The organism is Bacillus sp. FSL L8-0358 (assembly GCF_038593095.1).
Lineage (GTDB): Bacteria > Bacillota > Bacilli > Bacillales > Bacillaceae > Bacillus > Bacillus subtilis.
The window spans coordinates 3,908,923-3,966,593 of the sequence record NZ_CP151962.1; the positions used below are offsets into that span (position 1 = coordinate 3,908,923).

57 protein-coding genes and 5 pseudogenes (1 of these 62 running past the window's edge) are annotated in these 57,671 nt (G+C 45.2%); 11 read left to right on the forward strand and 51 right to left on the reverse strand.

All coding sequences use genetic code 11. The features are described from left to right. Nucleotides 1-100: 100 nt before the first annotated feature. Nucleotides 101-1,381 (forward strand): citrate transporter CitH, encoded by a 1,281-nt coding sequence (gene citH / locus NYE49_RS20055; RefSeq protein WP_003227205.1) that lies wholly within the window; start codon nt 101-103, stop codon nt 1,379-1,381. Nucleotides 1,382-1,538: 157 nt separating this feature from the next. On the opposite strand, the gene bglS is transcribed toward citH, so the two are convergent. The 3 genes from bglS to NYE49_RS20070 all read right to left on the reverse strand — a co-directional run bounded on the left by bglS (nt 1,539) and on the right by NYE49_RS20070 (nt 4,175). Next, a complete protein-coding gene (gene bglS, locus NYE49_RS20060; protein WP_015483903.1) occupies nt 1,539-2,267 on the reverse strand; it encodes a beta-glucanase in 729 nt (242 codons plus the stop codon). A 295-nt stretch (nt 2,268-2,562) separates the two neighbouring features. Beyond that, complete coding sequence (gene licT / locus NYE49_RS20065) at nt 2,563-3,396, reverse strand: transcriptional antiterminator LicT (RefSeq protein ID WP_047183424.1); 834 nt, start codon at nt 3,394-3,396, stop codon at nt 2,563-2,565. A gap of 98 nt (nt 3,397-3,494) precedes the next feature. Further along, on the reverse strand, nt 3,495-4,175 hold the full coding sequence (locus NYE49_RS20070; RefSeq protein WP_047183425.1) for a hypothetical protein: 681 nt from the start codon (nt 4,173-4,175) through the stop codon (nt 3,495-3,497). A 205-nt stretch (nt 4,176-4,380) separates the two neighbouring features. On the opposite strand from NYE49_RS20070, the gene NYE49_RS20075 reads away from it, so the two are divergent. Beyond that, nucleotides 4,381-5,667 carry an MFS transporter gene (locus NYE49_RS20075; protein WP_080344242.1) on the forward strand — a complete coding sequence of 429 codons (1,287 nt, stop codon included), beginning with the start codon at nt 4,381-4,383 and terminating at the stop codon, nt 5,665-5,667. Nucleotides 5,668-5,685: 18 nt separating this feature from the next. Here NYE49_RS20075 and dbpA read toward each other — a convergent pair whose 3' ends face one another. The 22 genes and pseudogenes from dbpA to NYE49_RS20185 all read right to left on the reverse strand — a co-directional run bounded on the left by dbpA (nt 5,686) and on the right by NYE49_RS20185 (nt 23,654). Further along, complete coding sequence (dbpA, locus tag NYE49_RS20080) at nt 5,686-7,125, reverse strand: ATP-dependent RNA helicase DbpA (protein WP_047183427.1); 1,440 nt, start codon at nt 7,123-7,125, stop codon at nt 5,686-5,688. 82 nt (nt 7,126-7,207) lie between these two features. Further along, nucleotides 7,208-8,356 carry a GDSL-type esterase/lipase family protein gene (locus NYE49_RS20085; protein WP_047183428.1) on the reverse strand — a complete coding sequence of 383 codons (1,149 nt, stop codon included), beginning with the start codon at nt 8,354-8,356 and terminating at the stop codon, nt 7,208-7,210. Nucleotides 8,357-8,727: 371 nt separating this feature from the next. Then, nucleotides 8,728-8,856 (reverse strand): annotated as a pseudogene (locus tag NYE49_RS20090) (hypothetical protein); the annotation flags it as partial. Between the two features lie 17 nt (nt 8,857-8,873). Next, the gene (locus NYE49_RS20095) at nt 8,874-9,326 is read right to left on the reverse strand and encodes a hypothetical protein (RefSeq protein ID WP_047183429.1); all 453 of its coding nucleotides are present in this window, start codon (nt 9,324-9,326) and stop codon (nt 8,874-8,876) included. A 15-nt stretch (nt 9,327-9,341) separates the two neighbouring features. Next, nucleotides 9,342-9,638 carry a YxiJ family protein gene (locus tag NYE49_RS20100; protein WP_047183430.1) on the reverse strand — a complete coding sequence of 99 codons (297 nt, stop codon included), beginning with the start codon at nt 9,636-9,638 and terminating at the stop codon, nt 9,342-9,344. 26 nt (nt 9,639-9,664) lie between these two features. Next, the gene (locus NYE49_RS20105) at nt 9,665-10,153 is read right to left on the reverse strand and encodes a DUF2716 domain-containing protein (RefSeq protein WP_080344243.1); all 489 of its coding nucleotides are present in this window, start codon (nt 10,151-10,153) and stop codon (nt 9,665-9,667) included. Between the two features lie 17 nt (nt 10,154-10,170). After that, the gene (locus NYE49_RS20110; protein WP_041338043.1) at nt 10,171-10,623 is read right to left on the reverse strand and encodes a hypothetical protein; all 453 of its coding nucleotides are present in this window, start codon (nt 10,621-10,623) and stop codon (nt 10,171-10,173) included. Between the two features lie 72 nt (nt 10,624-10,695). Then, nucleotides 10,696-11,022, reverse strand: a pseudogene (locus tag NYE49_RS20115) (DNA-binding protein); the annotation flags it as partial. A gap of 119 nt (nt 11,023-11,141) precedes the next feature. Further along, nucleotides 11,142-11,558 carry a hypothetical protein gene (locus NYE49_RS20120; RefSeq protein WP_047183596.1) on the reverse strand — a complete coding sequence of 139 codons (417 nt, stop codon included), beginning with the start codon at nt 11,556-11,558 and terminating at the stop codon, nt 11,142-11,144. Between the two features lie 50 nt (nt 11,559-11,608). Then, nucleotides 11,609-11,896 (reverse strand): DNA-binding protein, encoded by a 288-nt coding sequence (locus NYE49_RS20125; protein ID WP_250540416.1) that lies wholly within the window; start codon nt 11,894-11,896, stop codon nt 11,609-11,611. Nucleotides 11,897-12,599: 703 nt separating this feature from the next. After that, nucleotides 12,600-13,529 (reverse strand): DMT family transporter, encoded by a 930-nt coding sequence (locus NYE49_RS20130; RefSeq protein WP_047183597.1) that lies wholly within the window; start codon nt 13,527-13,529, stop codon nt 12,600-12,602. A gap of 151 nt (nt 13,530-13,680) precedes the next feature. Then, nucleotides 13,681-14,127, reverse strand: coding sequence for a universal stress protein (locus NYE49_RS20135; RefSeq protein ID WP_003227162.1), 447 nt, complete (start codon nt 14,125-14,127; stop codon nt 13,681-13,683). A gap of 102 nt (nt 14,128-14,229) precedes the next feature. Further along, nucleotides 14,230-15,639, reverse strand: a complete 1,410-nt coding sequence (gene bglH, locus NYE49_RS20140) for an aryl-phospho-beta-d-glucosidase (protein ID WP_015483909.1) — start codon at nt 15,637-15,639, stop codon at nt 14,230-14,232. A gap of 22 nt (nt 15,640-15,661) precedes the next feature. Further along, nucleotides 15,662-17,491, reverse strand: a complete 1,830-nt coding sequence (gene bglP, locus NYE49_RS20145) for a PTS beta-glucoside transporter subunit IIABC (protein ID WP_041518130.1) — start codon at nt 17,489-17,491, stop codon at nt 15,662-15,664. A gap of 337 nt (nt 17,492-17,828) precedes the next feature. Next, nucleotides 17,829-18,293, reverse strand: a pseudogene (locus tag NYE49_RS20150) (DUF2247 family protein). A gap of 620 nt (nt 18,294-18,913) precedes the next feature. Then, entirely contained in the window at nt 18,914-19,408 is a 495-nt protein-coding gene (locus NYE49_RS20155; protein WP_047183435.1) for a hypothetical protein, read from the reverse strand. A gap of 3 nt (nt 19,409-19,411) precedes the next feature. Then, nucleotides 19,412-19,768, reverse strand: a complete 357-nt coding sequence (locus NYE49_RS20160; protein WP_250540427.1) for an HNH/endonuclease VII fold putative polymorphic toxin — start codon at nt 19,766-19,768, stop codon at nt 19,412-19,414. Next, a pseudogene (locus NYE49_RS20165) lies at nt 19,763-20,977 on the reverse strand (T7SS effector LXG polymorphic toxin); the annotation flags it as partial. The pseudogene NYE49_RS20165 and the gene NYE49_RS20160, both read right to left, overlap by 6 nt. Before the next feature lie 19 nt (nt 20,978-20,996). Next, nucleotides 20,997-21,266 carry a YwqI/YxiC family protein gene (locus tag NYE49_RS20170; protein WP_003218942.1) on the reverse strand — a complete coding sequence of 90 codons (270 nt, stop codon included), beginning with the start codon at nt 21,264-21,266 and terminating at the stop codon, nt 20,997-20,999. Between the two features lie 11 nt (nt 21,267-21,277). After that, the gene (locus NYE49_RS20175; protein WP_014478447.1) at nt 21,278-21,643 is read right to left on the reverse strand and encodes a DUF5082 family protein; all 366 of its coding nucleotides are present in this window, start codon (nt 21,641-21,643) and stop codon (nt 21,278-21,280) included. A gap of 303 nt (nt 21,644-21,946) precedes the next feature. Next, the gene (gene abnB, locus NYE49_RS20180) at nt 21,947-23,356 is read right to left on the reverse strand and encodes an arabinan endo-1,5-alpha-L-arabinosidase AbnB (protein WP_342410702.1); all 1,410 of its coding nucleotides are present in this window, start codon (nt 23,354-23,356) and stop codon (nt 21,947-21,949) included. Nucleotides 23,357-23,491: 135 nt separating this feature from the next. Then, nucleotides 23,492-23,654 (reverse strand): annotated as a pseudogene (locus NYE49_RS20185) (hypothetical protein). A 297-nt stretch (nt 23,655-23,951) separates the two neighbouring features. On the opposite strand from NYE49_RS20185, the gene hutP reads away from it, so the two are divergent. The 6 genes from hutP to NYE49_RS20215 all read left to right on the forward strand — a co-directional run bounded on the left by hutP (nt 23,952) and on the right by NYE49_RS20215 (nt 31,424). Then, entirely contained in the window at nt 23,952-24,398 is a 447-nt protein-coding gene (gene hutP / locus NYE49_RS20190) for a hut operon transcriptional regulator HutP (protein WP_003243875.1), read from the forward strand. Between the two features lie 112 nt (nt 24,399-24,510). Further along, nucleotides 24,511-26,037 carry a histidine ammonia-lyase gene (hutH, locus tag NYE49_RS20195; RefSeq protein ID WP_063335852.1) on the forward strand — a complete coding sequence of 509 codons (1,527 nt, stop codon included), beginning with the start codon at nt 24,511-24,513 and terminating at the stop codon, nt 26,035-26,037. Next, entirely contained in the window at nt 26,034-27,692 is a 1,659-nt protein-coding gene (gene hutU / locus NYE49_RS20200) for a urocanate hydratase (RefSeq protein WP_047183439.1), read from the forward strand. The genes hutH and hutU overlap by 4 nt, the downstream gene beginning before the upstream one ends. A 12-nt stretch (nt 27,693-27,704) precedes the next feature. Beyond that, the gene (hutI, locus tag NYE49_RS20205; protein ID WP_047183440.1) at nt 27,705-28,970 is read left to right on the forward strand and encodes an imidazolonepropionase; all 1,266 of its coding nucleotides are present in this window, start codon (nt 27,705-27,707) and stop codon (nt 28,968-28,970) included. Then, nucleotides 28,963-29,922: a formimidoylglutamase gene (gene hutG, locus NYE49_RS20210; RefSeq protein WP_128471946.1), complete on the forward strand. Its 960-nt coding sequence runs from the start codon at nt 28,963-28,965 to the stop codon at nt 29,920-29,922. The genes hutI and hutG overlap by 8 nt, the downstream gene beginning before the upstream one ends. Nucleotides 29,923-29,996: 74 nt before the next feature. Further along, the gene (locus NYE49_RS20215; RefSeq protein ID WP_342410703.1) at nt 29,997-31,424 is read left to right on the forward strand and encodes an amino acid permease; all 1,428 of its coding nucleotides are present in this window, start codon (nt 29,997-29,999) and stop codon (nt 31,422-31,424) included. 43 nt (nt 31,425-31,467) lie between these two features. On the opposite strand, the gene NYE49_RS20220 is transcribed toward NYE49_RS20215, so the two are convergent. From NYE49_RS20220 to NYE49_RS20300, 17 genes are all read right to left on the reverse strand, one after another. After that, nucleotides 31,468-32,769 carry a pyrimidine-nucleoside phosphorylase gene (locus NYE49_RS20220; protein WP_003227132.1) on the reverse strand — a complete coding sequence of 434 codons (1,302 nt, stop codon included), beginning with the start codon at nt 32,767-32,769 and terminating at the stop codon, nt 31,468-31,470. Nucleotides 32,770-32,798: 29 nt separating this feature from the next. Beyond that, nucleotides 32,799-33,980 (reverse strand): nucleoside permease NupC, encoded by a 1,182-nt coding sequence (nupC, locus tag NYE49_RS20225; RefSeq protein ID WP_173614377.1) that lies wholly within the window; start codon nt 33,978-33,980, stop codon nt 32,799-32,801. Nucleotides 33,981-34,060: 80 nt separating this feature from the next. After that, complete coding sequence (deoC, locus tag NYE49_RS20230) at nt 34,061-34,732, reverse strand: deoxyribose-phosphate aldolase (RefSeq protein WP_003227127.1); 672 nt, start codon at nt 34,730-34,732, stop codon at nt 34,061-34,063. Nucleotides 34,733-34,837: 105 nt separating this feature from the next. Then, nucleotides 34,838-35,779: a DNA-binding transcriptional repressor DeoR gene (gene deoR / locus NYE49_RS20235; protein ID WP_014478458.1), complete on the reverse strand. Its 942-nt coding sequence runs from the start codon at nt 35,777-35,779 to the stop codon at nt 34,838-34,840. A 133-nt stretch (nt 35,780-35,912) separates the two neighbouring features. Then, a complete protein-coding gene (locus NYE49_RS20240) occupies nt 35,913-36,740 on the reverse strand; it encodes a DUF1206 domain-containing protein (RefSeq protein WP_015385093.1) in 828 nt (275 codons plus the stop codon). 71 nt (nt 36,741-36,811) lie between these two features. Beyond that, nucleotides 36,812-37,924, reverse strand: coding sequence for an ethanolamine utilization protein EutH (gene eutH, locus NYE49_RS20245; protein WP_342410706.1), 1,113 nt, complete (start codon nt 37,922-37,924; stop codon nt 36,812-36,814). Nucleotides 37,925-37,992: 68 nt separating this feature from the next. Then, nucleotides 37,993-39,330 carry an MmgE/PrpD family protein gene (locus tag NYE49_RS20250; protein WP_342410707.1) on the reverse strand — a complete coding sequence of 446 codons (1,338 nt, stop codon included), beginning with the start codon at nt 39,328-39,330 and terminating at the stop codon, nt 37,993-37,995. Then, a complete protein-coding gene (sndB, locus tag NYE49_RS20255; protein WP_342410709.1) occupies nt 39,327-40,469 on the reverse strand; it encodes an N-acetyl-sulfur-metabolite deacetylase SndB in 1,143 nt (380 codons plus the stop codon). The genes NYE49_RS20250 and sndB overlap by 4 nt, the downstream gene beginning before the upstream one ends. 16 nt (nt 40,470-40,485) lie before the next feature. Further along, nucleotides 40,486-41,235 carry an amino acid ABC transporter ATP-binding protein gene (locus NYE49_RS20260; protein ID WP_342410710.1) on the reverse strand — a complete coding sequence of 250 codons (750 nt, stop codon included), beginning with the start codon at nt 41,233-41,235 and terminating at the stop codon, nt 40,486-40,488. Nucleotides 41,236-41,247: 12 nt separating this feature from the next. Then, nucleotides 41,248-41,922, reverse strand: a complete 675-nt coding sequence (locus tag NYE49_RS20265; protein WP_003243465.1) for an amino acid ABC transporter permease — start codon at nt 41,920-41,922, stop codon at nt 41,248-41,250. 22 nt (nt 41,923-41,944) lie between these two features. Continuing rightward, nucleotides 41,945-42,739 carry an amino acid ABC transporter substrate-binding protein gene (locus NYE49_RS20270; protein WP_003227109.1) on the reverse strand — a complete coding sequence of 265 codons (795 nt, stop codon included), beginning with the start codon at nt 42,737-42,739 and terminating at the stop codon, nt 41,945-41,947. 24 nt (nt 42,740-42,763) lie between these two features. Beyond that, complete coding sequence (gene snaB, locus NYE49_RS20275; protein ID WP_014478464.1) at nt 42,764-43,261, reverse strand: sulfur-containing aminoacid acetyltransferase SnaB; 498 nt, start codon at nt 43,259-43,261, stop codon at nt 42,764-42,766. A gap of 13 nt (nt 43,262-43,274) precedes the next feature. Beyond that, complete coding sequence (locus NYE49_RS20280) at nt 43,275-44,600, reverse strand: LLM class flavin-dependent oxidoreductase (protein ID WP_342410714.1); 1,326 nt, start codon at nt 44,598-44,600, stop codon at nt 43,275-43,277. A 430-nt stretch (nt 44,601-45,030) separates the two neighbouring features. Beyond that, nucleotides 45,031-46,017 carry a penicillin V amidase gene (gene yxeI / locus NYE49_RS20285; RefSeq protein WP_342410716.1) on the reverse strand — a complete coding sequence of 329 codons (987 nt, stop codon included), beginning with the start codon at nt 46,015-46,017 and terminating at the stop codon, nt 45,031-45,033. Between the two features lie 151 nt (nt 46,018-46,168). Further along, nucleotides 46,169-46,981, reverse strand: a complete 813-nt coding sequence (gene yidA / locus NYE49_RS20290) for a sugar-phosphatase (protein ID WP_133954152.1) — start codon at nt 46,979-46,981, stop codon at nt 46,169-46,171. A 39-nt stretch (nt 46,982-47,020) separates the two neighbouring features. Next, nucleotides 47,021-47,578, reverse strand: a complete 558-nt coding sequence (locus NYE49_RS20295) for a hypothetical protein (RefSeq protein ID WP_342410717.1) — start codon at nt 47,576-47,578, stop codon at nt 47,021-47,023. Further along, nucleotides 47,568-47,936: a DUF3255 family protein gene (locus tag NYE49_RS20300; RefSeq protein WP_327845776.1), complete on the reverse strand. Its 369-nt coding sequence runs from the start codon at nt 47,934-47,936 to the stop codon at nt 47,568-47,570. The genes NYE49_RS20295 and NYE49_RS20300 overlap by 11 nt, the downstream gene beginning before the upstream one ends. Before the next feature lie 146 nt (nt 47,937-48,082). Here NYE49_RS20300 and cotNE point away from each other — a divergent pair, with 146 nt between their 5' ends. Both cotNE and NYE49_RS20310 read left to right on the forward strand, forming a co-directional pair. After that, complete coding sequence (cotNE, locus tag NYE49_RS20305; RefSeq protein ID WP_326209053.1) at nt 48,083-48,448, forward strand: inner spore coat protein CotNE; 366 nt, start codon at nt 48,083-48,085, stop codon at nt 48,446-48,448. Nucleotides 48,449-48,694: 246 nt separating this feature from the next. Continuing rightward, nucleotides 48,695-49,048 carry a hypothetical protein gene (locus NYE49_RS20310; RefSeq protein ID WP_043858345.1) on the forward strand — a complete coding sequence of 118 codons (354 nt, stop codon included), beginning with the start codon at nt 48,695-48,697 and terminating at the stop codon, nt 49,046-49,048. 43 nt (nt 49,049-49,091) lie between these two features. Here NYE49_RS20310 and NYE49_RS20315 read toward each other — a convergent pair whose 3' ends face one another. Beyond that, nucleotides 49,092-49,490 carry a hypothetical protein gene (locus NYE49_RS20315; protein ID WP_003227087.1) on the reverse strand — a complete coding sequence of 133 codons (399 nt, stop codon included), beginning with the start codon at nt 49,488-49,490 and terminating at the stop codon, nt 49,092-49,094. A gap of 177 nt (nt 49,491-49,667) precedes the next feature. Here NYE49_RS20315 and NYE49_RS20320 point away from each other — a divergent pair, with 177 nt between their 5' ends. Next, on the forward strand, nt 49,668-50,633 hold the full coding sequence (locus NYE49_RS20320) for an iron-hydroxamate ABC transporter substrate-binding protein (protein ID WP_047183452.1): 966 nt from the start codon (nt 49,668-49,670) through the stop codon (nt 50,631-50,633). 40 nt (nt 50,634-50,673) lie between these two features. Here the strand turns inward: NYE49_RS20320 and NYE49_RS20325 are convergent, their stop codons facing one another. From NYE49_RS20325 to NYE49_RS20360, 8 genes are all read right to left on the reverse strand, one after another. Continuing rightward, nucleotides 50,674-51,021, reverse strand: a complete 348-nt coding sequence (locus NYE49_RS20325; RefSeq protein WP_015715011.1) for a YxeA family protein — start codon at nt 51,019-51,021, stop codon at nt 50,674-50,676. A gap of 13 nt (nt 51,022-51,034) precedes the next feature. Then, nucleotides 51,035-52,903 carry an ABC transporter permease YxdM gene (yxdM, locus tag NYE49_RS20330; RefSeq protein WP_047183453.1) on the reverse strand — a complete coding sequence of 623 codons (1,869 nt, stop codon included), beginning with the start codon at nt 52,901-52,903 and terminating at the stop codon, nt 51,035-51,037. Then, complete coding sequence (gene yxdL / locus NYE49_RS20335) at nt 52,878-53,651, reverse strand: ABC transporter ATP-binding protein YxdL (RefSeq protein ID WP_014115765.1); 774 nt, start codon at nt 53,649-53,651, stop codon at nt 52,878-52,880. The genes yxdM and yxdL overlap by 26 nt, the downstream gene beginning before the upstream one ends. 143 nt (nt 53,652-53,794) lie before the next feature. Beyond that, nucleotides 53,795-54,772, reverse strand: a complete 978-nt coding sequence (yxdK, locus tag NYE49_RS20340) for a two-component system sensor histidine kinase YxdK (RefSeq protein ID WP_015385109.1) — start codon at nt 54,770-54,772, stop codon at nt 53,795-53,797. Beyond that, nucleotides 54,769-55,458 carry a two-component system response regulator YxdJ gene (gene yxdJ, locus NYE49_RS20345; protein ID WP_047183454.1) on the reverse strand — a complete coding sequence of 230 codons (690 nt, stop codon included), beginning with the start codon at nt 55,456-55,458 and terminating at the stop codon, nt 54,769-54,771. The genes yxdK and yxdJ overlap by 4 nt, the downstream gene beginning before the upstream one ends. A gap of 107 nt (nt 55,459-55,565) precedes the next feature. Beyond that, the gene (gene iolJ, locus NYE49_RS20350) at nt 55,566-56,438 is read right to left on the reverse strand and encodes a 6-phospho-5-dehydro-2-deoxy-D-gluconate aldolase (RefSeq protein WP_015250854.1); all 873 of its coding nucleotides are present in this window, start codon (nt 56,436-56,438) and stop codon (nt 55,566-55,568) included. A 20-nt stretch (nt 56,439-56,458) separates the two neighbouring features. Further along, nucleotides 56,459-57,295 carry a 2-keto-myo-inositol isomerase gene (gene iolI / locus NYE49_RS20355; RefSeq protein WP_015483926.1) on the reverse strand — a complete coding sequence of 279 codons (837 nt, stop codon included), beginning with the start codon at nt 57,293-57,295 and terminating at the stop codon, nt 56,459-56,461. 85 nt (nt 57,296-57,380) lie between these two features. Beyond that, nucleotides 57,381-57,671: the end of a sugar phosphate isomerase/epimerase gene (locus NYE49_RS20360; protein ID WP_021481028.1), read on the reverse strand. 579 nt of this gene lie beyond the right edge of the window; only the last 291 of its 870 coding nucleotides appear in the window; its start codon lies off the right edge, out of view — the gene reads right to left on this strand; it ends in the stop codon at nt 57,381-57,383.

Below are 57,671 nucleotides of genomic sequence, written 5' to 3' on the forward strand. Positions count from 1 at the left end.
TATAAATATGCGGTCATACACATTTGAAATAAGCCTTCTTCACAGAAAGAAGAGATGGAAGCGCTTACCAAAAAAGCTGTTGAATAGGGGAGGTCATATCATGCTTGCCATACTCGGTTTTGTGATGATGATTGTCTTTATGTACCTTATTATGTCTAACCGGCTTTCCGCTCTTATTGCATTGATTGTCGTTCCTATTGTGTTCGCCCTGATCAGCGGATTTGGCAAAGATCTCGGCGAGATGATGATTCAGGGCGTTACAGACCTCGCCCCTACCGGTATCATGCTGTTATTCGCCATCCTGTATTTCGGCATTATGATTGACTCAGGTCTGTTTGATCCTCTCATTGCCAAAATCTTATCGTTTGTCAAAGGAGATCCGTTAAAAATCGCCGTAGGCACAGCGGTTCTGACCATGACCATTTCGCTGGACGGAGATGGGACAACAACCTATATGATTACCATTGCAGCGATGCTGCCTCTCTACAAACGGCTCGGCATGAACCGTTTGGTGTTAGCGGGAATAGCGATGCTCGGTTCGGGGGTTATGAATATTATCCCGTGGGGCGGGCCGACTGCGAGGGTTTTGGCTTCCTTAAAATTGGACACGTCAGAGGTCTTCACGCCCCTGATTCCCGCTATGATCGCCGGCATTCTCTGGGTAATCGCCGTTGCTTATATCCTCGGAAAGAAAGAGCGGAAGCGGCTCGGCGTCATTTCGATTGATCACGCACCGTCTTCCGATCCGGAGGCCGCACCGCTCAAGCGCCCCGCTCTTCAATGGTTTAACCTGCTGCTGACTGTCGCTCTGATGGCCGCACTGATCACCAGCCTGCTGCCGCTCCCTGTTCTTTTTATGACTGCGTTCGCCGTCGCCTTGATGGTCAACTATCCAAATGTCAAAGAGCAGCAGAAACGAATCTCGGCGCATGCGGGTAATGCGTTAAACGTTGTCTCAATGGTGTTTGCTGCGGGCATATTCACAGGCATTCTCTCCGGCACAAAAATGGTGGATGCCATGGCGCATTCTCTCGTTTCACTTATCCCTGACGCTATGGGTCCACACCTGCCGTTGATCACTGCGATCGTCAGCATGCCATTCACCTTTTTCATGTCGAATGACGCCTTTTACTTCGGTGTCCTTCCCATCATCGCCGAAGCCGCTTCCGCTTACGGAATAGACGCCGCTGAAATCGGAAGGGCCTCCTTGCTGGGGCAGCCTGTTCATCTGCTCAGCCCGCTTGTGCCTTCCACCTATCTATTGGTAGGAATGGCAGGCGTCAGCTTTGGCGACCATCAAAAATTCACTATTAAATGGGCCGTAGGAACAACGATTGTGATGACCATTGCCGCACTTTTGATTGGGATTATTTCTTTCTAAATGTATGAGCTTGATCGTAGCATTGAGTGAGTACGTGATTTACAGAGGGGAGAAGATCAAATAGGATATTATGAGTAATTAGAAGATTCATGCCAACAACTCCTCATTACAATGATAAGAGCCTGCTATATTGCAGCAGGCTCTTTCACATTTGGCATTATTTTTTTGTATAGCGCACCCAGTCATAATGAGCGTATAGCGGATTTACACCATTGTAGGAGCCAAGCCATTCATCGACACCCGTGCCATTCCACAAGTTCATCATGATCTTTCCAGGTGTTGTCGGAATTTGGTTTGTTGCAGTATGTTTTAATTGCCCATCGACATACCATTTAATAGAGTTTGGCTGCCAATCGAACGCATAAGTATGATAGGCATTGGCTGCATCAAACCCGAGATCAACAATCTTCTCATGGTTTCCTGCACCATTTGTATAATAGTTAAATTGAACCTTTGTTGTGTCTTTTCCTAAAAATTCGATATCTATCTCATCCCAAGGAGTTCCATCTGTTGGACCTGTGTAAGTGAAGAACGATGAAACGATCCCTGTGTTTTTAGCTGGTTTCATTCTGACTTCATAAAGTCCATAGCCATATGTTTGAACAGAACGGTTTTCCCCGCAGTCAAACTTGTTATAAGATGGGCTTGTTAGCGCTAAACGCATTTCACCCAATGACGTCATTGATACGTTATTAGCCCGCCAAGTGCAGTTGAACATATTTCCATTCGAATAACCATCTGCTTTTTGCCAAAAACCGGAGTTATAGCCGTTAAAAGGGTCAAAAAACGATCCACCTGTTTGAGCCGAGGCAGTAGAAGTGACTGCAAACAAACTCATAAACAATCCAGTGACTAGAAGCAGCAACACTCTTTTCAGATAAGGCATATTGGCATTCTCCTTTCATTGAAAGCGTTTTCTATGTTGATCTTACATGATTCTTTTAAAAGGGAACATCGGTCAAAATAATGATAATACCGAACCTTACTTACTTGAATCCTGTAACTATCATCACCCTCCCCCTGAAAAAAATAAAAACCTAAATTACCATCAGCACAGACAGAGATGATCCGCACTCATTGTAATTTAGGTTTTGCCTGCTTTATCAGTAACAATCCTACCATTATCATATGTGAATATAAGAAAAAATGAATACAAGGAAACAAAAATGTCAGCGCTCTCATTATGCTTGTTTAACTACCCTTTCTATGTGAATGGTTAAATACAGCAGCTCGTCACTTGTGAGCTTGTGCTCATACTCCCGCTCAATGTAGGTTGAGATTTTCTTCGTGCATTCATACGCGCGATGATACTTTTCTTTCACTGTATCCAGCAAAAAATCGTCCTGGCTTTCCATGTGAGTGCCGTTAAAAAGACGCTGCGCGAAAAACTTTAAGTGGGTGACGAACCGATAATAGTGAAGCGATTCTTCGTTGAATTCAATCTTAAAATGGTATTTTACAATACTCAAAATCTCTTGCATGACTTTTGTAATGTTGATAATATTGGGCATCTCTTCATTCAGCTCGGCATTTACAATATGCAGAGCAATAAAGCCAGCTTCATCCTCTGGCAGAGACACACCAGTCTTATTTTTTACCATGATTAACGCTTCTTTGCCGATCGCAAATTCGTCTTTGTACAGCCGTTTTGTTTCCCACAGCAAGGCGTTTTTGATATCAAGCCCTTTCTGGTTGCGCTGGATGGCAAAGTTAATATGGTCGGTCAGCGACACATAGATGCTGTCGTTGAGCTTTTTGCCGAGCTGTAATTTTGCGTAGCTGATAATCTCTTCGGATACCTCCATACACTCGATCGGTATATCATACAAAAGGGTTTTGAACTTTTCTGATACATCCTTGTTATCGAGCGTGAACACTTTCTCAATGCGGGCTTCATCGACATCATCGCCGGACTTTTTCTGAAATGCGAGCCCCCTGCCCATGACGACCAATTCTTTCCCCTGTTCATTGACCACGCTGATCACATTATTATTGATCACCTTCGCAATTTTCATGACATGTCCCTCCAATCAACTAAGAACAGACTATATCTTGATTGTACATTCTTTTTGTACTAGGTCAATATCATCAGGGAAAGACGGAAGCTGGCTGGTCAGTACAATTCACTCCGTACCTGCTGCCCGGGCTGTTTTTGAAGCAGCGCCTCTAGATGGCGTTCAAATGATGCCTTGTCAGCTTTCTGCTTTTTGACAATGCTGTTCATGATTTTAATGCTTTCAGCGCTGTATTGTGTATATTGTTTTTTCAGCTGATCCAGCTGCTGTCTTGTCTTCTTCGCGTTTTTCGGTGTGACTTGGCCGATGAGTTTGATCATACTGTCTGCGGTCTCAAAAAAAGCAGCTCTATTTTCTGTCAGCTGCTGAATTTCGATGCGGCTCATGTCTTGATTACGCGTTTTTTGAAGCAAGGCGACCGCCTCGCTGTTTTGTTTTTTGAGCGATTTGTTCTCAAGCTTAATCGATTCGAGATTCTCCTTCGCAATGTCTGCTTCTTCTTCAGTCATGCTGCTTCTCACGAAGTATTCTGGATTGCCGATCCCATAATCAAATGCTTCGCTCACTTGTATCATGGAACTGAACACAATGGCCAGCTGCCTGTCGCTTGCGAGGGCTTGGAAATCCTGCTTTTTCTTGCTGCTCATCGGTTTGGCTGCGGTTTGTTTTACTGTCTTTTGATCACAGTCTGCGAACATCTGAGCCTCACCTTCACTTTCGCATGCGCTCATCACAAGAACTGTGACCAGCAGGCTTATACACAAGCCTATTCGCCTCATGCTCTGTCTCCTCTCTGATGAATCCTTCTGGAAAATACCATAAAATATAGTTAAATGGTACCAGATGCACCTAACCCCAGCAATAAATCAAAAGTATGATTTGAAGCGAAAAAACATAAATATTTTGTAAAAATTGACGTGCATTCCATTCTTTTCAGGCCCATTTCTCGTACAATAGAAGTATCGTTACCGGAGAGGGGCTCTGATGATGAAACGTTTTACGAAACAAGAAAACAGCTGGGTATTATATGACTGGGCAAATTCTGCTTACTCAATTGTCGTGACCACCGCGGTATTTCCGTTATTTTATAAATCAGCAGCTGCGGAAAGCGGTGTCAGCGCCGCTCAATCGACTGCCTATCTGGGCTATACCATTGCGATTTCAACGTTTATTCTTGCGATGCTCGGGCCTATTTTAGGCACAATCGCCGACTATGAAGGGTGCAAGAAAAAGTTCTTCGGTTTCTTTGTGTCAGTCGGTGTCGCCAGCACCGCGATGCTCGCCTTTATCCCTAGTGAACATTGGCTGCTATTGTTGCTGTTTTATACGATATCGGCTATCGGTTTTTCCGGCGCCAATGTGTTTTATGATGCCTTTCTCGTTGACGTCACGCCTGAGAAGCGGATGAATCTCGTCTCGGCACGGGGTTTTGGCTTAGGATACATTGGAAGCACGATTCCATTTATCATCAGTATTGCTGTCATCCTGCTCGCACAAGCAGAGACTATTCCAGTGTCTGTATCGGCCGCAAGCCAGCTGTCCTTTTTCATAACGGCTGCCTGGTGGGGGCTGTTCACCATCCCAATGATTAAACATGTCCATCAACGCTATTACATCAAAAAAGAACCTCATATTGTCATCAACAGCTTTAAGCGGCTCGGCCAAACGATGAAACGGATCAGACAATACCGGGCACTTTTCCTCTTCTTGCTCGCTTATTTCTTTTATATCGACGGAGTCGGCACGATTATTACGATGTCGACATCCTATGGATCAGATTTAGGGATCGGCTCCTCAAGCCTTCTGATCATCCTATTTGTCACCCAGGTAGTCGCCGCGCCGTTTTCGATTGTATACGGAAAACTGGCAGAACGCTTCACGGGGAAGACAATGCTGTACGTCGGGATCGTCATTTATATGATCGTCTGCGTGTATGCCTATTTTATGGAGACAACGCTTGATTTCTGGATACTGGCTATGCTTGTCGCCACCTCGCAAGGCGGTATTCAAGCCCTAAGCCGTTCCTATTTCGCCAAGCTTGTGCCAAAGCGCCACGCTAATGAATTCTTCGGTTTTTACAACATTTTCGGAAAATTCGCCTCAATTATGGGGCCGCTGCTCATTGCCGTGACCGCCCAGCTGACCGGGAAATCCTCGACTGCGGTGTTCAGTCTGATCATTCTGTTTGTAATTGGCATTGTGATTCTTGCCTTTGTTCCGGAGGAGACCAGCACCGATGTCAGCCAGCAGCAAAATGACCTGCCCCTTTAACTGGGAGCAGGTCATTCATCATTTATTCGCTTTATTCACCTTCAGCTTTTTCCCTTTGACGGTTGTGTTCTTCATCACTTTGAGAACATGAGGGCCTTTACCATTTAAAATCTCAACGTATGAGGCGTTATCCATGATCGTGATGATGCCGATGTCGTCAGCTGACACACCGTCTATTTTGGCAATCGTTCCTACAAAATCAACGGCTCTGATTTTCTTTTTCTTTCCGCCGTTAAAATACAGCTTCATAATGTCTTTATTCAGCTCTTCGCTTTTGTCCTTTTTGCTTTCCGGACGGTCATTCATTTTAGCTAGAAATTCTGGTTTCTTCCTTGCCACTTCCTCTTGAGAAGGTGCTTCTATTTTTTGGATTTCAAATCCGATATATTCTTCAATGTCGGCTAAAAACCGTTTTTCGAAGGCCGTGACAAACGAAATGGCCTTTCCTTTGTTCCCTGCGCGTCCCGTTCGGCCCGTGCGGTGGACATAGCTTTCCTTTTCAAGCGGCAGATCATAGTTGATGACAAGGGAGATATTTTCAATATCAATCCCGCGCGCGGCGACATCCGTCGCGACTAAGTAACGGTACTCGCCACGTTTAAATTCATTCATGACGTCGAATCGGTCTTCCTGAATCATTCCGCCGTGAATTTTATCGCATGGATATCCTAAGTCATCCAATTCATCGGTCAGCTGATTGACGTGCTCCTTCGTTCGGCAGAAAATGATGCAGCTGTCGGGATTCTCCGTCATCAGCACATCTTTCAGCAATGAAAACTTATTCTCTTCTCTTACTTGAATCACCGCATGTTGAATATTTCTTGTGGTAAGCCCGGCCGCTTTGATTTCGATATGCTCGGGGTTCTGCATATATTGACGGCTCAGCTTCTCGATATCCTGCGGAAGCGTCGCCGAAAACAGCATCGTCGTGCGCTCAGTCGGAAGATGCTTGATAATCGCCTCCACCTGCTCAATGAAGCCCATATTCAGCATCTCATCCGCTTCATCAATGACCAAATAAGAGAGACGGTCCAACGGCAGCGTGCCTTTTTCGATATGATCGAGAACACGTCCAGGCGTGCCGACAACAATGTGGCTTTTTTGCTTAAGCTCAGCTTTTTGTTTATCAAAGGAGGATTTTCCAAATACGGCTGTCGCTTTGATCCGTTTAAATCGTCCGATGTTCGTGATATCTTCCTTTACTTGCACCGCAAGCTCACGGGTTGGAGTTAAAATAAGCGCCTGCGGCCTGTTTTCATCCCAATCCGCCAGCTCACAGAGAGGAATCCCGAACGAAGCTGTTTTCCCGCTTCCCGTCTGTGATTTGACGACAAGATCCTTTCGTTCAAGAGCAGCGGGGATCACGTTCTGCTGCACCTTGGTCGGTTCTGTATATCCCAGTCCTTCCAATGCTCGTAAAATGTCATGACTGATTTGATAGTTTTTAAAATGACTCATGTATAAACTCCTGTCTCTTGCAGATGTTCTCATTATACTCTAATTGACGAAGGCATATGTGTTTTGTCGAAAATATGACGTGTTAAAAGCCATCGATTCCCTGGCGTTTTAGCTCCTGAACAGCCAATCGTGCCAGTGCGTCGGCCCCAGCGCGGTTCGGGTGCAGCGTGTCTCCATCCATATAAAGCCCGAGTGTTCTTTCCGGACCGATCGATGTAAAGTATGCCGAGCTGAGGACATTTAAGTCAATGAGATGTGTTTTTTCCTCTTCGGCCAAAGCTAAAATAGAGGCCCTGTACCATCTGTTTACAGACGAATGGATGCCTTCAGAAGTAAAATCGGTCGCCCGGCCCTGAGGCGTTGATAGGATGACGTCCGCTCCTTTCGCTTTCACCTGACGAATCATATCACGCATCATCTCTTTAAATTCTGCTTCAGATTCATTATGCTTCGGATTTGTGTCATTAATGCCAAGCTGCAATATAAAATAATCCCCCGGCTTGATATACTTCAGGATCGCCTCAAGCTGTCCATCATTTCTGAACCCTCTCGCGATCTGCCCGCCGGACGCCATGTTTCTCACTTGAAAGGTGTGTTTATCGATATAGTGAGGCAGCATCTGCCCCCAGCCCGCCTGCTTGCTGCTGTTGAGCGGATAATAATTGCACACCGTCGAGTCGCCGCCGACATAAATGGTTCGGTTCGTCACCGGCTGATCAGACAATTTCTTGATTTTCAAGGCGCTGAGCGTAAAAGCGGTGCCAGCTTTTCCCTCTGTCACCAGCAGATTCAGCTGCCCGTCGGTGACAGGTATTTGGAACGTATCCTCCGCGCCATCCCCTGTCATATTAATGACCTGAAACACGCCCTCCGCCGCCACACTGGCCCTTGCCGTATTGCCAAGCGTCACCTTCACCTCATAAAGCCCATTCGGGAGATCCACATTAAACGTGTTATTGCTTTTCGTCCCATACGCTAAAAACTGAACCGCATCCCTCTTCACACCAGTCCCGGATGCCGCCACATCCTTCATATTCTCCGGTGTTTGAAAACCGTAGCCCTTTGACCGATCATACCGATCAGACGCCCTGACACCAATGTAATCAGGCTCCACTGAACCGCTTCCAAAGTCAAACTGATACACCTTCGGCTCCGCTGCCTTCACCCTCTCATTCCCGCCAAAACACAGCATCAGCATCATCACAAAAACCGCTGCCATCCATTTTTTCATCAAGACTCCCCCTCTATGAAAACGAATACATTAATGCATACTCGGTGATTGTTTCTTTATGATGACTGAATGCAGAAAAAAATGGCGTTGAAAAATAAAATTGATGTGCCATATTTAAAAAGGGGGGTCTCAAGCAAAAAAGGGGAAAATCAGTGTGACTTCTTGTCACACTTGATCACATCCCAACCTCCGCAATAGAAACTCATCTGATCTTCTTGATCATACACATAATAACGGAGTCTTTCCCATTGATCGTCAGTCGGTTCAATCTCCAACTCAACCGCATCGATGGATTCAAGGTCATCCAGCTTTGATGCACTAATGTCTTCAAACCGCAAATGAATGTCACAGGTTTGAGCTGATAGTTTTAATTCAAACACAGGAATTTGAATATAACGATCATCTTCTTTCATATAGAAAGAAAACTCGTTTAATGTAAATGGACCTGTATCCTCATCAGAAAGATGCTTTTTCAATTTCTCGTATTGTGAGATATTCAAATGAATTCCTCCTATTCTTAGTTACCGCCAACCATATAGATGTCTACAGCATCGTATTCAAACCACATGATCCGTTCGCCTGAGTCCGTTAGGCACTGGAGTTTGCCTTCGGAAAAATAGTTTTTATCCGGTTGAGGATCAGTGATTAGAAAAACATCATCATTGATGGAAGCTAACAGAAATAGAAAACCTGCAATATCCCGGTCTGCTCTCTGTAATATGGATTGAAAATGGAACTCTGGTTTCGCCAGTTTTGTCACCTTGTAAGCATGACCTTCAAAATACTCGGACAGGTCTTCTATAAATGAACCAGTCGTTATTACCTGTATCATGATTCGATCGTAGGCAAGCCCTTCCCAAAAACGATAAAACGACTCTGCATCTTCAAGTTCGTATGACGTAACAACTTGGCCAGACTTAAGATCGATCATGTCCAAATTGCCAATACTGCTTATAGAGGTTATTTCCATAAAATCTTCCCCTTATCAGTTGGATAGCGCAACGCAAATCTCTTGTCTGACTTGTTCATACAATAATATGTGACAATACAAATCGGTATCGTTTTTAATCATGGCCGTCGAGATTTCAGGATACAGCTCAAAAAAGCTTTTCTCCAACGAACGCCGCTGATGCCTGGGCATCCTTTTATTCGCCAGCACATAATCCAAACTGCCATCAACTAGCATAAAAAACTCATAGATTTCCGCTTCAAATTCGTACAGTTCATCAGGGTATGCCTTTTCTTCAAGCTCTTGCTGTCTTTTTCTCAGTTTTTCAAACATGCTGATCCCCTCCCTTCGCAACAATCTCATTTATCTTGAAACAAGATAGGCGGATCATTATCTATCGCCTCCAACAGCTCTTCACCAAACACAGTGATTGTCAATTTCCACGGGTCTCCCAAAAGTCCCCAGGAGAAGTCCTGATGAAAAAAGAAATAATAGTCTCCATTTGGAAATACGGGAACAGGCCATTCGCCAAATTCATCCTGAGGCATTGTCTGTTGAGGGCTAAAGATATATCCGTCATGCTGCCAGTCTAATGCGTACATCACATCGTGTTTTCCAGTACATGATTGAAATGCTTTTAAAATCGAAGTCTCTAAATCATTCAGCACTCTGACCACATCATCATTACTGGCTTTACCGCTCATCCCGCTTGAAATATCAAACACTTGATATGGATCAGGCGGGATGATGTGATGACATCTGCTTCCGGGTTTCCATTTTATGAGCTTGTTCACTTCTGACCAGATGCGTTCTTGTTTTGTCTGACTTAAAGCGTGCCAATTCATCATAATCTCATCCCTATACCTTATTGGATATCCTGCTTATAAACACCAGAAGAGGTCACTGCGTAAACAGCGTTACTTGTCAGTTTCAGCTGTTGAACATCTAGGGCTTCACCGTTCGAGTCACAGCATGTTATCTCTTCCATCTCTTGACTCACATCGGCAGAAATCAAATAAAGAGACGACTCAAGCTCTTCACTGTAACAATTGAACGTCCCAACCAAAAAACCTTCTTCAGATATCGCAAGCTGATAAAATGCTTCTGAGTTCGGCTCTTTATCCGACAGAATCCATACCCGTCTCACGACCGTGTCGTCAAACGCGGCAATGACTGCATCTCCGTAATACAGCATATAAATCAAGCCGTTTTTTTCTGCAAGTCCATAACAATCATCTACAGCCGGCGCATCCATTTCTTCGAGCTTTCTATCAATGTGTATTTCCTTCTGCTGACCATCTAACGTAAAACACCACACACTATGGCCGTTGGAATTTTCATCATCATAAATGCCTTCATCATTTAAACCGACCCAAAGGTTTTGTTTCTCATCCAAAAGACAGCAGGAAACCCCTGAAGGCAAGTGAAAAGCACTTTTCACCCTTCCCTCTTCTGAAAAAACCTTTACCTTCGGCTCGTACGATTCGTAATAAACGAAGACATAGCCATCTGCACATTGTTGAAAGAGCAGGATATCACTGTATGAAATCTGCTCTTTCACTTTAAAAACCCGAATATCACCGGAAGGATCATAGATTGAAATGGTGATATCTCCTTTCATACCTTTTCCAATGTAGACACGCCCCTGTGCATCGGCATGGAAAAAACAATCTTGGGTGTCCATGTTGATGATTTTATTCATTTTTAATTTTTTCATTTGTTATGCTCCTAGGTTAGAAATGAAGTGATAATTATGCATTTATTAGCTATTAGTAACGGACAGCCTAGTTTCATTAATCGTTTTGATATAAAGCTACTTTCCAATTCAGTCTTAAATCATTTAGTGTTTAATTGGTATGCATAAAACGATTGATCATCAAAGCGAACTGTTTCAGCTTCAATAGCAATCAGCATTCTGTTCATGTCAATGAGAAAGTTAGCATTTGATTGATACTCCGGAATTAAAGAATTTGATAGATTCCCGATTCCTTCTGGATGATAACTCATCTCAAATACTTGCCAATTGTATTCTTCCGGATCTATTTTTTCCAATCTCATGTCGCCAACATCTGCACTATAATAAGCGGATGCCACATTTTGAAATGAAATTTTATGCGTATATTCACCCTCATCTTCAAAAACCTTAATATCAAGTGAGAGTTCTTTTTTAAACACATTAAAATCTAAATGAAGAACACTGCACCCCTCATCTATATAATCAATCCATTCATTAATCGTTTGATACATTGTCATCCCCTGCTTCTTTTTAATCAATAGCGCCTTGCCACCAAGCAGAAAACAAATTACTCCGTATATTGTTTGATCCAATCATTTAAATCATCTGTTGAATGTAAATAAGTTTCAGGAGAATCTTTCAAATCAATTCCGCTTAAAAGGATTAACATATCCCAGACTCTATCGTTTTTTACTTCAGGGTCATCCGCATAAATATAAGTTCCCGCCCAATCTGACACTTCTTCTCTTGTTGTTTGTCCATTTAAGACACTTTTGATTTTATTTATGCATTCAAGTAGTTTTGGCACGGTCAAATTGATCACCACGCACTCAATCTTCGTTTGATATACCGACAATCTATTTATTTTATTAAAGCCTGCTGAGCAATCAGATGATCAACAGACAATTCGGTAAAAGATCCTCTACCGAATGAATTCTATTATTCGCTTTGAAGATCCAAACAATTTATTTAATACTTGTTAAATGTTATTTAGAATATTTTCTCTGTTTCTTGACCCTATTCTTATAATCTCGGAGTCTATTATTTCTATACGTCAGAAGACAACATTCAGTAAATCTTTAACAAGTGTTTTTTCTGTTAAATAAACTCTGCTCAATATATCCTTTAACTAACATCTTTTTTAGTAAAATGATATTCTCATGAGCAACATTTGCATTTTTAAATTCTTCTGCTGATGTTTTCATAAAAGAAATTTTTTTATGATTAAATAAAGTATTAGTTTTTAAATTAGAGTATATATAATCATTACTATCGTTTTTTGATACCAAGTAAGTTTTCAATATATTGTATGCTCTATTGTTTTATATTCTTTTTCAAGCCCATCATAGTCATTAAGAGTTGATATTTCATCAAAATAGTACATTCACTTTTCCTTTTACTAATTGAGAAAGCCTTTTTTTCGCACCAATAATTTGAAATAACTGTATTATTGATTTAACATGTTAGCTTCATTGGAATAGGATTACAATATTTTTCTGGAATGTTTATGTTATTTTAAGAATCAAAAAAAGGCCGCATAGGCCTTTTTACATTTTCCATTATTGCATTTGTTCAATATCCGTACCCTCAGCTGCCACATTCCCCTGCCTCCTGACAAGCGTCAAGGCCATGCCCGCAAAGATCAGCACGATGCCAAGCGTTTGATAGAGGTCAGGGCGGAAGCCTGTGAAGACGGTATCGAGCACGATCGCGACAGCGGGGTCGAGAAATACAATGATTGAAATAAATTTCGTTGATAAAAATCGCAAACTGTCAAAAAACAGCAAATATACAATACCCGTATGGATGATGCCGGTAGATACCACCATAATCCAGTTTCCCTGAGATAGATCAGCAAAAGCGCCAAAGTGAATAAACGGAATCAGGATGATAACCCCTAAACCCGTCTGCAAGAAGGTGGTCGTGTAAGGACTGAGATTGTGAATGCCTTTTCCCAATAAAGTGGTGAACGCATAAAACAGTGCGGCGAGAACTGCCCATATGATCCCTGATCCCATCAGCTGTGTCAATGAAGTGCTGCCGTTAATCCCGGAAATCAGCGCAGTTCCCAGAAAGCAGATGATAATGGAGCTGACGGAGATCACATTTAATTTCTCTCTGTAGAAGAAGCTCCCCAGAAGAAGAACAAGCACCGGCGCTAGATGATAAACGGAGATGGCAATTGTAACGGACGTTTCTTCAAAAGACTTAAATAAAAACACCCAGTTGAATACAAGAAAGAAACCGCACGCCAATGTTTGCAGCACGTCTCTCTTGCTCCATTTTTCAGTTTTATACTGGCCGGACGCCAGCCAGCAAAGGCCTAAAAACAGCGTCGCGCAAAGGCAGCGGACAAAGACCAATTCAAATGACGGCAGATTGGTATGCTCTGAGAAAAAGCCGATGGAGCCGAAAATCACCATAGAGATGACCATTTTGATTACGGCTGTTGATTTTTGTTTTGGTGTGATTGAGAGATCTTGCTGCATCAAGCGTATTCTACCTCCAGTACTGCATGGTATAAATACTTTTTAATAAATTCAGAAATCTACACATAGAATTCCTCTTTTTTACATGTGGATATTATAACACTTCTATTCTAAATAGAAAAAAGCGCCCGAGGGCGCTTTTTTTACAAATCTATCGAACAATCAAAACCGGGCATGTTGATAATTGAGACACTTTATGGCTGACGCTTCCAAGCATCATTTCTTTCAGGCCGCTGATCCCCCGGCTGCCAACTACAATCAGGCTGACGCCTTTCTCTTTTGCGTGATTTAGTATCTCATGCGCCGGCTCGCCATTCGCGTAAATGGTTTCAGCTTGAACGCCTTTTTCGGCTGCTTTTTCTTTTGCATTTTCAAGGATTTTCAGGCCCTCTTTTTTAACCTCGTTCCTGATTTCATCAATAAAGTGTTCAGGCACATAGACAATTCCCGTCAGAGAAGAAGTCGTGACGACGGCTTCTCTCCCCACATGAAGAATGCTTAGTTCCGCTTGCTGCTCTTTTGCCAAATGCACCGCGGCATCAAGCGCTTTTGCACTCATGTCTGATCCGTCAATCGCTACTAACATTTTGTTAAACATGCTCTTCCCGCCTTTCGGACTGTGGGTGGTTCATCTTTCTCTTTTATTGTCCGCCTGCATTTCGTTATTGTCAATTGAAGCGCATGAGTTTTCAAAAAATTGTCAGAGACTCTCTCCGTTTGTGGCGATAACCTGCTGATACCAGTTGAAGCTTTTTTTCTTGATGCGATTAAATGTTCCATGTCCTTCATTGTCCCGGTCCACATAAATGAAGCCGTAGCGTTTTTTCATTTCCGCGGTAGATGCGCTGACAAGGTCAATTGGCCCCCATGATGTGTATCCGATTAATTCAACGCCGTCTGCAATGGCTTCGCGCGCTTCAATTAAATGATCACGCAGATAGTTGATTCTGTAATCGTCCTGAATCGTGCCGTCCTCTTCAACCTTGTCTACAGCGCCAAGGCCATTTTCAACAATGAACAGCGGCTTCTGATAACGGTCGTATAAGGTGTTGAGCGTGATGCGCAAGCCTTTCGGATCAATTTGCCAGCCCCATTCTGATGATTTGAGGTAAGGGTTTTTGACTCCGCCCAGCAGGTTGCCCCCTGACTTTGCAAGCTCTTCCGGATCTGTGCTCGCCGCCATCGACATGTAGTAGCTGAATCCAATATAATCCACCGTATGTTCTTTCAAGAGCTCTTCATCGCCTTCAGCCATTTCAATTTCAATATTGTTTTCTGCCAGATAGCGTTTCATATATCCCGGGTATGCGCCTCTTGCCTGAACATCTGAGAAGAAAAGTGTTTTGCGCTCATTCTCCATTGCCGCGAAGACATCCTCCGGCTTAGAAGTCATCGGATAGGTTGTCGTTGCCGCTATCATACAGCCGATTTTCGAATCAGGAATGATGTCGTGGCCCGCTTTGACAGCAAGAGCACTGGCCACAAATTGGTGGTGTGCCGCCTGGTACATCGCGTTTAATTTGTTTTCTCCTTCTTCAAAAACAAGGCCGCCTCCGGTAAATGGCGCATGGAGCACCACGTTAATTTCATTGAACGTCATCCAATACTTCACTTTGTGTTGATAGCGTTTGAAAACCGTTTTGGCATAGCGTTCATAAAACTCTATGACTTTGCGATTCTTCCAGCCTCCATAATTTTTCACTAAACCGAGCGGCATTTCATAATGAGAGATGGTTACGACAGGCTCAATATGATGCCTTAACAGCTCATCAAACAGATCATCATAAAAGCTGAGGCCTTCTTCATTGGGCTCCTCTTCATCGCCATTCGGAAAAATTCTCGTCCACGCAATCGATGTGCGGAACGCCTTAAATCCCATTTCTGCAAATAAGGCGATATCCTCTTTATAACGATGATAAAAGTCAATCCCGTTGTGATACAGATTCAAGGAAGTCATTGATTCATCAAATGGAGACATGATCCCGTTCGGCGATACGTCAGCTGTCGAAAGCCCCTTACCACCCTCGTTATAAGCACCCTCCACTTGGTTGGCAGCAACTGCGCCGCCCCATAAAAATCCTTCTGGAAATCGTTTTGCGTTTGAACTCATATTGATCACCCCATTAGTTTTTTCAAGATAAAGCAAGCAGCGCTTCTTTTGTCTGCACTTTACCGATCTCTTTTACCGGCGAAAATGAATATTGGTCTGTGTTGGTCACGATCACCGGGGTAATGACGTCATATCCCGCGGCTTTGATTTGCTCCAGATCAAAGGACACGAGCGGATCTCCCGGTGCGACCTTGTCGCCTTCTTTGACGTGAGCCGTGAACCATTGTCCCTCCAGCTTCACCGTGTCCAATCCAATGTGTATGAGTATTTCAGCTCCCTGATCACTCGTAATGCCAATTGCGTGTTTTGTTTTAAAAATGGTGGTAACGCTTCCACGAACAGGCGACACAACTTCTCCTTCTTCAGGCTCAATGGCGAATCCTTTTCCCATGATCCCGGCAGAAAACACTCCGTCTTTGACTTCACTTAATGCTTTCACTTCTCCCTTAATCGGGCTGTGAATGATCTCTCTGCTGCCTTCATGCACTGCCGGCTGCTGGCTGCCGTCAGAAGGCACATCCTCGAATCCAAGCAAATACGCAGCTGCTGTTCCCGCCGCAAACGCAATCACAAGGCCGATCATCGCGTAAATAAACGTTGGGCCGATAAAGACAGGGATGCTCGGGAGACCTGCATTACCTCCGACGATATAGGAAGCAACACCCGTCATGCCGTAAAACGCGCCACCGGCTGCACCGCCAATCAAAGCGGCCGCAAACGGCTTTTTCAATCGCATATTCACGCCGTACATCGCAGGTTCTGTAATCCCCATCAGCGCCGTGATGCTTGTGGTAAGCGCGAGTGATTTAAATTTTTTGTTTCTGGAGCGAAGGAAGACGGCAAATGATGCTCCCGCCTGCCCCATATTCGCCAAAAACATAGCCGGCAGTAAATAATCGTGGCCGTTTTGAGCGATGTTGTTGATCATGATCGGCACAAAGGCATAGTGCATGCCCGTCATAATGATTAAAGAGAATGTACCAGCCAGCAAAATCATCGCCACAAGCCCTGCATGATCAAACAAATAATTGACCCCAGAAGACAAGTATTCTCCTAAAATAGCGCCAAGCGGACCGACTGTAATCAATGTCAGCGGCACGACAATCAATAGCGTGAATGTCGGAACCACAATCAATTTGAGAGATGCGTGTGTAAAACGGTCAATCCATTTTTCCACGTATGAAGCAATCCAAATCGCCAGCAAAATCGGGATGACCGTTGACGAATAAGTGGCAGCGGTTACAGGAAGCCCAATAAAGGAAATCGGTTTCCCCGCACCGAGCAGGGCTGTCAAATCCGGATGCAGGATCGCCGCCGCAATGGCAGCCGCTACGTACGGATTGCTTCCGAATTTTCTCGCCGCACTCATCGCTAGCAGGAGCGGCAGGAAGTAGAACGCGCCGTCACCGACAGCCGTCAAAATGACATGAACCTGGCTCTTCTCCGCCATCCAGCCAAACGTAACTGCCAACGCAACAAGCCCTTTGATCATCCCCGCTCCCGCAATCGCAGGCAGAATCGGGGTAAACACACCAGAAATCACATCAAAGACCGCACTCAGCACATTCTTTTTCTGAGAGGATGAACCAGCGCTCTTTTCATCACTGAGATTGCTGTGCCGCACAATCGCCTGATACACCTTCGGCACATCGTTTCCGATAATGATTTGAAACTGCTCGCCGCTGATATTGGTGCCCATCACTCCAGGCAGCTGCTCCAACTGACTGCGATCCGCCTTCGAATTGTCATGAAGATTAAAACGCAGCCTCGTCATGCAGTGAATCACGCGCTGAACGTTGTCTTCACCGCCTACGAGTTGTAATATGTCCTTCGATAATTTATCATAATCCATGTATATACCTCCTTTTTATGGGGGGACTGCTGGAAGAAAGGTGGCCGCCTTTCACCAGCTTTTTTTCTATCAAATGCTGCATCACCTCCTAAAAGAGAATAAAAAAAACCTAAATGACACAGATTGCGAGAGTCTCCTCCTGCACCTGCACCATTTAGGTTTTGCCTGCTTTCGCAGTAACAATCCTGACGGGTCGTTTTATTTGTTTGTAGGTATACTTTAGCACTAGACTTGCGGGATGTCAACGCTTTCATTTTTGGTGTTGACTAAGGTGATTGCTCAATAAGGACTATTTTTTATAACGGTAAGCCATTTTGTATATTTTGTTTTTTCCTTACTAAAAAATCTTGAAATTGCATAATCTATTTATATTTTTTTCATAGGAATGTAAATGCGAGTTACACCCGTTATTAAAAGGATGATAATGAATAAAACCCGCCATATCTTCAGGGTAATTCATATCTGCATAAACTTCCGCAAGCTTGCTCAAAAGTTCAATTCCATGATCACTATACTTTGATTTTACTTCAAGAAGAATAACATATCTCCATTTTCTTTTTTCAATAGCATAGAAACTATTTTCTTCAACTCGTAATATATTCAAAATGGCTTCTTCAATATCATCCTTGTCTCCCCAAGCCAGTTCTAGAATTTCTTCTTGTTATACACCGGGATGGTTCATCAAATATTCAACAGCATAATTCATTACTTCAATTTTGTTTATCCACCCTTGCTTCAACCCAACGTAAAGAGTTTTCCAATCGTCATTTACATGATGTACTTTGAAAGTATTTAAAGCGATTTTTAATTTCTAACATCCTTGCTTTCATATATGTCATTAAACAAAAATAATTCCAAGTTGCTTTTTAAATATAACCTTTACCTTTGGTTCGTTATGAATATATATAAATAGATCAGAATTACATCTCTTTAATTGAGTAACATTTATAAACTTAGATTCAAAAACAAGCAACTCATTGAAGGTGAGACTTAGATTGCACTCCAAAGCGTATACATCCATTGTCAGAATCAGTTTAAAGCCTTTCATATCTTGGATAGAGTATATGAATATTTCTGCAAGGGGATCACTCACCACGCTTATTGGCTCACTATCAAACAGTTCTAATAAATCATATTCATTATAAAAGGTAAAAATTACTAACCGCCCCTTACTTTTTATTGTCGCTAGAAAAAGATGATAATTGTCAAAAACCTTGAAAGGTGCTCCCTTCAAGGTTTTTCTTTATTTTAATTCCTCTTCTAATATGTTGATTTCAATAATGATTCATTTATTTATCTTAATAAAAATTAATGATTCATTTATTTATCTTAATAAAAATTCATTACCCATATTCTGCACTCTCTATCATTAACATAAATAAAAAGACATTTCTTCAACTGTTGTTCAATATATAAAAACCTTTATTTTTTATTTTTTTTAGATAATCCCCAGACACAAAATTCATAGTGATATTCTGTCCGTTCTATACATAATCCGAATTTGAAATCTTCTGATGTAAGAATAAAATCTCCATATCCAATTGAAAATTTTGTGATTTCGAGCACTTTGTCCAAATTTATAAATATTTCGTCTAAAGATAATAAAACAGCCTCTATTTCGTTTTCCCTAAAAAAAAGTAGCCTTGCTTCATTTGAACCCAATTCCACATTCTCAAAAGTATCCTTTAATAATTGAATAGATTTTTGAATATTCTCTATATAATCAGTACCTTGTATTTGTACTTTATTCTGCTTTGTGTCAAGAATTGAAAATGCTTTTTTGCAGAACAGCTCGTTTTCTTCAATATCTAAAAAGGAATCCTCAGTTATATGTAAGAAATCTAATTCTCTAATTAAATTTTTTCTTCTACTTTTCCTTTTTAGAAGTTCCATCTTTTTAACTCTCTCGTTATTCAAGTTTTAATCACCTTTTTTCTTAAACTTTCCTTTATTTTTATAACCTTCAAAATCCTCTGGTGAGTGACCAGGATACTGATTATATCTTCCTTTTTCTAGCGGATTACCTTTTAAATCATCAGCACCGTGAAAGTGGGGCCCCCGACCAAGTTTGTCTTCTCTATGCTCTATAATATATTTTTTCTTACCATCTACTTCAAATTCATATACCCTTCTATTCTCACTTGTTCCATCAAAAACGTCTACTGGCTTCTTATGTTGAGAAGAGTTAGGTATTCCTGCTCTCCTTTTGGCATCTCTAAAGGCTCCATTTTTAGTTAGTACCTTGTCATTTTTATTTTTCTTTGTACCTTTTTCAATCTTAGAAGCCTTCTTCGTCTTTATCTCACCATTAATTAACTTATATATATTAAATTTTTGCAACTTAGCTATTTTCGAAATTGGTACCGCGTGAACAGTTGCAACAATCCGATCTTTACTCGAGACTTTTTCGCCTGTTATAGGATCTCTGCCTGTAGCAGCTCTAAACAGATCATTTATACCTGAAAACTCTACAGCTGTCTCTAAAATTTTCACATATCCATTCTCATCCACTTTAATGTCCGAAAGCGAGACGACAGGTTCAAGCTTCATGTCATTACCAGATATGTATACATTGTAAAGTGTATCATTATAAACGACTTGCTTAACCTCTGCATTTGAGAAATCAGTTTTTATATGTTCTCTATGTTCACTCGTATTATACACTTTACCATTGATAACGATGATATTTTTACTTACCTTTTTAGAATGACCCGTTTTGACAACCGAATCCACTTTAGACTTTTCATTCTCGGCTAGTTTCTTCAGCATCATCTCCATCGGTGAATCATCCGCCTGCTTCATTTGCGGGTTAATCGCGCCGAAGGTTTGGTTGATGTTTTCTTCTTCCTGCGATTTCAAGATGGAGCCGCTTTTATAGCCTGTAATTTCAATTTTCGGGCCGGTGTACATGGTTTCGAGCTGGTCTATATATTTTTTCATCGTTTGAAAATCTGATTTTGCGGTTTCTAGTGCTTGGGTTTGCTGGCCGTCAAATTGAAAGAGCTTATTCAGGGTGTCCGAAATCAGCCGCTCAGCCTGTTCTGTTTCCATTCGGAAAAAGGTATCATTGACTGCCGGCAGGCTGACGATGTGATCTATGGCTGATGTCTGGCGATTGACTGCATCAGTGAGCTGCTCTGTCACTTCTCGTGCATGCTTGACCCCATGTCTCGCATCGTGTGAGAGAAAAGCCTCTGCAATCATGCCGTGAGAGTCAGATTCTACAGAGGAAATCGCATGCTGTGTTTGTTTCAGCACTTTTTTGTATTCGCCGATAAACATGCCAAAGAAAAGGAGAAAAGGCTTGTGGCACTCCTCGTAAAAGGTCCGGATGGCATCTCCGCCTTTTCCTTTCAGCGCATCCTTCATGCCTGCCAGATGCTCAACGCTTTTTTCCAGCTTCTCCAGCTGTTGTTTTTGCTTGTCCAGTTTCTCAATCGTATGCTGAATGCCCTCGTGAAGAGCGTGGACATCTAATGTTTTCAATCCCTTGTCCTCCCGCGCTTTATTTCATGGAAGATGATATGTTTTCGTCCGTTTCCTTCATGGCGTTTACCGCGCTTTCCGTTTGTGCGATATGCTTGGCCAGAACAGACGCATATGCTTCAGTGAGCTCTTTGATGTCCTTATTTAATTGCTCGATGGACTTTACAACATTCAAATGGTTTCTGCCTGAGAGATGGCCGGGTAAGGAGGACTTGAGTTCAGCTGAATTCTTGAGCTGAGAAAGCCCTTGCTTCACTGTGCCATACACCATTTTAATTTCCTGTGCCATTTGTGCTCACCTCACTTTTTATGTTTTTCCTTCTCTATTTCATGCTCTATCCTCGTAATTTGGCGTCTTATGGAATAGACATCGCCCTCTAATGAGTGGATTTTTCCTTCTATGCTTTCGATGATTCCGCTGACTTGATCGCTTTTGATTTGCTGATATGCTTTGTTCATTCCTTCACGAATATCTTCAAACCGCTGAGCATGTGTTCCTCTCCATGCCTCCCGGTTAAGATGAGGTCGGTGAATGAGATGCTGGGCCTCAGAGAAATCGTGTTTGATTTGCCTAATTTCGTGCAGCACTCGTTTTAATTGATGGATCTGTTCCTGCTTTTCATGTAAGTCGGCTTTTACCGAATGTAACAACATTTCACTATGCATGCCGCAACACCTCGTGTTTCTATCAAACTGTGTCAATTCTTTACAATACAGACTATTTTCATATTACATGATGGGTCATATTGGATAAATAGGTAAAAAGGATTGTCTTGAGGAACTTTATCCCGGTTCTAAATAGCTAAAAATTCAATTTCATAACTTTGTAAGAGGGAGAATCATCATGATGGGGACTTTTCATTTAGGTCTTGAACCCCGCTATCACTTCTGTTTTTCTCTCGCTCAACCATTTCTTATAGTCAATAAAGCTCATAAAAAAGCGCCTTCTCTAGAAGGCGCTTCTCCATCTTATTTAGATCCCCAAACAGCCTCACCGCCGCCATTCAACACACTAAACGTCATGACGTTCTTCTCTCTCATCGAATCCCACTGGCGTAAAAATACGCCATTATACTTCTTGCCAGCTAACATAAGTTCAGCTGTATTTTTTCCGATTTTCTTCCATGTTCCAGTCATTTCCCCGGAAATGGTGTGGTTTTTGTTGAGCTGGATGTTGATGGTTTTTTTGATGTCGGCTGAGATGTCTTTTCCGTGCTGGATGAGTTTGTATGTTCCTGTGATATCTTTTTGTTTTACTTCTTTCAGTGTTTCGCCCGCATAACGATATGGTGCTGCTACCGGCCAGCCGTCTTTGTTCATGAACAATTGGTGGACTCTGACTTCGTGTTCTTCACCTCTGCCCGGGAAGCGGGTGTGGAAGATTAAATAGGAACGCCCGGTTTTTTCGTCATAATATGCAGAGTTGTGGCCTGGTGAGACGTACCCGGTTCCTTTTTCATTTTCTGTTTCAAAAGTGTAACTGCCCATGAGTTTGACGCCGTATGGTTCGATGGAACGGTCGTCGAAGAATGTGCCTTCTTTGCCGCGGACGTCGAGCATTGGATTGCCTTCTGCATCATAGTAAGGACCGTCTGGTTTCTTGGAGCGGGCCACACGTATGTTATAGCCGCCTGTTGCATCAAGGCCGCCGAATGACAGATATAAGTAGTAGTATTGGGTGTCTGGATTGTAGAGAACATACGGGCCTTCGATTCTGCTGTGGTTGCCACCGAGCAGTTTTTTGCCGTAGCCCTGCCCAGGAAGCGGGAAGCCCGTTTTCGGATTCATTTCAAGTATGAAAATGCCGCCTGAGTATGATCCGTACACCATCCACAGCTTGCCGTCTTTATCAAAGAAGGTATGCGGGTCGACGACATTCGGGTGTTTGGTTGCGTCATACGGTGTTCCATCGCTGCTTGTGCCTTCCATTCCTGATTTCAAAAAGATGCCTTTGTTTTTGTATGGGCCTTCGATGTTGTCAGCAACGGCAACACCCATGGCGGATCTTGGTGAGTCGCCGCGGCAGGCGTTGTAGTACATGTAGTATTTGCCGTCCGCCAGCTGCGTGACGTCAGCCGCCCAAAGAGTATCGGATTGCGCCCATTCGAAGGTTTCTTTTAATTCTTCATAGACATTCGGGATAAGTGGGTTGTCGTTGCTTACGCTGGTGGTCAGCTGCTGCCATTGCATGAGGTCATTTGTTTTTGCTGAAGCGAGATGAGATCCAAAAACATAAAAGGTGCCGTTTGTTTCAATGATGGAAGGGTCATGGACGCTGACTTCTTTAAAAATAGGTTTTTGTGCATTGGCGGAGTTTGGGAGGGTGAAGGCCATGATAAGAGCTGCAAGAAAACATACACGAAACAATCGGTTGAACATCTAAACAATTCGCCTCTCTTTTTCATTAAATTTTAAACGCTTACATTTCTCTATGAAGAAACCCCGGCCTATTAAAACAGCCGAATGTTTTCATATTCAAACAGATAGGTGATTTCTCACTGTTCTCTTACATAGTCAGACTGATGTCTGGCTGTTTTGCGCAGAACTGCTGCTTGCATATCCTCTCCTTCATAGTTCAACTCTTTTGCTGTTTCTCCTTCTTTCATCACTCTGTTTTTCATTCGCGTACATGTAATAACTGCTTTGTCAGGTTTTGCATCGACTGTGATACAGCCATTTCGTTGTCGGCGTTTTTTAAGATGATGCCTGATTTTCGGCTGGCTCTTTAGAAAATGCCTTGCGAAAAATACGACTTAGTAAACACATATTGAGAGTAAGACAGCGGCGCTTGCCTCCTTGTCTGGATATCGTGTGCAATCGCTGAAAAAACCTGTTCTGCTCTCTGCGTCGCGCTATTACAATAGCAATCTAACTTGTTAAAGACTGTAAAAAATCTTTTGACTTCTGCTGCTGAACCAATTAATATAATACTCAGTTAATAGTTATCAGAATTTTTAGGAATTGAGTGATTCATATGACACTGCATAAAGAGCGTCGGATCGGACGGCTGTCTGTTCTCCTGCTGCTGAATGAGGCGGAAGAGAGTACGCAGGTTGAGGAGCTGGAGCGAGACGGATGGAAGGTCTGTCTTGGCAAGGTAGGATCAATGGACGCGCATAAAGTAGTAGCCGCAATTGAAACCGCTTCCAAAAAGAGCGGTGTCATTCAATCTGAGGGTTATCGGGAGTCACATGCGCTTTATCATGCGACGATGGAGGCTTTGCATGGCGTGACCAGAGGTGAAATGCTGCTGGGATCGCTGCTTCGGACGGTGGGCTTGAGGTTTGCCGTTTTGAGGGGAAATCCTTATGAAAGTGAAGCGGAAGGCGATTGGATTGCTGTCTCGCTTTACGGAACAATCGGGGCGCCGATTAAAGGTCTTGAGCACGAGACATTCGGTGTTGGAATTAATCACATATGAAACAGCCCATAGATCTTAGACGATAGGGGGCTATGCGTGAAAACAGATGTTCACAGCATAGCTCCTTTTTGTATGGGCGCTTTACTAAAGTAAAGAAAAAGGAGTTGGGCTTATGGTGACTTTAGACGGTTCTTCATTGACAACAGCCGACGTCGCTCGTGTGCTGTTTGATTTTGAGGAGGCAGCGGCTTCCGAGGAAAGTATGGAGCGCGTGAAAAAAAGCAGAGCGGCAGTGGAACGGATTGTACGCGACGAAAAGACAATCTACGGCATCAACACCGGATTTGGCAAATTCAGCGATGTCCTGATTCAGAAAGAAGACTCGGCGGCGCTGCAGCTAAATTTAATCCTTTCTCATGCCTGCGGAGTCGGCGACCCTTTTCCTGAGTGTGTTTCCAGGGCAATGCTGCTTTTGCGCGCCAATGCGCTGTTAAAAGGCTTTTCCGGTGTACGCGCTGAGCTGATCGAACAGTTGCTTGCTTTTTTAAATAAACGCGTCCATCCTGTCATCCCCCAGCAGGGATCACTTGGCGCAAGCGGAGATCTGGCGCCGCTTTCCCACCTGGCGCTTGCGCTGATCGGACAAGGAGAAGTCTTTTTTGAGGGGGAAAGAATGCCGGCAATGACAGGCTTGAAAAAAGCAGGTATTCAACCGGTAACGCTGACATCCAAGGAAGGGCTTGCCTTGATTAACGGGACTCAGGCCATGACTGCAATGGGAGTGGTCTCATACATTGAAGCTGAAAAACTAGCCTATCAAACTGAGCGCATTGCCAGCTTAACGATTGAAGGGCTGCGGGGAATTATAGATGCGTTTGATGAGGATATTCACTTAGCCCGCGGCTATCAGGAGCAGATCGATGTCGCAGAACGAATTCGCTTCTATCTATCTGACAGCGGCCTGACAACCTCTCAGGGAGAACTGCGGGTCCAGGATGCCTATTCATTGCGCTGTATTCCGCAAGTACACGGTGCGACTTGGCAGACGTTAGGCTATGTCAAAGAAAAATTAGAGATTGAAATGAATGCCGCTACGGACAATCCTCTTATTTTCAATGACGGTGACAAAGTGATTTCTGGCGGAAACTTTCACGGACAGCCGATCGCCTTTGCCATGGATTTTCTAAAAATCGCAATATCAGAGCTTGCGAATATCGCAGAGCGCAGGATCGAACGACTTGTGAATCCGCAGCTGAATGACCTGCCGCCGTTCCTGAGCCCTCATCCCGGTCTGCAATCCGGTGCGATGATCATGCAGTATGCCGCGGCCTCACTCGTTTCTGAAAATAAAACATTGGCCCACCCAGCAAGTGTGGATTCTATTCCGTCATCCGCCAACCAAGAGGACCATGTCAGCATGGGAACCATCGCCGCTCGGCATGCTTATCAGGTGATCGCAAATACAAGGAGAGTCATTGCAATCGAAGCCATTTGCGCATTGCAGGCGGTTGAATACAGAGGCATAGAACATGCAGCGTCCTATACGAAACAGCTTTTTCAGGAAATGAGAAAAGTCGTGCCGTCCATTCAGCAGGACCGTGTTTTTTCCTATGACATTGAACGCTTGACTGACTGGCTGAAGAAAGAATCTTTAATACCTGATCATCAGAATAAAGAACTAAGGGGGATGAACATATGACTGATGTAAAAAAATCAATCCGTGCCAACAGAGGAACAGAGCTTGAATGCTTAGGATGGGAGCAAGAGGCAGTGCTTCGGATGCTTCGAAACAACCTTGATCCAGAAGTCGCCGAGAAGCCGGAAGACCTCATCGTATATGGCGGGATTGGCAAAGCCGCACGGGATTGGGACGCTTTTCACGCCATTGAGCATTCCTTGAAAACATTAAAAAATGATGAAACATTGCTCGTGCAATCCGGAAAACCCGTTGGCATGTTCCGTACACACCCGCAGGCCCCGCGCGTGCTCCTAGCAAATTCTGTTCTTGTTCCGAAGTGGGCAGACTGGGAGCATTTCCACGAACTTGAGAAAAAAGGGTTAATGATGTACGGACAGATGACGGCTGGCAGCTGGATTTACATTGGCTCACAAGGCATATTGCAAGGAACCTATGAAACCTTCGCTGAGCTGGCGCGACAGCACTTTGGAGGCAGCTTAAAAGGAACATTGACGCTGACAGCGGGTCTCGGCGGAATGGGAGGCGCACAGCCGCTGTCTGTCACGATGAATGAAGGCGTCGTCATTGCTGTCGAGGTTGACGAAAAACGCATCGACAAGCGGATCGAAACAAAATACTGCGATCGAAAAACAGCATCGATTGAGGAAGCCTTAGCTTGGGCTGAAGAGGCAAAGCTGGCAGGAAAACCTTTGTCCATTGCACTTCTCGGAAACGCAGCTGAGGTGCATCACACACTTTTGAACCGAGGCGTCAAAATTGATATTGTGACAGATCAGACATCTGCCCATGACCCTTTAATCGGTTATGTTCCCGAGGGCTATTCACTTGATGAAGCTGACCGTTTGCGTCAAGACAATCCAGAGCTTTACGTGCGCCTTGCGAAGCAAAGCATGAAAAAACATGTCGAAGCCATGCTGGCCTTTCAGCAAAAGGGCTCTATTGTATTTGACTACGGCAACAATATCCGGCAAGTCGCAAAGGATGAAGGGCTGGAGAATGCCTTCGATTTTCCGGGGTTTGTCCCTGCCTACATCCGCACCTTATTCTGTGAAGGAAAAGGGCCGTTCCGCTGGGCGGCGCTTTCCGGAGATCCGGCAGATATTTACCGTACGGATGCGTTATTAAAAGAGCTGTTCCCAACAAATAAAGCCCTTCACCGCTGGATTGATATGGCACAGGAAAAAGTCACCTTCCAAGGCTTGCCGTCCCGTATTTGCTGGCTTGGATATGGAGAACGAAAAAAGATGGGCCTCGCCATTAACGAGCTGGTTAGAACCGGGGAGCTAAAAGCGCCTGTCGTTATTGGGAGAGATCATTTGGACTGCGGGTCTGTCGCCTCTCCAAACCGGGAGACAGAAGCGATGAAGGACGGAAGTGACGCTGTCGGTGATTGGGCTGTGCTAAATGCGCTTGTCAACACGGCGGCGGGTGCAAGCTGGGTTTCCTTCCACCATGGCGGCGGCGTCGGAATGGGCTATTCCCTGCATGCCGGCATGGTTGCAGTGGCCGATGGAAGTGAGCTGGCTGACGAGCGGCTCGCGCGGGTCTTAACGAGCGACCCAGGAATGGGCATTATCCGTCATGCGGATGCGGGTTATGAACGTGCCGTTGAAGTAGCGAAAAAACAGGACATTATCGTGCCGATGCAAAAATAAAGGAGTGATGACATGCCAAAGCAAATTGATACGATTCTCATCAACATCGGTCAGCTTTTGACGATGGAAAGCAGCGGCCCGCGGGCAGGCAAAAGCATGCAGGATCTTCATGTGATCGAAGACGCTGTTGTCGGCATCCATGAACAGAAAATTGTGTTCGCCGGACAAAAAGGGGCTGAAGCCGGTTACGAGGCAGACGAAATCGCTGACTGTTCGGGACGCCTTGTAACGCCTGGCCTCGTTGATCCGCACACCCATCTTGTATTTGGCGGATCTCGTGAAAAGGAGATGAACCTTAAGCTTCAGGGCATTTCATATTTGGATATTCTGGCGCAGGGCGGCGGAATTCTGTCTACAGTCAAGGATACCAGGGCGGCTTCAGAAGAAGAGCTGCTGCAAAAAGCCCATTTTCATCTGCAAAGAATGCTGTCCTACGGCACAACCACAGCAGAAGTGAAAAGCGGCTACGGCTTGGAAAAAGAGACAGAGCTCAAACAGTTGCGTGTCGCAAAGAAACTGCATGAAAGCCAGCCTGTTGACCTTGTTTCCACATTTATGGGAGCCCATGCGATTCCTCCCGAATATCAAAACGATCCAGATGAATTTCTGGATCAAATGCTTTCCCTTTTGCCGGAAATCAAAGAGCAGGAGCTCGCCAGCTTTGCTGATATTTTTACAGAAACAGGCGTTTTTACAGTCAGCCAATCCCGCCGTTATTTACAAAAAGCAGCTGAGGCAGGCTTCGGATTAAAAATACACGCAGATGAAATCGATCCGCTTGGAGGTGCTGAATTAGCAGGTGAGCTAAAGGCCGTCTCAGCCGACCATTTGGTAGGTGCATCGGACGAAGGCATAAAGAAATTGGCTGAGGCAGGAACGATCGCCGTCCTCTTGCCGGGCACGACATTTTATCTTGGCAAAAGCACATACGCCAAGGCTAGAGCTATGATTGATGAAGGTGTATGTGTCAGCTTGGCAACGGATTTTAATCCTGGCAGCTCGCCGACTGAAAATATCCAGCTGATTATGTCCATTGCCGCGCTTCATCTGAAAATGACTGCAGAAGAAATATGGCATGCGGTCACAGTCAATGCCGCATACGCCATAGGGAAAGGAGAGGAAGCCGGTCAGCTCAAAGTCGGCCGCTCAGCTGATCTAGTCATTTGGCAAGCCTCGAACTATATGTATATTCCGTATCACTACGGGGTCAATCATGTACATCAAGTCATGAAAAACGGAACAATTGTTGTCAACAGGGAGGGAGCTATTTTTGGATAAGTACCCTTTTCTCAGAGAGGCTGGGTCTTCGTTTAAGGACCGGGATGTCACAAAAATGAGCGACCTGATCGCAACATGGGACGGCCAAGACATTAAGGGACCGGCGTTGATAGGTGTCCCCCTATCAAAATCCTCCATCAGTCATTCAGGCGCTTCCTTTGCACCCGGAACAATACGCCAGGCTCTGAAACATTCATCAGCCTATTCTGCTGAGCTTGGAGAGCATGTCGTATCAGAGCTTCTATATGACCTGGGGGATATCGATATTCATGTCACTGATATCGTAAAGTCACATCATCACATTTTCCAAACCATGCACGCTCTGCTTTCGGACCATCCGGATTGGGTGCCGCTCATACTTGGGGGAGATAACTCTATCAGCTACTCCACCATAAAAGCGATAGCACAAACAAAAGGAACGACAGCAGTGATTCAATTTGATGCCCATCACGATGTTCGCAATACGGAGGACGGGGGGCCGACAAACGGCACCCCCTTCCGCCGCCTTTTGGATGAAGAGATTATTGAAGGTCAACATTTGATCCAACTGGGTATCAGAGAATTCAGCAACAGCCAGGCCTATGAAGCATATGCAAAAAAACATAACGTGAACATTCACACGATGGACATGATCCGGGAAAAAGGGCTCATCTCCACGATAAAAGAGGTTTTGCCAGCCGTTCAAAATAGAACAGATTTCATTTTTATTTCTGTTGACATGGATGTCTTAGACCAGTCCCATGCACCCGGCTGTCCAGCGATTGGCCCGGGCGGCCTCTATACAGACGAATTGCTTGAAGCAGTCAAGTACATCGCACAACAGCCCAATATTGCCGGGATTGAAATTGTTGAAGTCGATCCTACCCTCGATTTTCGAGATATGACAAGCAGAGCTGCAGCTCATGTTCTGTTACACGCATTAAAAGGAATGAAACTCTCCCCATTCAAGTGATCTTCTGGCAGGTTGTATTTTGGGTATAAGAACTCATCTGCCTAAGGAATGGCAGCTAAAAGGAGGGCGAGATAGTGAATCTTCAGGAGAACAGCAGCCAACAGCTAAAACGCACAATGAAAAGCAGGCACCTATTTATGATTTCATTGGGAGGCGTCATAGGCACAGGACTTTTCCTCAGTACAGGCTATACGCTACATCAAGCCGGGCCCGGTGGTACAATACTCGCTTATGTAATCGGCGGGTTGATGATGTACCTCGTCATGCAATGTCTCGGCGAATTGTCGGTTGCCATGCCGGTGACCGGCTCTTTTCAAAAATATGCTACAACATTCATCGGTCCATCTACCGGTTTTATGGTCGGCATCATGTACTGGATCAATTGGGTGGTGACGGTAGGCTCTGAGTTTACCGCATCCGGTATTCTCATGCAGCGCTGGTTCCCTGACAGCAGTGTATGGATGTGGAGTGCGATTTTTGCAGCCCTTCTTTTTATATGCAACGCATTTTCAGTTAAGTTATTTGCGGAGACTGAATTTTGGTTTTCCAGCGTAAAGATTGTCACCATTATTTTATTTATCATTTTAGGAGGAGCCGCCATGTTTGGCCTGATCTCTTTAAACGGAACGGCGGATGCTCCTATGTTGTCAAACTTCACGGACCATGGCGGGCTGTTTCCGAATGGCTTTCTTGCCGTTTTTATCGCGATGATATCTGTGAGCTTCGCCTTTTCCGGTACAGAGTTAATCGGCGTTACAGCAGGAGAATCAGTAAATCCTCAAAAGGATATACCGCGATCCATCCGTAATGTCGCATGGAGAACCGTGATTTTTTTCATTGGCGCTGTCTTCATATTATCCGGATTGATTTCGTGGAAGGACGCAGGCGTGATTGAAAGCCCGTTTGTAGCCGTATTTGCGGAGATCGGAATCCCTTACGCTGCTGATATTATGAATTTCGTGATATTAACAGCCTTGCTGTCTGTCGCCAACTCAGGCTTATATGCTTCGACACGTATGATGTGGTCGTTAGCAAATGAAAATATGATCAGCTCCCGTTTTAAGAAAGTGACCTCTAAAGGCATTCCTTTAAATGCCTTAATGATCAGTATGGCTGTATCTTGTTTATCTCTCGTTTCCAGTATCGTGGCCCCTGGAACTGTCTATGTGGTGATGGTCGCAATTGCTGGATTTGCAGGAGTCGTGGTCTGGATGAGCATTGCCTTGTCCCAGCTCTTGTTTCGAAAGAGATTTCTGAAAAAAGGGGGGAATGTAAAAGATCTGACATTTCGCACGCCGCTTTATCCTCTTATGCCTATAGCCGCTCTCTTATTATGTTCTGCTTCTTGTATCGGTCTTGCTTTTGATCCCAATCAAAGAATCGCACTTTTCTGCGGAGTTCCTTGTATCATCCTTTGCTATCTCATCTACCATTTCAAAAGAAATGTTACAAAAGCGAAAAAAATCAGCCAAGAAGAATATCCAGCCGATCACATCCTATAATTAAAAAAGCACACCCCGCTCAGCATGGGATGTGCTTTATTTTTTATTCTGTAATTAACGTATGAATCAGCTTCGGCGCCTTCGCTTCCGCGGCGATGCGGATGTTGTCATAGACTTTTGCGATGACTTCATCGACGTTTTCTCGGTTAGCGTAAAGCGTTACGAGCGGTTCCCCTTTTTCTACTTTGTCGCCGACCTTTTTGCGGAGCATGATGCCGACGGCTAAATCGATTTCGTCTTCTTTTGTGGCGCGGCCGGCACCTAACAGCATCGCCGCGACGCCGATTTCGTCCGCAACGATTTCAGAGACGACACCCGCTTCTTTGGCAGGCACATCAATTTGATATGCGGCTTGCGGAAGCTTAGACGGATCGTCAACAATTGAGCTGTCGCCGCCTTGGTTTTTCAGGAAATCCTTGAATTTCTCAAGCGCTTTGCCGTTTTTCATGACTTCTTCCAGCTTCGCTCTTGCTTCGTCCAATGTATCGGCTTTTTTCGCAAGCACAACCATCTGGCTGCCAAGCGTTAAGACAAGCTCATGAAGATCCTCAGGCCCCTCGCCTTTGAGTGTGTCGATCGCTTCTTTGACCTCAAGCGCATTTCCGATCGCAAAGCCGAGCGGCTGGGACATGTCTGAAATGACAGCCATTGTTTGACGGCCGACGTTATTTCCGATCCGTACCATCGCTTTGGCAAGTTCAGCAGCGTCTTCTTCTGTTTTCATGAAGGCGCCCGCACCCGTTTTTACGTCAAGCACGATGGCGTCCGCCCCGGCAGCGATTTTTTTGCTCATAATCGAGCTTGCAATGAGCGGAATGGAATTGACCGTTCCCGTTACATCACGAAGCGCGTACAGTTTTTTATCAGCCGGCGTTAAATTGCCGCTTTGGCCGATGACCGCAACCTTGTCGCGGTTCACAAGTTTAATAAATTCATCCTTCGTCAGTTCCACGTGGAAGCCATCGATTGCCTCTAACTTATCAATCGTGCCGCCCGTATGGCCGAGGCCGCGGCCGGACATCTTAGCAACCGGCACATCAAGAGCCGCAACAAGCGGAGCGAGAACGAGCGTTGTCGTGTCGCCGACGCCGCCGGTGGAGTGTTTATCCACTTTAATTCCTTCAATGGCAGAAAGATCAATCGTTTCACCGGAGTTCACCATAGCCATCGTCAAGTCCGCGCGTTCACGGTCACTCATATCCTGGAAGAAAATCGCCATAGCAAGCGCGCTTGCCTGATAATCAGGAATGCTTCCGTCTGTATAGCCGTTCACGAAAAATTGAATTTCTTCAGTGGTGAGTTCTTTTCCGTTTTGTTTTTTGATGATGATATCTACCATTCTCATGTTTGGTCACCGATCCTTTTCGATTAAGTTCAGTAAATCAAGCCCACAATTGCTGCTGATAAAAAGCTGACAAGAGTAGCACCGTATAATAATTTCAAGCCGAAACGAGCGACGACATTTCCTTGCTTTTCATTCAGTCCTTTTACGGCACCGGCAATGATTCCGATTGAGGAGAAGTTCGCAAATGACACAAGGAATACCGATACGATCGCTGTTGTACGGCCGCTGAAATGGAAACCGTTTTGCGTAAGCGACGTCATGGCGACAAATTCATTCGATACCATTTTTGTTGCCATAATGCTTCCCGCATTAACAGCTTCATTCCATGGGATACCCACAAGAAAAGCGAATGGAGCAAACACATATCCAAGAATGCCTTGGAACGAAATACCGAATACTGCATTAAAAATGCCATTGATCAAGGCAATAATCGCGACAAATCCAATCAGCATCGCAGCGACGACAACCGCTACTTTGAAACCGTCAAGGATGTATTCTCCGAGCACTTCGAAGAAGGATTGTTTTTCTTCTTCCTCAACACGAAGCATATCCTCTTCTTTTGCAACCTCGTACGGATTAATAATAGAAGCAATTATGAAACCGCCAAATAAGTTCAAGACCAGCGCTGTTACAACATATTCCGGTTTCAGCATTGTCATATACGCGCCGACAATCGACATTGATACAGTTGACATCGCAGATGCACAAAGCGTGTACAAGCGCTGCTGATTTAAAAGACCGAGTTCTTTCTTCAAGGAGATAAATACTTCTGACTGCCCTAAAATCGCAGAAGCCACTGCGTTATACGATTCCAATCTTCCCATACCGTTTACCTTGCTGAGGGCAAGGCCGATATATCTAATGATAAACGGGAGGACTTTCCACTTTTGCAGAATCCCGATCAGAGCGGAAATAAACACGATTGGCAAGAGAACATTCATAAAGAATGTCGTTTGGTTCGCATTCACCAAGCCGCCAAACACAAAGTTAATTCCCTCAGCCGCGTATTCAAGCAGGTAACCGAATCCTTTTGCAAATCCTCCCACGAGGAAATTCCCTATCCCGGTATTGAGGAGAATGTAGCCAAGAATAAATTGCAAAATGAGCATAACAACAATTGGGCGGATCTTAATTCTTTTTTTGCCGCTGCTCGCGATCCACGCGAGGCCTAAAAACACGATTAAACCGATAATCCCAATCAAATACTTCATATGTGTTTCTCCTTTATTTGTATTCGCTTACAATCACTGTTTCCTCAGAAAACGGAAAGCAGTCTGCCTTCCGTCAGCTCTTAATAGTTGTCTCCGCCTGATGCATTTTCTCCTTTTACGATAGAAACGCCTGCGCTGGCGCCAATTCGGCTTGCTCCGGCCTCTACCATTGTGTCTACATCTTCTTTCGTTCTGACGCCGCCAGATGCTTTCACGCCGATATCAGGTCCTACTGTTTTGCGCATTAAGGCGATATCTTCCTTCGTTGCGCCGCCTGTAGAAAAGCCTGTTGATGTTTTTACGAAATCCGCTCCCGCAGACACCGCTAAACGGCATGCACGTTCTTTTTCTTCATCAGTCAGAAGGCACGTTTCGATAATGACTTTGACAAGCGCTTTTCCGGCTGCAGCTTCCACTACACCGCGGATATCAGCTTCCACCACATCGTCTTCCTTGTCTTTTAAAGCGGCAATATTAATGACCATATCCACTTCAGTGGCGCCTTTTGAAATGGCGTCTTTTGTTTCGAACGCTTTTGTTTCAGTTGTATTGGCACCGAGCGGGAAGCCGATGACCGTACAAACGTCGACTCCAGTTCCCTTAAGCTCTTTTGCAGCAAGCTCCACCCATGTCGGATTGACACATACTGAAGCAAATTTGTATGTTTTCGCTTCTTCAATTAGTTTTAGAATGTCCGCTTTTTGTGTATGCGGTTTCAAAGCTGTATGATCAATTATGTTGGCTAATGACATCCTTCGCACACTTCCTTTTTTGTTAAGATATTTTTTAGCATAACCGACTTTTGAACATATGTAAATTGGTAATTGAAATTTTGTTCAATGAAAGGTTTGAACGTGTCACAAATCATTAACAAGCGCCCTCGCGGTATGCTGGTCAATGATTAAAACGTTGGCATATTTTCCGGTTAATGCTCCGTGAATGGAAGATACTTTTCTGCTTCCGCCGGCAACTAAAATAGAGCGTTCCTTCAGCCTGAGGTCTTCAAGCTCAACACCGATGGTCCGGTCATTGATGGCGCTGCTGCAAATATTCCCTTTCGCATCAAAAAAGCGTGAACAAATATCCCCGACGGCTTGTTTTTTCAGCAGGGCTTTCTCTTCTTCGTTAAAATATCCGAGCCGGAACAACAGCGCTTCGTCACGGACAGTCCCCACCGTGAAGAGAGCGATATTCGCCTGCTTTCCCATCTCGATGATCCGCTCAATATGACGGTCTTTCTCCACCATTCGCTTCACATCCGCATTATCAAACACGACGGGAAGCGGGAGATAGCGCGGCATCGTTTGAAAAGCCTCTGCAAACAGCTGAATCGTTTCAGCCGAATACGTGTTTACCCGGGAATGGCTGATGCCGCCTTTTAGCTGGACGACCTCGACGCCTTTTACCTGCTTCGGCTGCATGTTTTGCGCGATTTGATACATGGTGGTTCCCCAGCTGACGCCGACAATGTCGCCGTCTTTTACCGTTTCATGCATATATTCTGCACCATAGCGGCTTAGGTCATGTGTAATTCCTGCATAATCGGGTGTCGGGGAAAACACAACATGCGCCTCAAGGAGCCCGTATTTCTCTTCAAGTATGGAACCGAGCGCATCCAAATCCTCAAAAGGGTCCATGACGCGAATCTGGACATACCCTTTTTCCTTTGCATATTGCAACAGCCGGGAAACGGTTGGCCTTGAAATGTTGAGCTGCTCAGCAATTTGCTGCTGACTGTAGTCAGACTGATAGTAAAGCCTTGCCGCTTCTATGCTTAATTGTTGTTTTTCCCGATCCATTCTGCACCTCCCTGTGGATCAGTCCTGATAAAACTGCTTTTGATTTGCTTTTATTATACAGGCTGGCGCCGGCTTTCATCCACCTGATTTCTAAGAAACTGAAAAACGCTCTGGGCGCGGACCTGCCCAGAGCTTATTTCTCCCAGGTCATATGCTGATAAATGCCTTTCATAATGGCGTACATTCCATATAGGATCAGGCCTAATGCCAATATAGACAGAATCAATTTGCCATGCGGCTGCTGCGCGAGTTCGGCGAGCGCGCCGTCAAAGCCTCTTGTGTCGTCAGGATCAGCGGTCATGGCTGTCTTAATGAGAAAATAGCCGATGGCTGAGAAAATAATGGCGCGGGCGATATTGCCTGCGCGCCCGGTGTTTTTCGTGATGCATATCATCTGTTTGTTCATTTTTGATGTATCGAATTCTTTCATAAAAGCAGCCCGAACGCCTTTCATAAATTGAACAATCGCAAATACGATAAAACCCGCACCCGTAAGCCCTGTGAGCCATTGGCCGAATGGCTGCGCCAATACATAAGCGGACCACGTCTGTTCTGAAGTGCCGCCGTCCCCTTGGCCAAACACAAATCGCAAGGCATTCCAAGCGATGGATGTATAAACGGCGGCACTGAAAAAGTTTCCTATTCTCCGTGACAGGCCTCGCCTGCTGTTTCCGTGCCCCTCTGTGTCCTTGATTGCGCTTAACACCATCCAGATCACATAGCCGATAAGGCCGATGCCTATTAAAAAAAGCAATAGTGACCCATACGGCATGCGTGATAGCGTTTGGAGCGCTCCGCTCGAATCTTTGGCGCGGCCTGCCCCGGCAGCCGTCATAAAAGCCAAAACCCCAAGCAGAATAAAAACGCCGCCGAATGCAAAATAACCAAGCCTCCCGAATCGTTTGATCCAAGGCTTGGTTTCCTGTTTTATTTTTGACATGTACCGGTCTTTCACCGCCATGTGTCCAACCCTCTTTCACAGAAATCTTTACTGTAACATTCCCGATTGGACAAAGTTGAAACAGCTTCTGCTCAGCTATGGCTGGCTGAGATACGTTTTTGCTGTTTAGCTGATTGTGCAGGTGTCATCCAAGCAGCCGCTGCGGCAGCTGTGACTCCGCCTGCTAATTTCCCAATGATCATGGCCGCCGCCATTTCTTTTTTCATTCCAGCTACAAAACCGAGATGGCTGCCGAGTACAAAGGCGCCGCTGACCGCAAACGCGACATTGATAACCTTTCCTCTCGGCGTCATATTCTTTAATGAAGCCAGCATCGGGATATGATGCGCCAAAGAGGTCACTAATCCTGCTGTTGCTGTCTCATCTAAATGAAGGTGTTTCCCCAGGGCCTGAAGCGGTTTTTTAAAGGTTTTTGTAATAAAAGCCGTCATTGGAAACGCCCCTGCCAAGGCAATGGCGATGGTCCCTGTCGTTTGTATCCCTGTCTCGACATTCTCCATTCCCGGAATCAGCACAATGCCGGTCATCGTTTCAACTGAAACAGCTGCAAGCCCGATAATCGCAACCACACTGACCGCTTTCCCGAAGAGATGAAACAACTGAATCATTCTGTCGGTGTATCGCCATAACCCAAAAGCGATCACAGCAGATAACAGACTCGGGATCAGAAGATTTTTACCTATCATGCCGATGTCAAAGCCTGCGCATAATCCGCCGATTAAGCAACCGATCGGCACTGTGCACAGCCCGATTAATATGCCTTTCGCAAAATACGGATGATCCTCTTTTTCGATGATGCCAAGAGCGACGGGAATCGTGAAGACGATTGCCGGTCCCATCATTGTTCCTAAAAACACCCATGAAAACAGCCCGGCCTGCGGATCTTTCGCCATTTCTCCAGCCAGCGCATATCCTCCCATATCAATCGCCAAAATGGTGTTCGCAAAGGAAGAAGGGTCCGCGCCAATCGCCGTGTAAAACGGAGCAACAATGGGAATCAGGATTGCTGCCAGCACGGGCGCCAGCGACACAATTCCGATCATGGACAGCGCCAGCGGCCCCATAGCCTTAAAGCCGTCCGCAAACCGCTCGCCTAGCTCCCATCTGTTTCCCAAACAATAATCCGCCGCTCCCCATAGTAAAAAGGCAGCCAAAATGAATACAACCGCGTCATTCACCGTCATGGTTTTCTCCTTTTTCAAACGTATGTTGCTTTTATCATATCATCTGAAATCGCTGAATAGAGTTGATCTTATTCAATATGAGCTAAAAATTCTTTTATATCGGCTTTTTCAACGGCTGTTATGATGCGCCGCGCTTTTTCTTGCGGGACCGTTAATGTCAATTTTTCTATTATGTTCTCTTCAGACAGCTCATTTCCTGGCGCCCCTTTTGGGCAGTCCACACGCGCTTCGCAAATCCGGCCGTCTGATAAATAGGCCCGGACAATCGTGAAACGGCCTTTTGGAACGGCATGGGGAGCCGGCTGAGTAGCATTGTCATATACGCGCTGAATATGCCCTATTGTCGTTTGAATGCCGTTTGGGATCGGCTGGCTGTTGAAATGTTCAACGGTCAGGTCGTGTCCATGCAAAGCAAGAGCAATCACATATTCAACGCTGAAACGGCCTTCCTCTCCAGTTTTTGGAGATCTTTCCGTCAATGCAGCATCTCCGCCTGGCGGAAAAATCACTTCAATACGTTCGGTATTGGCAGCAGAAATGACTTCTTCGGAGATAAGCTGTCGTACCGCATCTGCAGCATGGTGTGCCGCGGAACATAATGGATAGATTTTAAACCATAGGCCCGGCTGCACAATTCTCCACGGTGCCCCCCAATCGTTTAGCAAAGTATGTTGTGCTTTTTCAACGTCACCGTACAGACTGAAGAAACCAGTTTCTCCATCAAGTGCCGTGCGGGACCCGCCAAATTCTGATTGGGCCAGCTTAACGGCCAGCAAGCCAGCCTGAGCCGCCAGACCGGCGTGCAGCGGTTTCATTTCTGTTCCAAATTGCACCCTCATCCCAGCAGATTGCGTAGCCGCAAAACCAATTGCTTTTTCCAGCTCTTCCTGAGTCAGCTCCTCAGCATAACCTACGGCGCAGGCAGCAGCGATGGCACCAAGCGTACCTGTATTATGCCAGCCCTTTTCATAGTGGCAGCTGCCAATTGATTCTCCCAGCCGTGCCATCACTTCAACACCAACAATATAAGCGCCAAGAAGCCGCTCGTCATGTCCGCAAGCGGCAGATGCAATAAGGGCCGGTACGATGACTGCACTGGGGTGTCCTCTTACATCGGAGTGGACATCATCAAAATCCAATGCATGGGCGATAAATCCATTCAGCATCGTGGATTGTAATGGCGCGGCTTTTTTGTCCTGTCCGATAATAGGAACAAGGGGCCGGCCTCCTTCATCCTCTATCAGACGGAGCAGCTTTTGAATTCCTTTATCTTCTCTTCCTGCGAATGAAGCGGCAGTAAAATCAAGTAATCCTTTTTTTGCTTCGCGAATCGCGTCAACTGAATGCTCAGGTTGTGACGTTCTCACAGCCTCTGCAAGACCTGCTGTCAGCCCTTGTTTGCTCATTTGATGGTCTCCAATACAATAACCGCCAGCTCCGCAAAGTATTGAGAGGCAACCGTAAGGGCATCTTCATCCAGTGTAAAGGCCGGATGATGCCACTCCTCCGTCCCGTTCGTTCCCATCCAGACAAAAAATCCCGGAATCTTCTCTTGATACAGAGCGAAGTCTTCTCCGCCCGGAGACTGCTCAGCGTGAACGGTTTGATAGCCAAGCCGTGCTGCAGCTTCGGATGCCGCATTCAAAAATGTGCCGTCATTCTGAACGGAAGGCAAATAAGGAAACCACTTGAATTCTGCTTGTGCCCCATAGCCCGCTGCAATTCCTTCAGCCACTCGTCTCATATGCTCCGGAACAGCCTGCCGCGCTTCTTTTTGAAAGGTTCGAACCGTCCCCTCCATTTCAGCTTGGTCTGGAATCACGTTCCACGACGTGCCCGCCTGTACTCTTGTGATACTGACGACTGCGTTTTGCAGTGAGCTGATATTGCGGCTGACCACAGATTGCAGCCCGCTGATGATTTGTCCGGCTGCAGCGATTGGATCGATACTGTTATTTGGGATGCCGGCGTGTCCGCCTTTCCCTTTGATGACGATCTCAAACCGGTCAACACTTGCCATGAGCGGACCTTCCTTTACACCAATGGTCCCGACAGGCAGATCCGGCTTATTGTGCATGCCGAAAATCGCGGAAACGTCATTAAGTACGCCAGCTTCTAGGACCTTTCTTGCTCCTGCGGCAATTTCTTCTGCCGGCTGAAAGATAAAGCGGACTGTACCTTTCAGCTCGGCCCTTCTTTGATTCAGCAACATCGCTGTGCCAATAATAGAAGCAGTATGAAAATCGTGTCCGCACGCATGCATTGTGCCATCAACCTTAGATGCAAACGGGAGATTCGTCTGTTCTTGGATCGGGAGCGCGTCAATATCCGCTCGTATTGCTATCACGGGGCCGTCTTCCCGTCCTTTGATTTCTGCAATCACGCCAGTCTCCAATTGAGGAACATCAAGTATTTCGATTTGCTCCTCCTCAAGCCAGCGGCGGATTTTTTTCGTCGTTTCAACCTCTTGAAATGACAGCTCAGGATGTTCATGAAGATCACGCCGCATATTGATTAAACGGGTATGAAACGCTTTGTCGGCCATTGTTCTTCTCCCCTTCTTATATAAGCTCTGCAGGCTCTCCCACCTGCTTGATAAATCGTTTCGTCCGTTCGTTTTTCGGATGGTCAAACAGTTCTTTTGGCGTTCCCTGCTCGATAATATGGCCGTCTGCCATAAAAATCACTTGATCAGCGACCTCTTTTGCAAACGCCATTTCGTGTGTAACAATGATCATCGTTGTTTGCTTTTCCGCAATGGACTTGATGACCTGAAGCACCCCTGTGACGAGCTCAGGGTCAAGCGCTGACGTTGGTTCATCCAGCAAAATCGCATGCGGATTGACCGCAAGCGCCCGGGCGATGCCGATTCGCTGCTGCTGGCCGCCGGACATTGTGATCGGATAGCTGTCAGCCTTATGCTCCAGACCGACTTGTTTCAGAATCTCCATTCCAATACGTTTCGCTTCGTCGCGTGGTTTATGTTGAGCCACAATTAAAGCTTCTGTAATGTTTTGCAGAGCCGTTTTATTTTTAAACAGATTGTAGTTTTGAAAGACCATGGCCGTTTGCTGGCGAAGCCGATGTGCTTCCTTGCGTGTAAACTTTTCCGCGTTCAGTTTGGCTTCTCCGATTTCAATAAGGCCTTGATCCGGACGCTCTAATAGATTTAAGCACCGGAGAAGCGTTGATTTTCCGGAACCGGACGGACCGATGATTGCCACCACTTCTCCGCGTTTCACTTCTAGATCGATTCCGTCGAGCACGACGAGATCTTTAAACGCTTTGTGAATATTTTTTACTGTTATCAACTGATTTCACCTCTAAGTCCGGTATGGCTTGCTCATGGCACGTTCAAACAAGTCCTGCAAAATGCTGTAGATAATGGTAAGAACCCAATAGACGATCGCAACCGCCAAGTACGTCTCAAAATATTTGAGGTTTCCTGAAGCGTACATCTTCCCTTGGGCGAACATCTCCATGACCCCTAATGTAAAGGCCAGTGACGTTTCTTTCAGGAGCCCGATAAATGTATTGCCCGTTGCCGGAATCGCATTTCGGATCGCTTGCGGCAAAATAATCCGTCTGTATGCCTGAAATTTTGTCATACCGACAGACAGGCACGCCTCCAGCTGCCCGTCATCAACAGAATTGAGGGCGGCCCGGAAGATTTCTGCCAAATATGCTGCATTTTTTAAGCTTAACCCGATGATGGCAGCTGTGAGAGCTGTCATTTTGCTCATCTCTGGAAACAGCTGCGGCAGCCCGTAATAGATTAAGAACAGCTGCACCAGTGTCGGCACGCCTCGGAAAAAGGATATATACAGCTTTGACAGCTGATGAAGCACTGGAATTTTGTTCTTTGTAATGAGTGCGAGAATAAGTCCTCCAATAATGGCAAAAATCATAGCCGCTATGGCCATAAACAACGTGATCGGAAGGGCCTGAATTAAAGTCGGGAACGCTGATATCATGAATTCCCAATCAATCGTGTTCATTCTGGTGAGTCACCGCCGTTTCTTAATGCTTCTGTTCTACTGTGATATCTTCATTAAAGTATTTTTCAGAGAGTTTTTTCAGTGTTCCGTCTTTACGCAATTCATCTAGCGCCTTATTGACTTTTTTGCGGAGCTTGTCGTGCGCATCGTCCTTGGCAAATGGGAATGCAACCTGTTCGTAAACAATCGGATCTCCTGCAAGCTTTAATGGCAAACCGGTCTTCTTGATTTGCGCGATCAATACAGTTCGGCTGTTGACATAAGCGTCTACACGGCCGTACGCAACATCCTTCAGCGTACCCTCTTGTGTTTCGTACGTTTTGATATTGATTTTTTTATCAGGATCTTTGCTTTCAAGGTTTTTCGCGTGGTTTGAACCGAGAACGGCTGCGACTGTCTTGCCTTTTAAATCGTCTACTGATTTGATGTCTGTATTGTCTTTTTTGACGACAATCTGTGTTCCCGCATAAGCGTATGGTTTCGTAAAGTTATACGTTTCCTTACGTTCGTCTGTCACAGCTACCTGGTTGGAAATGGTGTCAAGCTTGCCTGTTTGAAGTTCTCCCATCAGCCCGCTGAATTCAAGCAGCTTCCAGTCCAGTTTCATGTCAATTTTCTTAGCGACTGCTTCCATCACTTCCACGTCAAAACCTGTCAGCTTTCCGTTTTCTTTATAAGCAAATGGGTAACTTTGTCCTGTAGCACCGACATGAAGCACATTGTCATCCTCTTTACTGCTGCTGTTTCCATTGCCGCAAGCTGAGAGCACCGCTAATAATGCAGCAACGACCAGCACTGTCCATTTTTTCATCTTCATTTGATTTTCCCGCCTTTTCTATTTTTATAGATCATGTCGCAATTGTTTTTTCATATAGACTGTGATATGTCCTTTTCCAAGGTCTTGTTCACCTGAGCGGACATATCCTTTTCGTTCGTACATCTCAATCAGCCACGGATGCTTATCCGCTGTTCCGAGTGAGACAAACGGAACCTTTAACGTATCGCGAAGGATTGTTTCCTCCAGCCATTGAAGCAGCTTTGTTCCGATTCCTTTTTTTCCGGTGTCGGGGTCCACAGCAAACCACCAGATATGCGGAACGCCATACGGTCCCGGCTGTTTTCCCCAAGGCATTCTCAAGGTGATGGTCGCAATGATCCGCCCGTCTTCTTCCATGACGTAGCAAGCGTTTTTCCGAATATTTTGCAGCACCAAATCTAAATCCGCATGAGCGGCAGCAAAACGAATGCCGAGCTTTCGAATCGGTTCATAAGCCCGCAATGTCAGTGCGAGGAGCTGTTCAGCATCACGTTCAACTGCAAGGCGATATTGTGGCTTCATCTAGCGTTCCTCCTTACTTTGCATAGCGGTTTACCGGCTTTTCCAAACCGAAGTGCTCTCGTAATGTTGTGCCTTCATATTCTTTTCTGAACACGCCGCGCTCCTGTAAAATCGGAACCACTTGATCAACAAACACTTCAATTCCTTCTGGAAGAAGCGGAGGCATGATGTTAAACCCGTCACATGCTTTCTTATCCACCCATTCCTGCATCTTGTCGGCGAGCTGCTCCGGCGTGCCGACGAAGATATGGTGGCCTCTGGAGCCTGCAACGTATTTGTAAAGCTCTCGTATCGTCATATTGTCACGTTCAGCCATCTCCTGAACAAGCTTGAAGCGGCTCTTCACCGCATTGGAAGCTTCTGCGTCAAGCTTCGGCAGCGGCCCATCAAGCGGATATGCCGACAAATCAATTCCGCCTAAGTAATTTTGGAGAATTTGCAGACCGACAGATGGGATAATCAGATCTTGGAGCTCCTTGTATTTGGCTTGCGCTGCTTCTTCTGTATCGGCAATGATTGGGAAAATACCCGGCATAATGGCAATTTTTTCTGGATCACGTCCGAATTCCGCAGCCTGTTCTTTAATGGATTGATAAAATTCCTGAACTGATTCCAGGTGGTTTTGTGCTGTGAAGATCACTTCTGCTGTTCTGGCAGCCAGCGCTTTTCCGTCTCCTGATGATCCTGCCTGGATAATGACCGGCTGGCCCTGCGGGGTTCTTGAAACGTTCAGAGGTCCGCGAACCGAGAAATAGTCTCCTTTGTGGTTCAGCTCATGCATTTTTTCTTTGTCAAAGAATTCACCCGTTTCTTTATTACGGATAAAGGCGTCCTCTTCCCATGAATCCCAAAGCCCCTTTACAATCTCGACAAATTCCTCTGCCCGCTGATAGCGCAAATGGTGTTCAAGGTGCTTTTCACCGCTGAAATTCAGCGCTGTGGATTCAATAGATGAAGTGACGACGTTCCATCCGGCACGGCCATTGGACAGATGATCCAATGAAGCAAACTGTCTGGCAATATGGAATGGCTCGCTGTATGTAGTGGAGGCTGTTGCTGTCAGTCCGATTTTTGATGTGACCTGCGCCAAAGCAGAGAGCAGGGTGAATGGCTCAAACCTTGTTAATACATTTGGATGTGATTTGCTGTCAATTGAAAGGCTGTCCGCTAAAAACAGCATATCCAGCTTGCCTCGCTCCGCTGTTTTCGCAAGCTCTTTAAAATAATCCAAATTCATGCTCGCATCTGACGGCGCGTCCGGGTGCCGCCAAGACGCAACATGATGGCCTGTACCTGCTAAAAATACCCCTAATTTGATTTGTTTCTTTTTGCTTGTCATGACGATACTCCTTTTATCATATTTTTAGGCTGAATAATCCGAAAAATAAACTCCTATATTCCTAGTCGTTTAATATGAATAAATCAAAATGTACCTTTGTCTTGGACGTTTGTCAATGAGTTAAGATTAAATTTTTCTTTTTAAGCTGAAAAGAATTTCGCAGTATCATGGGACGGCATTTGTGCAACCTGTATACTGGCAAAACCAGTCTGATGCTGAACCTCGTTTTGATCCAAGTTTTATATAAATGTAGCTTGTACCTTATCTCTACTTCCGACCATACGCATTTTGCCGTCGCTTTTGCTCTTTGCTAATAAACGCGCGTGTCGCCGTCGTAGAACGGTCCATTTTCCAACTCATTCAGAAGCTGAGACATCACATAAAAAAATAAGCTGATCCCGGATTCATACCGAAATCAGCTAATTGAATCTTAATTAAGTTCTAGAATACTTTCTTCTGCTTTAGCAGAAAACACTTTAGGCTCAAGGCGGTCTAGGTCTTCATGAAATAAACTCACTTTTTGGATTTGCCGATTGTCATAGTGGTGGAAATAGTAGTTTCCAGTTTCGTTGCACATCACGGAAGTATATTGCGTATAATGAATTTCGTCTTCTTCCGTTATCACTGCGCCCTTTGGTATCGTCATATTTGCCAAAATGTGAAAAGCAGCTGTTACACCTCTCGTTTCATCGGCCGCCGGCTCTAGGTGTTCTTTCAAATAAACAGCTCTGACAAACCGGGAAGGCGGTGTGTAATCCCCCGGCAGACCAACAGTTCCTAAGCCTTGGCCAAAAGCGGAAAGGGCTAATCCGCCCATCTCTTTGCTCTCTAATTGCTTCGGTCTGATTCCTGTATATTGCTGCAGATTGGTTACATGCCATATAAAGTCGGGGCTGTTCGTCATGACACCAGGTTGATTGTCATAGACTTTGAGGCCGTCTGCTCTCGGTTCTATCGTCAGGCTTCGGCCCGTCCGGTCTGACAATATCCAGTGAAGCGGTAAAACTGTATCCAATAGATCTAATTTTTTCTCTACAATCGTTAAAGATCGAATCTTTTCTTTTACATCTTCCAAAGACTGACAGACTGACAGCACCCATGTCACAAACTCATGCGGGGCAATGTGAACGGTGTCTTCCCGTATCGTTTTTTCGTACTCCGCATAGCCCGGAAAATAAAGCGCAGCACACGATAAACCGCTTTCATTAACGCCGTCTGCAAATAATATATTTCCAAGTTTTCTCCCCATACCGATAAATGCGTACTGTGTCTGATGAGCCTTTCCGTCAGCTTCACTATTCCAGCTGTAACGCCGTGGATAGAGAATGACCTCCGTCCCCAGCTGAAATGCAAAATCCATTGTTCTCGCTAATACATGTTTACGGTCAGCAGTTTCCAATGTAAGACTTGTGCACATCTGATTCAATCCCCTTTCAATTCAGGCTAAAATCATACATTTTGTGAACAACTTGTTTTATCAGCATAACGAAAGTCAAATCGATTCGTCAAAGAATTGACATTACATCCAATAAAACGAAAAAATCCAGCCTTTAGAAGGCTGGATTTCATTATTTCGACAAAACAAGCTCGTGAATCGCATGCGCAACACCATGTTCATTATTGGAGCGTGTTTGAAAGTTTGCGGCTTCCAATACTTCTGGGATGGCGTTTGCCATGGCAACCCCGCAGCCCGCCCATTCGATCATTGTCAGGTCGTTCCCGTTGTCGCCTATGCTCATGACTTCAGCCTGCTCGATTCCGAGCAGCTGTGCCAGCTGGCGTACAGCATTTCCTTTGCTGGCTTCCGAGTGCAGAATTTCATAAAAGAAAGGCGCGCTTTTGACCATTGTATATTTTTCTCTCACGTCTTTTGGAATCGATGTAATGACGCGGCTTAAGTTCTCCGGTTTATCAATAAACATCACTTTCGGGATGAGGATATCTTTTGGCACCTCGTCAATCTTGCGGAAATGAAGCGGCACCTGTGTCACATAGGATTCGTATACGGTAAATTCGCTAATATCCCGGTTAGGCGTATACAAATTAGATGAATCAAAGAAATGCATCGGCGTCTTCAGCTCTAAGCTCAGGTCATATAATGAAGTCAAATCATCATAGCCGAGAGACAGCTCCGAGACCACTTCATTTGTATGCGTATTTTGAACAAGCGCTCCATTATACGCAATGACATAGTCGCCTTCTTCAATTAAATTCAGTTCATCTAAATATCTCTGCACACCCCCGATAGGCCGGCCGGTGCAAAGCACAATTTTGACACCTTCCGCTTTTGCCGCGTGAAGGGCGTCGCGGACCTCCTCTGTTACTTCATGATGATCATTTAAAAGTGTTCCATCCATATCAATTGCAATTAGTTTGTACATCCTGCATCTCCTTCATGTCGTTTTCAGGCTATAGTCCCATCATATCGTTTTTTCTTTTTGATATTCAACCGGAAGAGATGGTTTTCTCCGAATTCTATTTAGACGCCGCCCTTGTCTTCGGATACGCAAGCGCGGTTTCCGCTTTCTTTCTGCCTTGACGCCGTTTTCTGCTTTTTTCTGTTTCATCAGCAGAAAGCCCGCAGCTAAAAATGGAATGCCGGTTATATTCAAGATGGCAAGCTTCACACCCGCCGCGATGAAAAAGAACCCCCATGAAGATGAAGGATTCCGTCTGATCATGACGTAAGCCGCCATTTCCAGAACAATCAGGATGGCATGAAGCACTATGCCATAAATCAGCAATACAAGGGCAAAAAACAAAACATAATTCACGATTGCCCCTGAGTACATCATAGCGCGCATCATTTGTATAAACGATAAGGACTGCATGGAGCCGCTGATGACATTAGGGTTATAGATCGTATAGTCACTAAATACATGTTTGACTTTGAGAAAAGCCCATAATATAAATATCCACTGAATGATATGTAAAACAAGCCCCGCTGCCACCAGTCTCTCAGCTTTTTTATTTCTCATCTTTCTCCTCCCTGCCGGTCTTTGATTCGATTCTTGTCATCGTTTTTGTCTGGCCATTTTGCTCCCATATCAATGTCCCGTTTTCTCCCCTTTTCAGCGTGCTTTTGAGCGGATAATAGGGGCCGAGGTACTGAATCTCGATAGACCCGTCAGTGCTTTGGGAAATCACCTTGTATGCCATAAAAGGCAGCTGCACCTCTCCTCTTCCTTCAATGACTTCCGTCTCCACTACCTCATCTTTGGTAAATGTGACTGTTGCTGATTTCACGCCATCCGCTGGCCCGGGGGCAAGCCCCTCATCCCACGTTCCGTAATAAAACGGCGTCTCTTCTTTTTGCTGTTGGCAGCCCGATACCATAATGCATACAGCAGTTAAAAGCAAAATGCCATATTTGTTTCTCAAGGGGATCACATCCTTTCCTCCTCTTTTTGGGCGAATGCCGTGCCGCTGTGCCAATGACTACATAAGTTATAAGGAATTCACCCACAAGGAGATTGATCATAATGAACCCTTATCAATATTACAGCCCTCAGCTGCCTCAGCAGGAACCTTACTATAGCCACTATGAGTACAATTCTTATCCGCAGCAGGATGTATACGATCCATACCAAATGGATAGACAGCCGGCATTAGAAAGAAGAATCGCAGCACTTGAACGGCAAAATCAACAGCAGTCGAGAGAATTAACCCGTCTAACAAACGAAGATCGCCGTCAAAACCGCGAAATTGCGCGGCTGGCCGAACAGGTCAATCAGCTAAGCCAGACTGTTGAACGCCATACACGCCGCCTAAATCGGCTCAATCAGCGCCTCCGCACAGTAGAAAACAGGCTGAATATCCCATTTACTGCAGGGGAAGGCGGTTTCTGAGCAAGCAAAGAAAAAAAGCGGAATACGATTCTCCCATTTCAGGGTTTCGTTTTCCGCCATTCTTATATGTTAAAACGGAACATTTACATAAAAAGGGTTTGTACCCAGTATACAATCTTTACCGTTTTCATTCAAAGACAGAGGGGCTGAGGAAAATAATTGTAGTTCCTTATTTGCAGAATTTCTTTTCAATCAGGTTGCATGATAATACCGACTCACGTCAATCGATACATGGAGGGATCATTCATGCATAATACACAACACGGCTTGCAGCAGCTGAACCAATGCCGCCAGACTGCTCAGCAGCTCATTCAGCAAACACAGCAAAGCAGCCAGCAATATCGCCACATGCTTCATCAGGAACAGCAAAACATCCAAATGCTGCAGCAGATTCTAAACCACGAACAACAAGCTGCGCATACCATTCAGCAAGCGCTGCACGGGCATGACATGGCGATTCAAAAGTGCCAGCAGGTTGTCAACATGTGCAACCAAATGCAACAGGAACTTACTGGACAATCCAGCGTCATGAATACGAATGTGTCTACACTTCCATTCGGCCAAAACACGCCATTTCAGCAGCAATCCTACCAGCAGTAACATATAAAAAGCTCAACACAATGCGAGTGTTGAGCTTTTTTTCTTACTGTTCTTTGCGAATATGTATATCCTGAATAGACTGTTTCGGTGCATGAAATCTGCTCTCGGCTTCACTTCTTGCCTCGGCAAAAGCCCGCGCCTCCACATGATCTTTGTAGACATCCAGCTGAATCAAATACAGCGGGCGCACTTTAAATCCATGAATAATGGTCACCGCCCATAACGGGACCACAATAAAAACACCGGGCAGATCGGGCAAAACAAAACCAAACGCAAAAATGAAAAAATAAATGATGCCGTACATGATCCACTTTCTATTTCTAACCTTGATGCCAATAAATAAAAAGGCAAAAAAACTGGTAATGGCAAAAGGCATGAAAATAAACAGCATCCACCAGCTATGCAGCCATTCCCAAGCGGAACCTCTTTTTGTAATTCCCATATTTTTCTCCTCCTATTTACCTATAATAATCGATTAGGCATACCGCGTCACCCATAAACGGGAAAAACTTTCTCCCTTAAAAATAGTGATAGACGGAGAACAGGTTTCTTGCTATATTATTAATTGATAATGATAATCATTACTAATCTATTGAGATACATAGTGGGAGGGTTCTTGATGAAAAAGAACATATTGCTCGTGGGCTTGCTTGTGCTGCTTCTCATGTTTGTCAGCGCTTGCAGCGGCACGGCTTCTAAAGGGAGCTCAAGCGATTCTGCTTCCGAAAAAACAGAATTGAGAACATACAAATCACCAAAAGGGAACGTCAACATTCCTGCACATCCGAAACGCATCGTCACTGATTTTTATGCCGGTGAATTGCTGTCTGTCGGGGCCAATGTGGTCGGCTCAGGCTCATGGTCATTTGATAATCCGTTTTTAAAATCAAAACTGAAAAATGTGAAGGATGTTGGTGATCCAATCAGCGTTGAAAAAGTGATGGAGCTTCAGCCTGACTTAATTGTTGTCATGAATGAAGAGAATGTTGATAAATTAAAGAAAATCGCTCCGACTGTTGTCATACCTTATAACACAGCGAAAAACGTAGAAGACACAGTCAGCATGTTCGGAGATATCGCCGGAGCGAAAGACAAAGCAAAATCATTTATGGCTGGCTTTAACAAAAAAGCGGAAGCAGCTAAAAAGAAAATTGCCGGCGTCATCGACAAAGATGCGACCTTCGGCATTTATGAAAACACAGACAAGGGCGAATTCTGGGTGTTCAATGACAATGGCGGACGCGGCGGCCAAGCTGTATACAATGCACTTGGGTTAAAAGCGCCTGAAAAAATTGAGCAAGATGTCATCAAAAAAGGAGAGATGAAACAGCTCTCTCAAGAGGTTATTCCTGAGTATGCCGCAGATTATATGTTCATTACGGATTACAACCCGAAAGGCGAAAGCAAAACACTCGACAAGCTAGAGAATTCCTCTATTTGGAAGAACCTTGACGCTGTTAAACATAATCGCGTGTTTATCAATGACTTTGACACGTTCTACCCGTATGATCCGATTTCTGTCAGCAAACAGGTGGATATCATCACCGACATGCTGATCAAACGGGCCGAAGAAAATAAAAAATAAAAAAACGGCACAGTCATCACGCTGTGCCGTTTTTTATGAATCACTTTAATTTTGACTGCACGGAGTCCGGCATATCTTCAAACTTGACTTCTTCCCAAGTCTCGACATACTTTCCTTTCGCCTTCACCTTCAAATACGCGTTCTTCCGAAGCTCTTTGCCGGCGAAAAAGGTCACTTCTTCTTTTTTTCCGGATGCATTGTATCCGTCTAATGTATATTCAGTACCGCCTGGGCTAAGATGTTTGCCATCTCGATCAATCTGAACATAGACATCTTGCTGGTGAATAAACGGATTAAATCTGTCTGTAACATCGTTATGAAAAAAGAGAAGCCCGCATATTACGGCAGCAGCCGCCAAGACGGCCAGGATTGCCATTGCTTTTTTCATCTTTGCACTCCCCTTACTTGTTCATTTTTTTCAAATAGCTTGACCGCACCGCGAGGAAGAATAGAAGCTGAAAAATGAAAAACCCTCCGATGGTAAGACTGAGCGGCCCCGCGACATCGGAATATCCTTCCACAGCCAATGTTCTCAAGGCAAACAGTGTATGCATGACGGCAATGACAAATGGAAAGAAGAAAAGAATGGCCAATTGTATTGTCACGCTTTGTGCCATTTCACGCTCACTCAGGCCGATTTTGGCCAGTGAACGGTAGCGCTCCCGGTCTTCATCTAAATCAGTGAACAGCCTGAAGTATAAGAAACTTGCTGCCGCGACAAAGAATACAATTGCGATAAACAGGCCGATAAATAAACTCAGGCTCGGCAGCTGCACCGTATCATAGTAGGTACCAGCTTTTGAAGCAAAATCAGAATGCACGTCGATATAATTGCCGTAAATCTCATTTTGCAAGGATTGGCTGATCTCAAGACTGTCTTTCCAATGATCATAGCTGTAGCCGTATAATGACGCTTTATCACCGAGTGATTTCAGCTGATCAAAGGTTTGATCATTCACTGCGATGATGGCATTCAATGAGATCAGCGGTTTTTTGACTTCTTTTACCGACAGTTTTTGTCCGGACAGCTTGCCTTTTTGGTTCAGCAGTTTCAGCTGATCCGGCGCTTTGTTTTTGAAATTGCGGTCATACGTGCCCGGGAAATAGACAGCCTCATCATTTTTCAGGCCGCTCAGCTTAACATGGAAGTACTTTGATACATCCGATTTGCTGATCATGTAAACAGGGGGAACAGTTTCTCCTTCCTGATAGCGAACATAGGAAACATCTATTTTGTCTTTCTTATACGTAAAGCCGTGTGTTTTCAGTTCATGGTCAATATCTTTCAAATGAGTCTGTTCTTTTGGATTGTTGCTGTAGGATAAATACTCCATTTCATAAGCGGACTCTTCCGCCCCGACAGTCGATTTGTACATTGCGAGCACGCCTGTCGCAGTAAACGCAACCGCGGAAATAATGCTGACAATAAAGAACAGGCGGGCGTTGTCTTTTAAACGATAGACAAGGTCAGAAACCCAAATGACGTTTTTCCCGCGCAGATAAAAGGTTTTCCACTTCTTCAGCGCGCGCAGAATCCATATGCTGCTTTGGCTGAAAAAGAAATATGTTCCGATGACGGTGAGCAGTAAAATGATAAACGGTTCGGCCCCGTGGACATTGCCTTTAAGAACCATGCCGTACCCGCCGCACAGACAGGCGATGCCGAATAAGGACAGAAGCACGGACGGCTTAGGCTCCGGCTTAACCTTGTCAGTGCCCTTTATTAATTTGATAACCGTATTTGATCTGACAAAAAGGATCGTAAACTGCGATAAAAAGAAAAATAAGAGCAGAAATCCGCAGGCCGTAATACCGAGCGCTTTCCAAGGCATATACAAAGGCAGCGCGTCCATTTCTAAAATATAAGCGCCGACCGTAAAGAACGTCTTTGAAAAAATGAATCCTCCGATAATGCCGGCTGCAATTGACATGACGCCGATGATCATATTTTCCGCAGTAATGAGCTTTCTCAGCTGCCCCGGCGTGATGCCCTGCATGAGCAGGATGCCGAATTCTTTATTTCTCGATTTCAAAAATGCGTTAACCGAATACAGAACAAATAAGAAAGAAAAAACAAAGATCATCCATTCCGCAGCGGTTAAGCCTTTTTTGGCGATATTATTCAGGTAGCCTTCCTTTAATGCCGGATGAAACAGGAACATCGCAAAGGTAAAGAAAATCAAAACGGAAAAGGCGCTGCTTAAAAAGAATGCAAGATAGGCCCTTTTGTTTCTCGTGACGTTTTTATAAGCGAACTGAAGAAAGGTCATTTGCGTTTCCCCCCAGCATAGACAGCACATCGAGAATTTGTTCATAAAATACTTGGCGGTTTTCCCCGCGGTAAATCTCATTAAACAGTTCGCCGTCTTTTATAAAGATGACGCGGCGGCAGTAGCTTGCCGCAACAGGATCGTGGGTCACCATCAAAGCCGTGACATGATCATCCTGATTCAGGCTCTGCATCGTTTCCATGACGTCTTTTGACGCTTTGGAATCAAGGTTGCCCGTCGGTTCATCGGCCAGGATGAGTGACGGCTTATGAATGACCGCTCTTGCGATGGCGGCACGCTGGCGCTGTCCTCCGGATACTTCAAACGTCCGTTTGTTGAGCAGGTTTTCGATTCCGAGCTTTGCCGCGATGCCTTGCAGTTTTTCTTCCATTACAGACGGTGCTTCTTTTTCAAGCGTTAACGGCAGCATGATATTTTCACCGATTGTCAGCGTGTCCAGAAGGTTGAAATCCTGAAACACAAATCCGAGCTGCTTGCGGCGGAAATGAGCGAGCTTTGTCCGCTTCAGGCGATGCGGGTTTTCTCCGTGAATCAGGATATCGCCTGAATCCGGACGGTCGATCGTTGAAATGATATTCAAAAGCGTTGTTTTTCCGGACCCGGACGGCCCCATCACCGCCGTGAACTCGCCTTCTTCTATTGAAAATGAAATTTGCTTTAAGGCTTGATAGGACACTTGTCCTTTATAGGTTTTATTTATATGTTTGACTTCAAGCATATTCGCCATGAAAATCCTCCTTATGGTTTTATTCTTGTTGATCTGGGCTGCTTTCATGTAGTGCCGGGACGTTCAACATAAAAATCCCCTTGACATAAATCCATGTTATCAAGGGGAAACAAAGCGGGCTATGTTGTTTTCTTAACGCAGCCTTACATTTTTGTAAGAAATGAAAATCGAACTGATGTCCCTTCACCGGGAGACGAGCTGATGTCTACCGTATGATTGAGCTTATCTGTAATTTCTTTGACGAGATGGAGGCCGATTCCCGTAGATTCTTGGAAACGCCGCCCGTTTTCCCCGGTGTAATAAGGGTCAAACACCCGCTTGATGTCTTGCGAGGGAATCCCGACACCGTAATCTTTGACTTCAAGCACCGTCCTGTCTTCATCGCGGAAGACATTCAGCTCAAGTCTGTCACTCTTGCCCGCTGAATACTTGACCGCATTTGTGACCACTTGGCCGATCGCAAATTTGAGCCATTTGGCATCGGTGTAAATCTGATGATCATCGCAAACGTTCATTTTCGGATAAACGCGATATTGAATAAAAAATCGTTTATAGCTTTGAATGACTGATTGGAGAAGCTCGGACAGGGAAACCGCTTCGATTTTAAAATCCCGTTCAAACAGGTCGAGCCTTGAAGAATAAAGAAGCGTCTCCAGCCCGAATTCAATCTGCCGGACTTCTTTTTTGATTTGTTCAAAAACGGGCTCATCCTCTTCTTGAATGATTAAATTAATGACCGACAGCGGCGTCTTTACTTGGTGCACCCATTGATTCATATACGTCACCCGCGCGTCAAGCTTGGCTTCGGTCTCATGGAGCTTCTGGTGCTGCAGCCGGATCAGCTCCATCTGCTTTTCATACAGCTCTGAACAGAACACTGAAGAACCGAGATACGGGATATCCGTCCCTTCCTGCCCCGAGCTGAGCCAATGATACACGCCGCGATCTTTGTACCAGCGATAGGCAAGATAGCCAGCCAAAATAAGAAGCTGCACGCCCAATATGTAAAACAAGTGAGAAAAAGAATGAAGACCCGCAAACCAGTAATAAAAGAAGACAAACAGCCCTTGAAGGAGAAAAAGCAGAATCAGCACTGCATGAGACCGGAGAAACAGCTTCATGACTGCGCCCTCAGCTGGTAGCCTTCGCCCCGCACCGCTTCGATAGAAACAGGCGCATTCAGCTCCCGCAGTTTTTTTCTGAGCCGCGTGATATACACGTTAAGTGTATTATCATCGATGAATATGTCGGTGTCCCACGTCTTTTCCATGAGACGGTCCCGACTCGTCACCTTTTCTCCCCGCTCAAGCAGCACTTCCAAAAGCGAGCTTTCTTTTTTAGAAAGCTCGCTTTTTTCATCCTGAAAACGCAGTTCAAACCGTTCCACAAAGAGCTGGACGCCGGCATATTCAACCACTTTCTCTCCCTGCTTTGCGGCGTACTCCCCGTACGCCCTCCGGATCTGGCTTTTGATTTTCGCCAGCACAATATCATAAGAAAACGGTTTTTCGATATAATCGTCTCCCCCATTTTCAATCGCCATTACCTGATCCATTTCCCCGCTTCTGGCAGAAATAAAGATGATTGGGCTTGTGGAGTGCTGGCGGATCTGCCGGCACCAATAATATCCGTCATATGCCGGCAAATTGATATCAAGCAGCACCACATCGGGCTTCTCCCGCAAAAAGACATCAAGAACAGTTGTAAAATCCGCGGCGACCACTGTTTGATATCCGTATTTTTCAAGGTAATTCTGCAATAGTCCGCGAATGTCTTCACTGTCTTCCACAATCATGATTTTATTCAAACTGAACCACTCCCGTTTCTTACACTGCTGCCATCATCATAATCGTTTTGGGCGTATGGACGCAACACCGCACAAAAAAACCGCCATCTCGGCGGTTTCTGGTCTCTTTAGCCGACCTGCTGCTTAGCTGCTTTACCGGCTGATCCGAACTCTCTCATTTTGCTTCGCACTGTCTCTTCCACAGCTTCAATGCCGGGTGTCAAATAGCCGCGCGGTTCGTACAGATCGCTGTTTTCTTGAAACATGCGGCGTGTTTCGTCTGTCCACGCTACCATACATTCCGTATTGATATTGATCTTCGCGTGGCCGAGCGTGATGGCTTTTTTGATCTGATCCTGCGGAATCCCGGATGCCCCGTGAAGAACGAGGGGAATATCAGTCATGCGGGAGATAGCCTCCATTTCCTTAAATCCGAGATTCGGCTCACCCTGATATTTGCCGTGTACAGAGCCGAGGGCGGCGGCCAGCGCGTCGATATTGGTTTCTTTAACGATCCGCTCACATTCCGTGATATCGGCATAGCGGACCCCGCCGACCAGTCCGTCTTCCATTCCGCCGACCGTGCCGACTTCGGCTTCTACTGACACGCCGTGTTTTGCGGCATAATCGGTGACTTCTTTTGTCATCGCGATATTCTCGTCAATCGGCTGATGGGAGCCGTCAATCATCACTGAGCTGAATCCGGCATCAATGGCCTGTCTGCAGCGTTCCGCACTGCTGCCGTGATCGAGATGAAGCACGACCGGAACGGTAATCGCCATGTCCTCCATTAACGCGCCTACCATGGCGGCAATCGTTTTAAATCCGCCTAAATAGTCGACCAGGCGATCAGAAGCCGCGGCGATGACCGGTGATTGCTCCTTTTGCGCTGCCTGCAAAATCGCCTTCGTCCATTGCAGGCCGTTGATATTAAACTGGCCAATTGCATATTGCTCCCGCTTTGCATCTTCAAGAAGCTCTTTCATCGATACAAAAGCCATGTCCACCCCTCCTTTATCCATTACATGCTGAAGTATTTTGATACAACATCAACCGTTGTTTTTTTCGCTGTTTGAATGGCTTCCTCAGCAGTCAGCTTATAGTATTCAGGCCGGAAGAGCTCAACCGAAACAACATCAGAGAAGCCGATTTCCTTCAGTGCTGATAAGTGGGCATCTAAGTCAATTGCCCCTTGTCCCGGCCATACACGATCCTCATCTGTTAAAAAGCCGATTGGGAAATCTTCTGTATCATCAATATGATAGATGAAGATTTTCTTTCCGTCCGCCTGCTTTAAGCTCTCAATATTTGAACCCATTGCATGGAAGTGAAAACTATCAAGGACAAGCCCGACATTGTCACGGTTAACTGTGTTTACGATCTCATACGCCTGTTCAAACGTATTGACCGTACATTGCGGATGGCCGACAAATTCAAGCGCGATTTTTACGCCGTACGGCTCCGCGATATCTGACAGCTCAGTCAGCACGTCTACACTGCTCTTTTTGATCTCTTCTTTTACAATCTTCTGCTCTGTCACAAGCGGAACGGCCACCACATATTTCACACCGAGGGTTTTGCATGTTTCCATCATGCCTTTAAATTCAGTGATGATCTCGTTGTGGCCCTTTTCATCACGGTTGTTGAAGAAAACAAGCGCGTTTAAAGCAAGCGGTTTGATGTGATGGGTTTGAAAATATTCCGCAAGATCTGCCAATGAATGATCTTTTAAGTACTCGGGCAACTTATCCATTGTGCGGATTTCAATATAATCATAGCCGTGCTTTTCGCATAGTTCTAAATCCTGTTTAAGGTTTGAGTTTTCCAATGTTGTCGCTTCATTAAAACAAAGTTTCATGCCAGACTCCCCCATCTGCGTTTTAGATATGAAGGGAGTTCGGCAGGAAGGCTGTCGCCATATCCCGCCGAACTCCATGCTCAGCTTATGCCAGACCTAATTCTTCTTTCATTTTCTTAAGCATAAATCGGCTTGATTCATCCGCTCTTTCATCGACCCAAGCAAATACGGCATTCGTCGCAATTCCGTCGAACTTCATCTCTCTCAGTTTTCTGAAAATCGTATCAAAATCAACCTCACCTTGGCCAATGTCCAAATGCTGGTGAACCGTTACTTTCGCGTCAGGCGGATTGACGATGTAGCGAAGCCCATGAGCCGCTTTATGATTATAGGTATCTGCAAATAAAACATGTGTGAGGCGGTCGCCGGCTTCGTC

Bases quoted from the DNA above. Each gene is read 5' to 3' on its own strand.
- citH (WP_003227205.1), top strand. From the start codon at position 101: ATGCTTGCCATACTCGGTTTTGTGATGATGATTGTCTTTATGTACCTT.
- bglS (WP_015483903.1), bottom strand. From the start codon at position 2,267: ATGCCTTATCTGAAAAGAGTGTTGCTGCTTCTAGTCACTGGATTGTTT.
- licT (WP_047183424.1), bottom strand. From the start codon at position 3,396: ATGAAAATTGCGAAGGTGATCAATAATAATGTGATCAGCGTGGTCAAT.
- NYE49_RS20070 (WP_047183425.1), bottom strand. From the start codon at position 4,175: ATGAGGCGAATAGGCTTGTGTATAAGCCTGCTGGTCACAGTTCTTGTG.
- NYE49_RS20075 (WP_080344242.1), top strand. From the start codon at position 4,381: ATGATGAAACGTTTTACGAAACAAGAAAACAGCTGGGTATTATATGAC.
- dbpA (WP_047183427.1), bottom strand. From the start codon at position 7,125: ATGAGTCATTTTAAAAACTATCAAATCAGTCATGACATTTTACGAGCA.
- NYE49_RS20085 (WP_047183428.1), bottom strand. From the start codon at position 8,356: ATGAAAAAATGGATGGCAGCGGTTTTTGTGATGATGCTGATGCTGTGT.
- NYE49_RS20095 (WP_047183429.1), bottom strand. From the start codon at position 9,326: ATGGAAATAACCTCTATAAGCAGTATTGGCAATTTGGACATGATCGAT.
- NYE49_RS20100 (WP_047183430.1), bottom strand. From the start codon at position 9,638: ATGTTTGAAAAACTGAGAAAAAGACAGCAAGAGCTTGAAGAAAAGGCA.
- NYE49_RS20105 (WP_080344243.1), bottom strand. From the start codon at position 10,153: ATGATGAATTGGCACGCTTTAAGTCAGACAAAACAAGAACGCATCTGG.
- NYE49_RS20120 (WP_047183596.1), bottom strand. From the start codon at position 11,558: ATGACAATGTATCAAACGATTAATGAATGGATTGATTATATAGATGAG.
- NYE49_RS20130 (WP_047183597.1), bottom strand. From the start codon at position 13,529: ATGCAGCAAGATCTCTCAATCACACCAAAACAAAAATCAACAGCCGTA.
- NYE49_RS20135 (WP_003227162.1), bottom strand. From the start codon at position 14,127: ATGTTTAACAAAATGTTAGTAGCGATTGACGGATCAGACATGAGTGCA.
- bglH (WP_015483909.1), bottom strand. From the start codon at position 15,639: ATGAGTTCAAACGCAAAACGATTTCCAGAAGGATTTTTATGGGGCGGC.
- bglP (WP_041518130.1), bottom strand. From the start codon at position 17,491: ATGGATTATGATAAATTATCGAAGGACATATTACAACTCGTAGGCGGT.
- NYE49_RS20170 (WP_003218942.1), bottom strand. From the start codon at position 21,266: ATGGCACAGGAAATTAAAATGGTGTATGGCACAGTGAAGCAAGGGCTT.
- NYE49_RS20175 (WP_014478447.1), bottom strand. From the start codon at position 21,643: ATGCATAGTGAAATGTTGTTACATTCGGTAAAAGCCGACTTACATGAA.
- abnB (WP_342410702.1), bottom strand. From the start codon at position 23,356: ATGTTCAACCGATTGTTTCGTGTATGTTTTCTTGCAGCTCTTATCATG.
- hutP (WP_003243875.1), top strand. From the start codon at position 23,952: ATGACACTGCATAAAGAGCGTCGGATCGGACGGCTGTCTGTTCTCCTG.
- hutH (WP_063335852.1), top strand. From the start codon at position 24,511: ATGGTGACTTTAGACGGTTCTTCATTGACAACAGCCGACGTCGCTCGT.
- hutU (WP_047183439.1), top strand. From the start codon at position 26,034: ATGACTGATGTAAAAAAATCAATCCGTGCCAACAGAGGAACAGAGCTT.
- hutI (WP_047183440.1), top strand. From the start codon at position 27,705: ATGCCAAAGCAAATTGATACGATTCTCATCAACATCGGTCAGCTTTTG.
- NYE49_RS20220 (WP_003227132.1), bottom strand. From the start codon at position 32,769: ATGAGAATGGTAGATATCATCATCAAAAAACAAAACGGAAAAGAACTC.
- nupC (WP_173614377.1), bottom strand. From the start codon at position 33,980: ATGAAGTATTTGATTGGGATTATCGGTTTAATCGTGTTTTTAGGCCTC.
- deoC (WP_003227127.1), bottom strand. From the start codon at position 34,732: ATGTCATTAGCCAACATAATTGATCATACAGCTTTGAAACCGCATACA.
- deoR (WP_014478458.1), bottom strand. From the start codon at position 35,779: ATGGATCGGGAAAAACAACAATTAAGCATAGAAGCGGCAAGGCTTTAC.
- NYE49_RS20240 (WP_015385093.1), bottom strand. From the start codon at position 36,740: ATGGCGGTGAAAGACCGGTACATGTCAAAAATAAAACAGGAAACCAAG.
- eutH (WP_342410706.1), bottom strand. From the start codon at position 37,924: ATGACGGTGAATGACGCGGTTGTATTCATTTTGGCTGCCTTTTTACTA.
- NYE49_RS20250 (WP_342410707.1), bottom strand. From the start codon at position 39,330: ATGAGCAAACAAGGGCTGACAGCAGGTCTTGCAGAGGCTGTGAGAACG.
- sndB (WP_342410709.1), bottom strand. From the start codon at position 40,469: ATGGCCGACAAAGCGTTTCATACCCGTTTAATCAATATGCGGCGTGAT.
- NYE49_RS20265 (WP_003243465.1), bottom strand. From the start codon at position 41,922: ATGAACACGATTGATTGGGAATTCATGATATCAGCGTTCCCGACTTTA.
- NYE49_RS20270 (WP_003227109.1), bottom strand. From the start codon at position 42,739: ATGAAGATGAAAAAATGGACAGTGCTGGTCGTTGCTGCATTATTAGCG.
- snaB (WP_014478464.1), bottom strand. From the start codon at position 43,261: ATGAAGCCACAATATCGCCTTGCAGTTGAACGTGATGCTGAACAGCTC.
- NYE49_RS20280 (WP_342410714.1), bottom strand. From the start codon at position 44,600: ATGACAAGCAAAAAGAAACAAATCAAATTAGGGGTATTTTTAGCAGGT.
- yxeI (WP_342410716.1), bottom strand. From the start codon at position 46,017: ATGTGCACAAGTCTTACATTGGAAACTGCTGACCGTAAACATGTATTA.
- yidA (WP_133954152.1), bottom strand. From the start codon at position 46,981: ATGTACAAACTAATTGCAATTGATATGGATGGAACACTTTTAAATGAT.
- NYE49_RS20295 (WP_342410717.1), bottom strand. From the start codon at position 47,578: ATGAGAAATAAAAAAGCTGAGAGACTGGTGGCAGCGGGGCTTGTTTTA.
- NYE49_RS20300 (WP_327845776.1), bottom strand. From the start codon at position 47,936: ATGGTATCGGGCTGCCAACAGCAAAAAGAAGAGACGCCGTTTTATTAC.
- cotNE (WP_326209053.1), top strand. From the start codon at position 48,083: ATGAACCCTTATCAATATTACAGCCCTCAGCTGCCTCAGCAGGAACCT.
- NYE49_RS20310 (WP_043858345.1), top strand. From the start codon at position 48,695: ATGCATAATACACAACACGGCTTGCAGCAGCTGAACCAATGCCGCCAG.
- NYE49_RS20315 (WP_003227087.1), bottom strand. From the start codon at position 49,490: ATGGGAATTACAAAAAGAGGTTCCGCTTGGGAATGGCTGCATAGCTGG.
- NYE49_RS20320 (WP_047183452.1), top strand. From the start codon at position 49,668: ATGAAAAAGAACATATTGCTCGTGGGCTTGCTTGTGCTGCTTCTCATG.
- NYE49_RS20325 (WP_015715011.1), bottom strand. From the start codon at position 51,021: ATGAAAAAAGCAATGGCAATCCTGGCCGTCTTGGCGGCTGCTGCCGTA.
- yxdM (WP_047183453.1), bottom strand. From the start codon at position 52,903: ATGACCTTTCTTCAGTTCGCTTATAAAAACGTCACGAGAAACAAAAGG.
- yxdL (WP_014115765.1), bottom strand. From the start codon at position 53,651: ATGGCGAATATGCTTGAAGTCAAACATATAAATAAAACCTATAAAGGA.
- yxdK (WP_015385109.1), bottom strand. From the start codon at position 54,772: ATGAAGCTGTTTCTCCGGTCTCATGCAGTGCTGATTCTGCTTTTTCTC.
- iolJ (WP_015250854.1), bottom strand. From the start codon at position 56,438: ATGGCTTTTGTATCGATGAAAGAGCTTCTTGAAGATGCAAAGCGGGAG.
- iolI (WP_015483926.1), bottom strand. From the start codon at position 57,295: ATGAAACTTTGTTTTAATGAAGCGACAACATTGGAAAACTCAAACCTT.